A 56,223-nucleotide genomic window follows, 5' to 3' on the forward strand; every position below is an offset into this window, starting at 1 on the left:
GGAGAGGGAACAGCGTCTCTCCCCTGACGGGGGGGAACAGCGCCAACCCCCCCCCCCCCCCCCCCCCCCCCCCCCCCCCCCCCAAACCCCCCCCCCCCCCCCCCCCCCCCCGGTGGCCGACGAAGAACTCGCCGTCACGCCCGTCGTCGCACCAGCCGCAGCAGATCCGCGTTGTGCCGGCGCCGGGCCCAGGCGATCAGGACGAGCGGGACGATCAGGATGAGCGGGGTCGCCGCGTTCTCCCCGTCGAAGTAGGTGAGCTGGACGACGAACGCGCCGACCATCAGCCCGCTCAGCGCCACGGCCGCCACCGACTGCAGGACGGGGATCAACAGGGCGATCCCACCGGCCAGTTCGAGTACTCCGATGACGTACATCCCCGTACTGCCCCACCCCATCTTGTCGAAGCCCTCGACGGCCGAGGGGTGCGCGATCAGCTTGGGAAGGGCGCTCGCGATGACGTAGAAAAGGGCGAGTACGACCTGGAGGGTGCGCAGGGCGATCCGGGCCCGGCGGCCACGGGAGGTCGGGGACTCGGCGATGACGGGCGCGTCGGCGACGGAGGAAGCGGCGGTGCGGGTGGCGGGGACGGTGGTGTCGGACATCGGGCTCTCCTCGGGAAGCGGTCTGTGCTGCTGTCACCGGGATAGACCCACGTCCGCTCAGGAACTCATCGCCGTGCCGGGACCGAATTTCGTCAGGGGGAACCAGCCGCGCCCGATGTACCAGTGCCGGCCGGCCCGCAGGTGGTCACCGACGGCCCGCTCCAGGACCGTCCGCCGCGGCAGGCTGTCCACCGGCAGCTCCGCGTCCCCGAACACGAACTGCAGCGGCTCACTGTCCTCCGGCTGGCTGTCCTCGGGGGCCAGCCGGAAACGCTCCTGGAACCGGACGATGTTGGAGTCCGCGGGCAGGTACTCCTTCAGCTGTGGGTCGAGCAGCCAGGAATGGCACAGCGCCACCTGGTACGGCTCCTCCGGGAAGTGCCGGGGGAAGAACTCGCCGGCCAGGGCGAGCGAGCGGTCGCAGGACTCCGGGGACAGCGGGCCGAGGAAGTCGGGGACGTGGAGGCTGAGGCAGGGCGTGCCGGTGGCGATGTCCGGTCCGGCGGCGGCCAGTGCCCGTCTGTTCCAGGGCCCGTACCGCATCCGCTCGAACTGGAGCCGCCCCAGCTGGTACAGCTCGCCGCGGAAGTGCCGGGTCAGCCAGCGCGGTGACTGCACGCCCGCCTTGCCGTACCGCCTGCGATGTACGGCCATGTTCCGCCCGAGGTCGGCGAGTGTGCGCCGGGAGACGTCGGCCGGGATGCCGCGGGCGCGGTGGTACGCCCGCGCGTGGGGCAGCGCCGCCACGAACACGTAGGCGGGGAAGCAGCGTTGGAGGGCGCCGGCCGGCCAGTCCAGGTCGGGCAGGACGACCGGATCCTCGGCCTCACCCAGGCCCCGGACGAGTTCGTCGACGGAATGCTCCAGGAACCTCCGCAGCTCGGGGTCGTCCATGACCCGTCGGCCCATCCGTACGAGTTCGTTGACGTCCTCGTGCGGCACTGCGAGTTCCACCAGCACCTCGGCCAGTTCGTCGGCGTCCGGAAGCACGCGGTGACCTCCTGTTCGACCCTTTGGTCAGCGTCCGTTCCGAAGAGTACGTTGCAAGGAGGAGCGATGATCCCGATGCGTACGGGCAGTGAGCCGACGACAGCGCGCAGTGCACTGCGGGCGCGGTTCTGGCTGAGCGTGTGGGGGCTGGTCTGGACGGTCTTCGGGACGGCCGCGTTCGCGCTGGCGGGACGGCCCGGGTGGGCCATCGCCTGCGGCGTGTTGTGGCTGGTGATCACCGTCGACACGGCGCTGATCCTCCGGCACATCCGCCAGGGACCGCACTACCAGCCCGGCCCCGGCATCCCGCCGTACCGGCCGCCGGAGGACCGCCCCCGGTAGCCGTGGCACGTCAAGGCGGCCGTCAGGAGTCGAACCGCGCGGCCTTCAGGAACTCCGGCTTCGGGTCCAGCGCTGCCGCCAGCCTGAAGTGGCGCCTGGCCTGGTCGGGCCGAGCCTGTCGCTCGTAGGTGCGAGCGAGCGCGAAGTGGGCGAAGGCGTTGTCCGGCTCGCGCTCCAGGACGATGGTGAACTCCAGCTCGGCGGGCCGCAGTTGCGCGGCCGCGAAGAAGGCACGCGCACGCAGCAGCCGGGCCGCGGTGTTCTCCGGGTGGGCGGCGATGACCTGGTCGAGCAGCTTCACCGCACCCTGCGGATCCCGCGCGGCGAGCAACTGCTCGGCGGCACGGAAATCAATGACATGCGTCTCCGGAGTACGTCCGGTCGAACCGCTGGTCTCGGGCACGGCAGAGTCCTTCCCTCACTGGAAGGGTTCAACGCCCGGACAGGGGGACGCTATTCCTGGGACTCCCGGGGCGGGTCGGGAGAAACGGCCGCATCCGTGCCCTGCGCCGCGCGCGCCCGCCGTACGAGATCCGCCCATACGTCCCGCACGCGAAGCCGCAGCTCCTCCAGGGGGACGTCGTTGTCGATCACGACGTCCGCGATCTCCAGGCGCTTCTCGCGCGTCGCCTGGGCGGCCATACGCGCGCGTGCGTCCTGCTCGGTCATACCGCGCAGGCGGACGAGCCGGTCGAGCTGGGTCTCGGGGCTCGCGTCGACGACGATGACGAGGTCGTAGAGCGGCGCGAGGGCGTTCTCCGCGAGGAGGGGGACGTCGTGCACGACGACAGCGTCCTGCGCCGCGGCGGACTCCAGCTCACGGGAGCGGGCGCCCACCAGCGGATGCACGATCGAGTTCAGTACGGCGAGTCTGTCCGGGTCGGCGAAGACGATCGAGCCCAGTGCGGGCCGGTCCAGACTGCCGTCCTCGGCGAGCACGTCCTCGCCGAAGGCCTCCACGACCGCGGCGAGGCCTGGCGTGCCCGGCGCGACGACCTCGCGCGCGATACGGTCGGCGTCGATCAGGACGGCGCCGTGCTCCACGAGGAGCCTCGACACCTCGCTCTTGCCGGCGCCGATACCGCCGGTCAGGCCCACCTTCAACATGACCGGCAGCCTAGACGTTCCCCGCGGATCAGTTGTCGCCTTCGCGTTCCGCGAGGAAGCGCTCGAACTCTTTCCCGATCTCGTCCGCGGACGGGATGTCCACCGGCTCGGCCAGCATGTTCCCCCGCGTCTCCGATCCCGCCGCCGCGTCGTACTGGTGCTCAAGACCCTGGACGAGGGCCACGAGATCCTCGTCGCCCTCCTGGATCTGGCGGTCGATCTCGGTCTGGGTGCGGTGGGCGTCGGTGCGCAGGGCGTGGGCGATGCCCGGCAGGACCATGCCGGTGGCGGCCGTGATGGCCTCCAGGACGGTCAGGGCCGCGTCCGGGTACGGCGAACGCGCGATGTAGTGCGGCACGTGGGCCGCGACGCCCAGGACGTCGTGACCGGCCTCCATGAGCCGGTACTCGACCAGGGCCTCGGCGCTGCCGGGAACCTGCGCCTCCTCGAAGGGGCTGCGGTGGCCGGGGACGAGGTCGTGGCGGTTGCCGTGCGGGGTGAGACCGACGGGCCGGGTGTGCGGGACCCCCATGGGGATGCCGTGGAAGTTCACGGACAGCCGCACGCCGAGCCGCTCCACGATCTGCTGGACGGCCGCGGCGAAGCGCTCCCACTCGACGTCCGGCTCCGGGCCGGACAGCAGCAGGAAGGGCGCTCCGGTGGCGTCCTGGACGAGCCGCACGTCCAGGGTGGGCTCCTCGTACTCCGTCCAGCGGTCCCGCTTGAAGGTGAGCAGCGGACGGCGGGCTCGGTAGTCCACGAGCCGGTCGTGGTCGAAACGGGCCACGACCTGGTGGGGCAACGTGTCGAGCAGTCGCTCGACGACCTGGTCGCCGGTCTCGCCCGCGTCGATGTATCCGTCGAAGTGGTAGAGCATGACCAGTCCGGCCGACTCCTGGGCGAGCGCCATGTCAACGACGGCGAGGCCCTTGGGCTCCCATGCGTACAAACCCTGCGGATCAAGCACAGTGACCGCTCCTCCTCGTGTTCATACGCTTCAACACGCCCCGGAACAGCGGCATTCCCACCCCGGACCCTGATCAGGCCATCTCTTAGACCCTTTTCATGACGGGGGATGCCGAGAGCACCCCGTTTTTTTGGGGGCGCGGGGAACTGCGCGACAAGCCTCCACCGGCCCGCAGCGAACAACGAATCCGGGCAACACTGAAGGACCGCACCTCGAAAGGTACGGCCCTTCAGTCACCTGCTAACCCTCAGCGGGCAGCGATCAGCTCTGGCCGCCGGCCAGCTTCTCGCGAAGCGCGGCAAGCGCCTCGTCCGACGCCAGCGCACCGGAGGTGTCCGCACCCTCGGAGGAGTACGAGCTGCCACCGCCGCCGGAACCGCCCGCGGCCGGAGCCGCACCCGCAGCGTCGCCGCCCTCGGCCGCAGCAGCGGCGTCGGCCTCGCGGGACTTGATGACCTGCTGCTGGTGCTGCTCGAAGCGGGTCTGCGCCTCGGCGTACTGGGTCTCCCACACCTCACGCTGGGATTCGAAGCCCTCGAGCCAGTCGTTGGTCTCGGGGTCGAAGCCCTCGGGGTAGATGTAGTTGCCCTGGTCGTCGTAGGACGCGGCCATGCCGTAGAGCGTCGGGTCGAACTCGACCGAGGCCGGGTCCCCACCGAAGGCCTCGTTGGCCTGCTTCAGCGAGAGGCTGATGCGACGACGCTCGAGGTCGATGTCGATGACCTTGACGAAGATCTCGTCGTTGACCTGGACGACCTGCTCCGGGATCTCCACGTGGCGCTCGGCCAGCTCGGAGATGTGGACCAGACCCTCGATGCCCTCGTCCACGCGGACGAACGCACCGAACGGAACCAGCTTCGTGACCTTGCCGGGCACGACCTGGCCGATCTGGTGGGTCCGGGCGAACTGCTGCCACGGGTCTTCCTGCGTCGCCTTCAGCGACAGGGAGACACGCTCGCGGTCCATGTCGACGTCGAGAACCTCGACGGTGACTTCCTGGCCGACCTCGACAACCTCGGAGGGGTGGTCGATGTGCTTCCAGGAGAGCTCGGAGACGTGCACGAGACCGTCGACGCCACCCAGGTCCACGAAGGCACCGAAGTTGACGATCGAGGAAACGACGCCGGAGCGGACCTGACCCTTCTGGAGGGTCGTGAGGAACGTCTGACGGACCTCGGACTGGGTCTGCTCGAGCCAGGCACGGCGGGACAGGACCACGTTGTTGCGGTTCTTGTCCAGCTCGATGATCTTGGCCTCGAGCTCCTTGCCCACGTAGGGCTGGAGGTCGCGGACGCGGCGCATCTCGACGAGGGAGGCCGGCAGGAAGCCACGGAGGCCGATGTCGAGGATGAGACCACCCTTGACGACCTCGATGACGGTACCGGTGACGATGCCGTCCTCTTCCTTGATCTTCTCGATGGTGCCCCAGGCGCGCTCGTACTGGGCGCGCTTCTTCGAGAGGATCAGGCGGCCTTCCTTGTCCTCCTTCTGGAGAACAAGGGCTTCGATCTCGTCACCGACGGCGACGACCTCATTGGGGTCGACGTCGTGCTTGATCGAGAGCTCACGGCTCGGGATGACACCTTCGGTCTTGTAACCGATGTCGAGGAGAACTTCGTCCCGGTCAACCTTGACGATGACGCCGTCGACGATGTCACCATCGTTGAAGTACTTGATCGTCTCGTCGATAGCGGCGAGGAATGCTTCCTCGTCACCGATGTCGTTGACCGCAACCTGCGGGGTGGTGGCGGTGGTCTCGGTGCTGCTCGTCATGTGGGAAAGGGCTCCGGTACGGACAGTGAGTCGTAGGTACTGCTACGCCGGGAGCCCGTGTCGCTCTGAAGAAGCCGGACAGCCAAGGAAGCGCCACATTGGAAAAAATCCAGTGACGCCTCGAAAACCGAGGGGACATACGACAGATGCGAGCGCAGCCTGCTACGTCTGAGGCGCGCAGGCCCGCAGCGCAACTTGTAGCATACGGGGGCAGCCGGACAGGGTCAATGCGCGAAGGCGCACACCCGGGGCGGATCGCCGCATACCCGGCACAAGACATGTCTCACGAGGCCACGCGGACCCGATGACGCCCCATGCGTGACGTCGTCGCGACGGGTGCGACGGAAGAGCCCGCACATTAGTACGAGGGAGCCGATCATCCAAGAGCCCGCAGCAGACCAGCAGGCGACCGGGCCGGACGCCGAGTCGGAGGCCACCCGGCGTGACGCCGACGTCACCGAGAGCTCCCGCGCCAACCGTGGCTGGTGGGACCGCAACGCCGACGAATACCAGATCGAGCACGGCACGTTCCTCGGTGACGACCGCTTCGTGTGGGGCCCCGAGGGCCTCGACGAGGTGGAGGCCGAGTTGCTCGGCCCCTCCGAGGACCTCAAGGGCAAGGACGTCCTGGAGATCGGCGCCGGCGCGGCCCAGTGCGCGCGCTGGCTGACCGTGCAGGGCGCCCGCCCGGTCGCCCTCGACATCTCCCACCGCCAGCTCCAGCACGCCCTGCGCATCGGGACGTCCTTCCCCCTGGTGTGCGCCGACGCGGGCGCGCTGCCCTTCGCGGACGGCTCCTTCGACCTGGCCTGCTCGGCGTACGGCGCGATGCCGTTCGTCGCCGACCCGGTGCTGGTCCTGAAGGAGGTGCGCCGCGTGCTGCGCCCGGGCGGCCGCTTCGTCTTCTCGGTCACGCACCCGATCCGCTGGGCCTTCCCTGACGAGCCCGGCCCCGAGGGTCTGACCGTCTCCGCCTCCTACTTCGACCGCACGCCCTACGTCGAGCAGGACGACAGCGGCCACGCGGTGTACGTCGAACACCACCGCACGATCGGCGACCGGGTGCGTGACGTGGTCGCCGGCGGCTTCCGCCTGGTCGACCTGGTCGAACCGGAGTGGCCGGCCTGGAACACCTCGGAGTGGGGCGGCTGGTCCCCGCTGCGCGGGAACCTGATCCCGGGCTCGGCGATCTTCGTCTGCGAACGCGACTGACGTACACGGGCGTTCGGGCGGCCGTACGACACTAGGGGTGTGATCCGTTACGACGCCCTGGACGTCCTTCCCGTACGCGGTGCCCTGTCCGCGCTGAGCGACGCCCTGGAGGCACACGGCACGGCCGTCCTCGTGGCACCGCCCGGCACCGGCAAGACGACCCTCGTGCCGCTGGCGCTGGCGGGCCTGCTGGACGCCGGGGCACCCGCGCGGAAGGTCGTCGTCGCCGAACCCCGCCGGATCGCCGCCCGCGCGGCAGCGCGCCGGATGGCGTGGCTGCTGGGCGAGAAGGTCGGCGGCAGCGTCGGCTACACCGTGCGCGGCGAGCGGGTGGTCGGGCGGCACACGCGTGTGGAGGTCGTCACGACGGGGGTGCTGCTCCAGCGGCTCCAGCGCGACCAGGAACTGGCCGGCGTCGACGTGGTCGTGCTCGACGAGTGCCATGAGCGGCATCTCGACGCGGACACCACGGCGGCCTTCCTCTGGGACGTACGGCAGACCCTGCGCCCGGAGCTGCGCCTGGTGGCGGCGTCCGCGACGACCGACGCGCAGGGGTGGGCGCGGCTGCTGGGCGACGCGCCCGTGGTCGAGGCGGCGGGCGCCTCCCATCCGGTGGAGGTCGTGTGGGCGCCGCCGGCCCGTCCCGTACGGCCGCCGCACGGCCTGCGCGTGGACCCCGCGCTGCTCGCGCACGTGGCGTCGGTCGTACGGCGGGCGCTGGCCGAACGGGACGGGGACGTGCTGTGCTTTTTGCCGGGCGTGGGCGAGATCGCGCGCGTGGCCGGGCAGTTGGGCGCCCTCGGCGACGTGGAGGTGCTCCAGGTCCACGGCCGGGCGCCCGCGGCCGTGCAGGACGCGGTGCTGGCGGGCGGGGAGCGGCGGCGGGTGGTGCTGACGACGTCCGTGGCCGAGTCGTCCCTGACCGTGCCCGGAGTGCGGGTGGTCGTCGACTCGGGGCTGGCGCGGGAGCCGCGCGTCGACCACGCGCGCGGGCTGAGCGCGCTGGCGACGGTACGGGCCTCGCAGGCGGCCGGGCGGCAGCGGGCCGGGCGGGCGGGGCGTGAGGCGTCCGGCGCGGTGTACCGGTGCTGGGCGGAGGCGGAGGACGCCCGGCTGCCGCGGTTCCCGGCGCCGGAGATCAAGGTGGCCGACCTGACGGCGTTCGCGTTGCAGGTGGCCTGCTGGGGCGACCCGGACGCATCCGGCCTCGCTCTGCTGGATCCGCCGCCGGGCGGGGCGATGGCGGCGGCGCGGGAGGTGCTGACGGCCGTCGGAGCGGTGGACGCGGACGGCCGGGCCACCGCGCGGGGCGCACGGCTGGCCCGTCTGGGGCTGCATCCCCGACTGGGGCGAGCGCTGCTGGACACCTCCGGTGCGGGAGCCGAGGTGATCGCGCTGCTGTCGGAGGAGCCGCCCCGGGAGTACGGCGACGACCTGGCGGCCGCCCTGCGGGCAGCTCGGCGTGGCGGCGACTCCTACGCGGGGCGCTGGCGGACGGAGGTGCGGCGCCTGCGGACCGCCTCGGCGGAGTTCACCGGGTCGGCCGCAGGGAGTGACGGTCTCGTGGCCGCGCTCGCCTTTCCCGAACGCGTCGCCAAGGCCGACGGCGGCTCCTATCTCATGGCCTCCGGCACCCGTGCCGAGCTCTCCGACGGCTCCCCGCTGCGAGGAGCACCCTGGATCGCCGTGGCCGTGGCGGACCGTCCCGTCGGGAAGGGGCACGCGCGTGTGCAGCTCGCCGCCGTGATCGACGAGGACACGGCCCGGTCGGCGGCGGCGTCGCTGCACTCCGAGCGGCAGGAGGTGCAGTGGGCCGACGGGGACGTCGTGGCACGGCGGGTGGAGCGGCTCGGCGCGATCGAGCTCGCGGCACGGCCTCTGAGGAACGCCGACCCCGCTCTCGTACGCGAGGCCCTTCTTGAGGGGCTGCGCCAGGAAGGGCTGCGGCTGCTGCGGTGGACGCCCGACGCCGACGTGCTGCGGCAGCGGCTCGCTTTCCTGCACCACCACCTCGGCGACCCGTGGCCCGACGTCAGCGATGACGCGCTCCACGCGCGCGTGGACGAATGGCTGGAGCCGGAGCTGAGCCGCGCCCGGCGACGGGCCGACCTGGCGCGCATCGACGCCGGAGGGGCACTCACGCGCCTCCTCCCCTGGGCCTCGGGAGAGGCCGCACGGCTCGACGAACTGGCACCCGAGCGGGTCGCCGTACCGAGTGGGTCCAGAATCCGGATCGACTACGGCGACCCCGGGCAGCCGGTCCTCGCCGTGAAGCTGCAGGAGATGTTCGGGCTGCAGGAGTCGCCCCGCATCGCCGGCGTTCCGCTGCTCGTGCATCTCCTGTCGCCCGCCGGGCGGCCCGCCGCCGTCACCGCCGACCTCGCCTCCTTCTGGAAGGACGGCTACAAGGGGGTGCGGGCGGAGTTGCGCGGCCGGTATCCGAAGCATCCGTGGCCACAGGATCCGGCGGGCGCCGAGCCGACGCGGTACACCAACGCGCGGCTCAGGCGGTGACCGGTTCGGGCGTCTGCGCCTTCACGGGGACCGGGCGGCGGCTGCGGGCTTCCAGCCACAGCGACAGCGCCAGCAGCAGCACGCCCAGGGTCAGAAAGCCCCAGGGCAGGTAGGAGGTCATGAGGAGGACCAGGGTGCGGTTCGACTTGACCAGGTCGACCGTGTGCCGGATGTAGTCCTCGCGCATCTTCACGTCGCCGGCGAAGACCGTCACCTTGTCGCGGCCGTCGAGCAGGGTGCCGCCGCGCAGCTCCTCCTTGTGGAGTTCCTCACCGTAGACAGGGGCGCCGGTGACGGGTTCGACCCAGAACTTGCGGACCGTGGTGTACCAGCGAGTGGTGCCGGTCTTGGCGATGGTCGCGGGGGTGATCCCCTGGATCGGCATGGTCTTCGGGAAGGGCACCCGGGTCCAGGGGATGGTCTGCTCGAAGTAGTAGACGTCGACGCCGCGGAAGTTCTGGGTGCCCTTGTAGTGGATGGGGGCCGAGGTGCGGGCCTGGGCGTCGAAGTACACGTAGTCCCGCTTCTCCGTCAGGAACGGGAACTTGAACTCGATGCCCTCGCGTTTGACGGGGTCGCCGTCGACCATCTCGCCGGTGGCGTGGACGGGGTCCTGGGTGTGGGCGTCGAAGATGTAGCGCTCGGGGATCTTGGAGACCATCTTGCCGTCGGGGCCGACGACATAGGACAGGCCGTCCCAGACGACGACGTCCTTCCCGGCCGTCTTCTCGATCTTCTCCGAGGCCTCCACGTTGCCCTTGAGGGTCTGCACGATGGTGACCTTGGGGACCTTCTTCGCCTTCATTCCGTCGTTGTAGTCGATGAGGGTCGCGTCCTTGGCCTCCAGGACCATGTCCTGGTACTGGTTCGCGGGGATCTTGGCCAGGCGCGGGAAGGCGTACCAGCGCAGCAGTGGGGACAGCGCCGCGAAGAACACGGCGAGGGCGAGCAGGACCAGGCTGGTCTTGCGGCGCATCTCGGCCTCCCGGGCGGGCGGTTACGGGTGTGCGGGCACCGTGGTCAGCAGTGGTTTCGGAGACGTCTTCCCCGTCGGCTGCCCCATCGCGGTGATGGCGAGGATCAGGGCGAACGCGAGGGCGAGACCGGTCGCGGCGGCGATCAGGGCGCGCATGGCTGCCTCCCTGCCAACAGGAACTGATACATCGTCAGGTCCGGCACCGTAGCAACGGGCGGGCGAGATGAGAACACGCGCGCACCGACGAAGGGCGCCCTGTCCGCCGTGGCGGAGAGGGCGCCCTTCGAGGTGGGTCCGGTGTCTACGAACTCGCGCCGGGGCTGGGCGACGGGCTCGTGGAGGTGTCCGCGGTGGTGTCCGCGGCGGCCGCCGCCACGGTCAGTGTCACGTCCAGCGTCGCTCCGCCGGCGGTGGTGATGCGGAGCACGAAGGTGCCGGTGGTGTCGTCGGCGTAGAGCTGCGGCAGCTTCAGCAGGCCGTCGGCGTCCGTCGTGAGGCCCGTCAGGGTGCGCACGGTCTTGCCGTCGGCGTCCTTGAAGTAGGGGCCCTTGTCGTTCTCGGTGGCGTCGTCGGCGGACTTGATGAGGGTGGCGGTGGCGGCGACCTTGTCGGCCACGGCGCCCTTGTAGGTGGCCTTCACCTGAACCGCGTCGGCGAACTGACCGCTCGGGACGCAGGTCAGATCGGTCGTGGTGGTCCGGGCGAGGGTGTCGGCGACGCGCTGGGTCACGGTGGCCGTGTAGTCCGGGCCGGTGACGGTACGGCCGATGAGGGTCGCGCGGACCGTGAAGGTGCCGGTGGTCTCGCCCGCCTGGAGCGCGGGCGCGGTGGCCACGCCGTTGGCGCCCGTGAGGCCGGTGGCGACCTTCTCGCCGCCGGTGAAGGTGGCGTCGGTGTCGCCGACGATCGTGAAGCGGATCCGGACCTTGGGAACGCCCATGCCTGCGGCGTTCTCCGCCTTGGTGCTGATCCTCCCGGTGAACGCGTCGCCCGCCGTCGCGGTGAGCTTCGCGGTGCCCGAGTCCTCCAGGTGGTCCACCGACTGGGTCGGGGTGACGGGAGTCGTCGGGGCCGGCGAGGTGGGGGTCCCCGAGGGCGGCGGGGTGGTCGGGGGCGGCGTCGGGCTCGGCGAGCCGGTGCCGGGCGTGTTCGGCGTGGACGCACCGGGTGTCGTGGTCGACGGCGTCGAGTGGGACGAGCCGTTGCTGCCGTCGCTGCGGCTGTCCGGGACGGTGCCGGTGCCGTCGGGGACCTCGTAGGTGCCCTTGCGGTAGTACTCCAGCCACGACAGGACCGTGTCCAGGTAGTCCTGCGACGGGTTGTAGCTGAGGATCGCCTTTGCCAGGTCGCCGCTGGTCGACAGGTCCCAGCCGTTGCGGCACAGGTAGTGGCCGGTGGCGAGGGAGGCGTCGTAGATGTTGTTCGGGTCCTTCACCCCGTCGCCGTTGCCGTCGCGGCCGGCCCACGCCCAGGTGGACGGGATGAACTGCATCGGGCCGACGGCCGAGTCGTAGGTGCTGTTGCCGTCGTAGGCACCGTTGTCGGTGTCCTTGATGAGCGCGAAGCCGTTGCCGTCGAGCTGCGGGCCGAGGATCTTGGAGGTCGTGGTGCCGTCCGCGTCGACCCGGCCGCCGCGGGCCTGGCCCGACTCGACCTGGCCGATGGCGGCGAGGAGCTGCCAGGGCAGGTTGCAGCCGGGCTTGGACTCCTGGAGCTCGGCCGCGGCCTTCTTGTACGCGGCGAGGACGGTCGCGGGTATCCCGGCCTCGGCCTCGGTCGGAGTGGTGACGGAGGTGCCGTCGGTCGGCGCGGGGCTCGGGGTGTTCAGCGGCGGCAGGTCCGTGTAGTAGGGCGAGTTGCCGGTCGCGCTGTCGTCACCGGCGGTCGCGTCGGGGGAGGGCTGGGCGTCGGCGGCGGTCGATCTGCCGTTGTCGTCGACCGTCGCCCCCGGGGCCTGGGAAGCGGCCAGTGCCGCGACCGCGGCCGCGGCCACGGCGGTGGTCACCGCTCCCTTGCGGAGCCTCCTGCCGAATTGCGCCGCCATAAGGTGAACCCCTCCCGTGGACGCACGAACGCCCGTCTCCGTCTGTCGCTCTCGTCCAGTTGTGACAGTCGAGCCGCCCTGGAGGTTGCCCCCGTGACGCGCGGTAATTCCTGAGGTGCGCGTTCGATCGAGCTCTCCAGCCCGGTGACCCGTGCGACCCTACGACAACTTCCTTTTCTCGGACACCGGTTCGCGCCCGGTATTCACCGATTGGCCATGTTCGATCGATGCGGGGCCGCGTCGCCCATACTGGGCGGGACCGATCACCCGGGCCGCCACCCGGGCCAACGCCCGTCGCGAGGAGCCCCGTTGCCGTTCACTCTCAGCCACGCGGCGGCGGTACTGCCCGCGGTGCGGTCCGACGGAAGCGGCCGGGGCCGACTGGTTCCGGCCGTACTCGTGGCCGGTTCCTTCTCGCCCGACATGACCTATTTCGCGGCAAGTGCCCTGTCCGGGGCGATGGAGTTCGGCACCGTCACGCACTCCTTCCCGGGCGTCTTCACGGTCGACGTCCTGATCGCCTGGGCCCTGGTGGGCCTGTGGCTGCTGCTGCGTGAGCCGCTGGTGGCCCTGCTGCCACGGCGACTGCAGGGCGGGGTGGCGACCCTGCTGCGCTGTGGAACGCCACGCGCGCGTGTACGTACGGGGCTGGTCGTGCGCTGGTACGTCTCCGCCGCGCTGGGGGCGCTCACCCATGTCGTGTGGGACGCGTTCACCCACTACGACCGGTGGGGGATGCGGCTGCTGCCCTTCCTGGGCCGGGAGGTGGCCGGGTCGCCTCTGTACTGGTATCTCCAGTACGGCAGTTCGGCGGCGGCGGCACTCGTGATCGCCCTCTGCTGCGGGTACGCGCTGCGGCGGGCACCCGCGACGGCCGAGCCGACCGGGGTCCCCGAACTGTCGGTACGGGACCGGTGGTGGGCCGTGGCCGTGATCGGCGGATGCGTGACGGTGGGCGCGGTGCAGCGGGCCTCGCGGTGGTGGGCGCAGCGGGACTCCGGCACGAAGCTCCTGGAACTGATTCCCACGCTCTGTTTCGGAGTCGGGGCCGGGCTCGTGCTCGGAGTGCTGCTGTACGCCGTGGGGGTCAGGCTGTGGCGCCCGGCTCCGGCGTCCGCCGACCGGGAACAGGCTGCTCTTCCGGTCGCTCGCTGACGGTGCCGGCCGCCGCGACGAACACCGTCATCGTGGGCATCGGACGGGACCGGGGTCGCAGGGCGAGCGCCAGGGCCAGATAACCGAGCGCCAGCTCGACCCACAGCCGCGTGCCGGACGGCGCCGCCCTCTCTTCCTCTACGGCGTCCTCGTCATGGCGGGCGAGGCGGTGCCGTAGGCCTGCGGCCCGTGCCCGTGCCCGGTGGAGGAGGATCGCCAGGTCGACGGGGATGCGGGGGGTGCTTGCGGTGGCCGCGTAGGGCGGGACCGGGGGCCGTGTGAACGACGGGGCCTGGTCGGCGTGCGCCTGTGCCGGCGTCCGTGCGGGGGCCGTCCGGCGGTGGAGTATGCGTATACCCATGACCGCATCCTGGCCGGGGGCGGGGCGGGGGGCGTTGTTGTGGCGTCCACGCGAGTGATGCGCCCGACCGCCTGAGAAGCCGCTACGCCAGGTCGCGGGGCGGGTGCGACCCGGTGGGGGCTGGTCGCGCAGTTCCCCGCGCCCCTAAAAGGGCGAGCCCAAGCGACGCAAACCGCGACGAACCGCACACCTGAGAAGCTGCTACGCCAGGTCGCGGGGCGGGTGCGGCCCGGTGGGGGCGGGCGTTTTTGCGCAGTTCCCCGCGCCCCTGGGTGGGGACGGTGGACGCTCCTTTGGACGCGTACGGCGTGCAGGGGGCGGGGTGGGGGGTGTCCGCCCGCAGCGGCCGGCGTCCGGAACCGAGCACTGCTCAAGGAACCGAGCCGCCGGACCGAGGACGGACACCCCCCACCCCGCACCCGACCCACCCACCGAACCGCACGCGACAGGGGCGCGGGGAACTGCGCAAAAAACGCCCGCCCCCACCGAACCCGCACACGCCAAGCCCGCCGCAGGCTAATGCGCTGCCGACTCCCAGTCCGGCCCATCGCCCACCGACACACCCAGCGGCACGTTCAACTGAACCGCAGCCGACATCTCGCGGCGGACGATCTCCTCCGCGGCCTGCCGCTCCCCCGGCGCGATCTCCAGGACGATTTCGTCGTGGACCTGAAGCAGCATCCGTGAGGTGAGCCCGGCCTCACGCAAGGCGTCGTCCACCTTGAGCATGGCGATCTTCACGATGTCCGCCGCGGTGCCCTGAATCGGCGCGTTGAGGGCCATCCGCTCGGCCGCCTCCCGCCGCTGCCGGTTGTCGCTGTTGAGGTCGGGAAGATAGCGCCGACGCCCGAACAGCGTCGCCGTGTACCCCGTGGCCCGCGCCTCGTCGACCGCCCGTCGCAGATAGTCCCGCACTCCGCCGAACCGCTCGAAGTAGGCGTCCATGAGGGCCCGCGCCTCCCCCGCGTCGATGTTCAGCTGCTGTGAGAGCCCGAACGCCGACAGCCCGTACGCGAGCCCGTACGACATCGCCTTGATCTTGCGCCGCATCTCCGCGTCGACGGCGTCGGGCTCGACGGCGAAGACCTGGGAGGCCGCCGTGGTGTGCAGGTCCTCACCCGAGGTGAACGCCTCGATGAGCCCGGCGTCCTCGGACAGATGGGCCATCACCCGCAGCTCGATCTGGCTGTAGTCCGCGGTCATGAGGGACTCGAAGCCCTCACCCACCACGAACCCGCGCCGGATCGCCCGCCCCTCATCGGTACGGACGGGAATGTTCTGGAGGTTCGGATCCGTCGACGACAGCCGGCCTGTCGCCGCCACGGTCTGGTTGAACGTCGTGTGGATACGGCCGTCCGCGGCGACCGTCTTGATCAGGCCCTCCACGGTCACCCGCAGCTTGGCCTGCTCACGGTGCCGGAGCATGATCACCGGCAGTTCGTTGTCCGTCTGGGTCGCCAGCCACGCGAGGGCGTCGGCGTCGGTGGTGTAGCCGGTCTTGGTCTTCTTCGTCTTCGGCAGGCCCAGCTCGCCGAAGAGGACCTCCTGGAGCTGCTTGGGCGAACCGAGGTTGAACTCGTGCCCGGCGGCCGCGTGCGCCTCCTTCACGGCCTGTTGGACGGCGCCCGCGAACATCTGCTCCATGGCCTCCAGGTGGGCCCGGTCGGCCGCGATGCCGTGCCGCTCCATGCGGGCCAGCAGGGCGGAGGAGGGCAGTTCCATGTCACGCAGCAGGTCCGCGGCGCCGACCTCGTCCAGGCGCCCCTGGAAGGCGGTGCCCAGATCGAGGACGGCCCGCGCCTGGATCATCAGCGCCTCGGCCTCGGCCCCGTCGTCCGTGCCGAACGCGAGCTGTCCGTCGACCGCGGCGGCGGGGGCCAGCTCCCGGCCCAGGTACTCCAGCGACAGTGCGTCCAGGTCGAAGGACCGGCGCCCCGGCTTGACCAGGTACGCGGCGAGCGCGGTGTCCATGCCGACGCCGCCGATGCTCCAGCCGTGCTCGGCGAAGACCCGCATCGCGCTCTTGGAGTTGTGCAGCACCTTGGGCCGCTCGGCGTCGGCGAGCCAGGCCGTCCACGCCCTGTCGTCGGCCTCGTCGAGCTGGGACGGGTCGAACCAGGCGGCCGCCCCGCCGGACGCGGCGAGCGCGACCTCGGCGACCGAGCCGGTGCCCAGGCCCCAGGTGTCGACCGTGACGAGACCCAACGGCTGCTGCGTGCCGTGCTCCGCGAGCCACGGCGCCAGCTCGCCGGTGCCGAGGACCGTGCCGTCGACCTCCACGCCCGCCGCGACGACCGGGCTCTCCTCGGCCTCCTCCGCACCCGGGTCGACGGCCAGCAGCCGCTCCCGCAGGGAGGGGTTCCGGATCTCCAGGGTGTCGAGGATCATCGCGAGCGACTTGCGGTCGTACGGGGCGCGCTCCAGCTCGGTGACCGTCTTGGGGAGCTCGACCGTGCGCACCATCTCGGTGAGGCGGCGGTTCAGCTTGACGGCCTCCAGGTGGTCGCGGAGGTTCTGCCCGGCCTTGCCCTTGACCTCCTCGACGCGCTCGACCAGCTCCGCGAACGACCCGAACTGGTTGATCCACTTGGCCGCGGTCTTCTCGCCGACGCCGGGGATGCCCGGGAGGTTGTCGGACGGGTCGCCGCGCAGGGCCGCGAAGTCGGGGTACTGGGCGGGCGTCAACCCGTACTTCTCGAAGACCTTCTCCGGGGTGAACCGGGTCAGCTCCGAGACACCCTTCGTCGGATACAGCACGGTGGTGTGCTCGCTGACCAGCTGGAAGGAGTCGCGGTCACCGGTGACGATCAGCACGTCGAAGCCCGCGGCCTCGGCCTGGGTGGCCAGGGTCGCGATGACGTCGTCGGCCTCGAAGCCGTCGACCGCGAACCGGGAGACCTGCATCGCGTCGAGGACCTCGCCGATCAGCTCGACCTGGCCCTTGAACTCGTCCGGGGTCTTGGACCGGTTGGCCTTGTACTCCGTGAACTCCTCGGAGCGCCAGGTCTTGCGCGACACGTCGAAGGCCACCGCGAAGTGCGTGGGCGCCTCGTCGCGCAGGGTGTTGGCCAGCATCGACGCGAAGCCGTAGATCGCGTTCGTCGGCTGGCCGGTCGCGGTGGTGAAGTTCTCCGCGGGCAGCGCGAAGAACGCGCGATAGGCCAGCGAGTGCCCGTCCATGAGCATCAGGCGCGGACGGCTGCCGCCGGGGCTGTTGTCGGTCTTCTTCGATGCTGTCTCTGCCACGCCCCCGATCCTGCCACGCCCCACTGACAGTCAGCCCCGCCCGCCGCCGACGGCACGCACCGCCGCCGCTCCCCCAGCGCCCGCAAATCCCGTTGTCACCGGCGCGTGCGAGGATCGGAGAGGTACCTCACATGTGTGTGCGAAGGAGAGAGTCCGATGGCCACGAAGCCGCCCAAGGGTGATCCGGTTCAGGACGCTCCTCAGGTCACCGAGCCGAAGCACGCGGCGGCGGGACTGCCCGCCATCGGGCACACCCTGCGCATCGCGCAGCAGCAGATGGGCGTGAAGCGCACCGCCCTGACCCTGCTGCGTGTCAACCAGAAGGACGGCTTCGACTGCCCGGGCTGCGCCTGGCCGGAGCCGGAGCACCGGCACGCGGCGGAGTTCTGTGAGAACGGCGCGAAGGCGGTCGCCGAGGAAGCCACGCTGCGCCGGGTCACCCCGGAGTTCTTCGCCGCGCACCCCGTCGCCGACCTGGCGAACAGGAGCGGCTACTGGCTGGGCCAGCAGGGGCGGCTCACCCACCCCATGTACGTCCCCGAGGGCGGCACGCACTACGAACCGGTCACCTGGGAGCGCGCCTTCGACATCGTGGCCGAGGAGATCGCCGCCCTCGACTCCCCCGACGAGTCCGTCTTCTACACCTCGGGACGCACCAGCAACGAGGCCGCGTTCCTCTACCAGCTCTTCGCCCGCGAGCTCGGCACGAACAACCTGCCGGACTGCTCCAACATGTGCCACGAGTCGTCCGGTTCGGCGCTCAGCGAGACCATCGGCATCGGCAAGGGCAGCGTCCTGCTCGACGACCTGTACCAGGCCGACCTGATCATCGTCGCCGGACAGAACCCCGGGACCAACCACCCCCGCATGCTCTCCGCGCTGGAGAAGGCCAAGGCGAACGGCGCGAGGATCATCAGCGTCAACCCGCTGCCCGAGGCCGGCCTGGAGCGCTTCAAGAACCCGCAGACCCCCCAGGGCATGCTCAAGGGCGCCGCGCTCACCGATCAGTTCCTCCAGATCCGTATCGGCGGCGACCAGGCTCTCTTCCGCCTCCTCAACAAGCTGATCCTCGAGACCGAGGGTGCCGTCGACGAGGCTTTCGTCCGCGAACACACCCACGGCTACGAGGAGTTCGCCGAGGCCGCCCATGCCGCCGACTGGGACGAGACGCTCACCGCGACCGGCCTCACGCGCGCGGAGATCGAGGAAACCCTCGCCATGGTCCTCGCCTCCGAGCGGACCATCGTCTGCTGGGCCATGGGCCTCACCCAGCACAAGCACTCCGTGCCGACCATCCGCGAGGTCGTCAACTTCCTCCTCCTGCGCGGCAACATCGGCCGCACCGGCGCCGGCGTCTGCCCGGTCCGCGGCCACTCCAACGTCCAGGGCGACCGCACCATGGGCATCTTCGAGCGCCCCGCGCCCGCCTTCCTGGACGCCCTGGAGAAGGAGTTCGGCTTCGCCCCGCCGCGCGAGCACGGCTTCGACGTCGTGCGCGCCATCCGCGCCCTGCGCGACGGGGAGGCCAAGGTGTTCTTCGCCATGGGCGGCAACTTCGTCTCCGCCTCCCCCGACACCGACGTCACCGAGGCCGCCATGCGGCGCGCCCGCCTCACCGTGCACGTGTCGACCAAGCTCAACCGCTCGCACGCGGTCACGGGCGCGCGTGCCCTGATCCTGCCGACCCTCGGCCGCACCGAGCGCGACCTCCAGGGCAGCGGCGAGCAGTTCGTGACCGTCGAGGACTCCATGGGCATGGTGCACGCCTCCCGCGGCCGCCTGGAGCCCGCCGGCGGACAGCTGCTGTCCGAGCCGGCCATCGTGTGCCGGCTGGCCCGCCGGGTCCTGGGCGAGAACAGCCGCACGCCCTGGGAGGAGTTCGAGAAGGACTACGCCACCGTCCGCGACCGCATCGCCCGCGTCATCCCCGGCTTCGAGGACTTCAACGCGCGCGTGGCGCAGCCCGGCGGCTTCACCCTGCCGCACGCCCCGCGCGACGAACGCCGCTTCCCCACCGCCACCGGCAAGGCCAACTTCACCGCAGCGCCCGTCGAGTACCCCGCACTGCCCGAGGGCCGCCTGCTGCTGCAGACGCTGCGCTCGCACGACCAGTACAACACCACGATCTACGGCCTCGACGACCGCTACCGGGGCATCAAGAACGGCCGCCGGGTCGTCCTGGTCAACCCCGAGGACGCGGGAAAGCTCAAGCTCGCCGACGGCTCGTACGTCGACCTCGTCAGCGAGTGGAAGGACGGAGTGGAGCGGCGGGCGCCCGGGTTCCGGGTCGTGCACTACCCGACGGCACGGGGCTGCGCGGCCGCGTACTACCCCGAGACCAACGTCCTCGTACCGCTGGACGCCACCGCCGACACCAGCAACACCCCGGCCAGCAAGTCCGTCGTCGTACGTCTGGAACAATCGGCAACCGACTGAGCGTTTGCTCAGCGCAGGCAGTCGTAGCGACCCGGACGAACGGAGCCCGCCCCATGGGTGAGCAGCAGCACGCCACGTTTCCCCAAGAGGTCATCGACGAGTACGCGGCGCTCGGCGTCGACCTCGTCGCCATGTTCTCGGCCGGACACCTGGGCACCCGCATGGGCGTCCAGATCATCGAGGCCTCCGCCGACCGGGTCGTCGGCACCATGCCCGTCGAGGGCAACACCCAGCCGTACGGCCTCCTGCACGGCGGCGCCTCGGCCGTACTCGCCGAGACCCTCGGATCCGTCGGCTCCATGCTGCACGCCGGAAGCTCGAAGATCGCCGTCGGCGTCGACCTGAACTGCACCCACCACCGCGGAGCCCGCTCGGGACTCGTGACCGGAGTGGCCACACCCGTGCACCGCGGCCGGTCCACCGCCACCTACGAGATCGTCATCAGCGACGAGGAAGGACGACGGGTCTGCACCGCCCGCCTGACCTGCCTGCTGCGGGACGCCCCCGCACGCTGACCGCACGACACCCCGACTGGGCACCGCCCCCCGACTCCCCTACCGTTCTCCCATGACCGGTATCGGCCCCGTCGAGCCCGTCAACTCACCGCAGACGGGGGACGACCACGACGTCATCGGCGTCGACGAACCACGCCTGACGGACCGTTGGACCACGTGGTGGAACAACCTGCCCCCCAGGGCCCGCAGAACCGCCCTGGGGACGGCCGCGCTCACCCTGCTCACCGCCGGCATCCTCCTCCCCCGCGCCCTGCCCGACGACCACCCCGCGCCACCGGACACCCCCGTCCCCTGGCCCGCCAACGTCACCGCCTGGCGCTACCTCGGACCCGCCGGGCTCCCCCGAAGCCCCGGCACACACCCCACCAGCGGACGGTTCCGGTTCGCCGTCGACGTCCGCAGCGGACCACCCGTCACCCTCCGGGTCACCGGAGCCGCCTTCACCGGACTCACCGCCCACGCCCTGCCCGCGGACTTCACCGTGCACGCCGGCACGACACGCCGGGTCACCGTGGAGATATCGGTTTCCGACTGCTCCGGCCTGCCCCTGAACGCCGACCTACTCTTCCTTGACGTAACGCTGCGTAACGCGCGCGCAATACAACACCATAGTTTCATCTTCGGCAGCGCGTACTCCCGCGACCTTTCCGGGCTCCTGCGCAGCGCCTGCAGCCCTATCGCCACGCCACAAGCGCCACGGCCAAGCGGAAGTGCAGGTTCTCAAAATGCGGACCGAACGGAAAATCCGCCAAAACGGCTGAGAGCCCCCTTCGCGGAAGCCCACCATCCACCACGTCATAACAAGAAAGTCACAAGCCCGCGCACAGCGATGCCCCTGCCTGCAAACCGGGCTTAGAGTCACGGCCAGTCACCGCTCCATCGGGAGTTCGGTACCAGCGCGGCACAAACCGTACCCACGAGGACGGACGTGCCTGCGGAGAGGACTGATTGTGCGACGTTCTTTGGTGATTCTGACCTCCGTCATGGCGACGGGGGCTCTGACGCTCACCGCCTGCGGCTCCCGAGACGACAAGGGCGACAGCAGCGACAACGGGAGCAACACCACCCTCACCATCGGCGTGGACGCCCCGCTGTCCGGCGAGAACTCCACCACGGGTCTCGGCATCCAGTACGGCGCCCAGATCGCCGTCGACGACGCCAACAAGGCCAAGCTCGTCCCCGGCGTCACCTTCAAGCTGAAGGCCTACGACGACAAGGCGCAGCCGGCCACCGGCCAGTCCAACGCCACCGCGATCACCGGTGACAAGACCGCCGTCGGCGCCGTCGGCCCGCTGAACTCCGGCGTGGCCCAGACGATGCAGCAGGTGTTCGCCTCGGCCAACATGGTCGAGATCTCCCCCTCGAACACCAACCCCGCCCTGACCCAGGGCAAGAACTGGCAGACGGACAAGAAGCGTCCCTACAAGACGTACTTCCGCACCGCCACCACCGACGAGCTGCAGGGCAGCTTCGCCGCCGACTACGCGTACAACGGCCTCAAGAAGAAGAAGGTCTTCGTCGTCGACGACAAGCAGACCTACGGCGCCGGCCTCGCCAAGATCTTCAACGAGCAGTTCAAGAAGCTCGGCGGCGCCGTGGTCGGCACCGACCACGTCAACACCGGCGACAAGGACTACGGCTCCCTCGTCACCAAGATCAAGACCTCCGGTGCCGACCTCCTCTACTACGGCGGCCAGTACGACGAGTCCGCCCTCATCACCAAGCAGATGAAGGACGGCGGAGTCAAGATCCCGCTCTTCGGCGGCGACGGCATGTTCGCCTCCACCTACATCGAGGCCGGCGGCACCGAGACCGAAGGCGACCTCGCCACCGCGGTCGGCGTCCCCGCCGACACCCTGCCCGCCGCCAAGACCTTCATCGAGACCTACAAGTCCAAGGGCTACAAGGGTGACTACGGCGCCTACGGCGCGTACTCCTACGACGCCACCACCGCCATCATCAAGGCCGTGAAGGCCGCCGTCGACGCCAACGGCGGCAAGGTCCCCACCGACATCAACGCCCTGCGCTCCTCCGTCGTCGACGGCGTCCAGAAGTCCGACTTCGAGGGCATCTCCGGCAAGGTCTCCTTCGACCAGTACGGCGACACCACCAACAAGCAGCTCACCGTCTACCAGGTCACCAAGGGTGCGTGGAAGGCTGTGAAGACCGGCACCGCCGACCTCGGCTAGTCCGGCCCCACAGCAGAACCAGCACCACCACGGGCCGCGCGGAAGGGGACCCCGACCGCGCGGCCCTTGCCACACCCCACCCCTGCACACCACCAGTGCACACGACCACCAGCGACAATGGAGGCCACGCGGTGAACACCCTGCCGCAGCAGCTGGCCAACGGGCTGCTTCTGGGCTCGATGTACGGGCTGATCGCCATCGGCTACACGATGGTGTACGGCATCGTCCAGCTCATCAACTTCGCGCACGGCGAGATCTTCATGACCGGGGCCTTCGGCGCCTTCACGGTCTACTTCTACATCCTCCCCGACGGCATCTCCATGGCCGTCGCCGTCCCCCTGATGCTCGTCGGAGGCGGCCTCGTCGCCGTCCTCATGGCGGTCGGAGCGGAACGGTTCGCCTACCGGCCCCTGCGCGGAGCACCACGGCTCGCACCACTCATCACCGCGATCGGCCTCTCCCTGGCCCTCCAGGAAGTCGTCCGCAACTTCTACCCCGGCGCCGACCGCGCCGTCGCCTTCCCCGGCCTCGACAACACCCACGACATCGGCTCCGTCACCATCAAGGACGCCGACATCTTCCTCGTCGTCGCCGCCGTCGTCTGCATGTCCGGCCTCGCCTTCTTCGTCCGCAAGTCCCGCACCGGCCGCGCCATGCAGGCCACCGCACAGGACCCGGACACCGCACAGCTCATGGGCATCGACACCAACCGCATCATCGTCATCGCCTTCGCCATCGGCGGCTTCTTCGCCGCCGTCGCCGCCGTCGCCTACGGCCTCAAGTACGGCAGCATCGACTACCGCATGGGCTTCCTGATGGGCCTCAAGGCCTTCACCGCAGCCGTCCTCGGCGGCATCGGCAACATCTACGGCGCCATGCTCGGCGGCCTCGTCCTCGGCGTCGCCGAGACCCTCGCCTCCGCCTACATCGACGGCATCCCAGGCATGGACAAACTCGGCGGACAGAGCTGGGCCAACGTCTGGGCCTTCGCGCTCCTCATCATCGTTCTCCTCGTCAGGCCACAAGGCCTGCTCGGCGAACGCGTCGCGGACAGGGCGTGATCACCATGACCGACACCACCACTCGCCGCCTGATCCCGCTGCCCCTCACGGCCGCCCGCGCACTCCTCCTCGCCGGAGGCATCGCCACCGCCGCCTCCGCCTTCCTCGCCTGGACCTGGACCAGCGAGTTCCCCGGCGACCTCACCGTCACCGGCTACCCCGGCGGCCTCCAATGGCTGACCCTCATCGCCGGCCTCCTCACCACCCTCTTCACCCTCGCCTCCTACGGCACCCCAGGACTCCGCGGACTCATCCCCGCCCGCAACAACGCCCCCCTGGTCCTCACCGCCATCGGCGCCTTCGGCGTCACCTGGTACACGATCATCTCGATCGCCGCAGAACTCGGCGGACTCACCAACCTCGAACCCGGCGGCTGGATCGCGGCCATCGCCTCCCTCCTGCCCGTCATCGGCGCCCTCGCCCTCCCCGAGCGCGACACCGCCAACACCGACGCACTCCTCAAGGCCTACATCGCCAAGCCCGACGGCATCCCCGCCGCCCCGCCCCTCAGCCCCTGGGTGGAACGCGCGCTCATCACCGTCGCCACGATCATCGGCCTCGCCGTCTTCACCTACGGCATCGACACCGAGTACGGCGAACTCTTCGTCGGCTACCTCATCGTCGTCGTCTTCGCCGTCTGGGCCCTGCACACCGCAGGCCTCATGGACCGCTTCTCCGCACTCGTCGCCCGCAACCGCAGCTTCACGCTCGCCATGGGCTTCGCCGCCGCGATCGCGTTCCCCTTCACCCAGACCGACGACCACTATGCCAACATCGGCGTCAACATCCTGATCTTCGGCACCGTAGCCCTCGGCCTCAACATCGTCGTCGGCCTCGCCGGACTCCTCGACCTCGGATACGTCGCCTTCCTCGGCGTCGGCGCCTACACCGCCGCCCTCGTCTCCGGTTCCGAGTTCTCCCGCTTCTCCGGCGTCCACTTCCCCTTCTGGCTCGCCGCCATCACCGGCGCCGCCGCATCCCTCCTCTTCGGCGTCCTCATCGGCGCCCCCACCCTGCGACTGCGCGGCGACTACCTCGCCATCGTCACCCTCGGCTTCGGAGAGATCTTCCGCATCGCCGTCAACAACATGGACGGCGAATCCGGCCCCGACATCACCAACGGACCCAACGGCATCCCCGCCATCCCCGACCTCAACCTCCTCGGGTTCGACCTCGGCAAAGCCCACGACATCGGCGGCTTCACCCTCGGCCGCTTCGCCAACTACTACCTGCTGATGGTCCTCATCATGGCCATCGTCGTCCTCGTCTACACCCGCGCCGCCGACTCCCGCATCGGCCGCTCCTGGATCGCCATCCGCGAAGACGAAACCGCCGCCACCGCCATGGGCATCAACGGCTTCCGCGTCAAACTCATCGCCTTCGCCCTCGGCGCCTCCCTCGCCGGCCTCGCCGGCACCGTCAGCGCCCACGTCACCTACAGCGTCGTCCCCACCCCCTACCAGTTCGCCGGCTCCACACCTCCGAACTCGGCGTTCCTCCTCGCCGCAGTCGTCCTCGGCGGCATGGGCACGGTCGCAGGCCCGATCCTCGGCGCGGCACTCCTCTACCTGCTCCCGGAAAAGCTCGTCTTCCTCCAGGACAAGTCACTGCTCGCCTTCGGCATCGCCCTCATCCTGCTGATGCGCTTCCGCCCCGAAGGCATCATCGCCAACCGCCGCCGCCAACTCGAATTCCACGAGACCGGCCAACTCGACGTACCCGACACCACCACACTGACCGGCCAACCAGCCACCGTGACCAAGGCGGGGGCATGAGCACAATGACGACACAGACCACACCCGTACTCGAAGCCCGCAACGTCACCATGCGCTTCGGCGGCCTCACCGCCGTCCGCTCCGTCGACTTCACCGTCAACGCAGGCGAAATCGTCGGCCTCATCGGACCCAACGGCGCCGGCAAGACCACCTTCTTCAACTGCCTCACCGGCCTGTACGTCCCCACCGAGGGCACAGTGTCGTACAAGGGCACCGTGCTCCCCCCGAAGCCCCACCTGGTCACCCAGGCCGGCATCGCCCGCACCTTCCAGAACATCCGCCTCTTCGCCAACATGACCGTCCTGGAAAACGTCCTCGTCGGCCGCCACACCCGCACCAAGGAAGGCCTCTGGTCAGCCCTCCTCCGCGGCCCCGGCTTCAAGAAGGCAGAAAAGGCCAGCGAAGAACGCGCCATGGAACTCCTGGAGTTCATCGGCCTGGAGGCCAAGCGCGACCACCTCGCCCGCAACCTCCCCTACGGCGAACAGCGCAAGCTGGAGATCGCACGCGCCCTGGCCTCCGAGCCGGGCCTGCTCCTCCTCGACGAGCCGACCGCCGGCATGAACCCCCAGGAGACCCGAGCCACCGAAGAGCTCGTCTTCGCCATCCGGGACAAGGGCATCGCCGTCCTCCTCATCGAGCACGACATGCGCTTCGTCTTCAACCTCAGCGACCGCGTCGCCGTCCTCGTCCAGGGCGAAAAACTCGTCGAAGGCACCTCCGAGGTCGTCCAGGCCGACGAACGCGTCATCGCCGCCTACCTCGGCGAACCCTTCGAAGGCGACCCCGGCGCAGCCGAAGCCGCCGAAGTCGAGGCAGCCGAAGCACAGAGCACCACCGGCACCAAGGGAGAAGGCCAGTGACCGCACTCCTCGAAGTCGAGGACCTCCGCGTCTCCTACGGCAAGATCGAAGCCGTCAAAGGCATCTCCTTCAGCGTCGAAGCCGGCCAGGTCGTCACCCTCATCGGCACCAACGGCGCCGGCAAGACCACCACCCTCAGGACCCTCTCCGGCCTGCTGAAGCCCACCTCCGGGAAGATCCTCTTCGACGGGAAACCCCTCAACGGCGTCCCCGCCCACAAGATCGTCTCCTTCGGGCTCGCCCACTCCCCCGAAGGCCGGCACATCTTCCCCCGCCTCACCATCTTCGAAAACCTCCAACTCGGAGCCTTCCTCAGAAAAGACAAAGAAGGCATCGAAAAGGACATCCAGCGCGCCTACGACCTCTTCCCCATCCTCGGAGAACGCCGCACCCAAGCCGCAGGCACCCTCTCCGGCGGCGAACAACAAATGCTCGCCATGGGCCGCGCACTCATGTCCCAGCCCAAACTGCTCATGCTCGACGAACCCTCCATGGGCCTCTCCCCGATCATGATGCAGAAGATCATGGCGACCATCGTCGAACTCAAATCCCAGGGCACGACGATCCTCCTCGTCGAACAGAACGCCCAAGCAGCCCTCTCACTCGCCGACCAAGGCCACGTCATGGAAATCGGCACCATCGCCCTCTCCGGCACCGGACAGGACCTCCTCCACGACGAATCCGTACGCAAGGCCTACCTCGGCGAAGACTGACCGCCCCCACCCGGGCATACGACGAGGCCCGCGCCCCCGATTCTCCGGGGGGCGCGGGCCTCGTCGTACGACCGGCCGCCGTCAGCCCTTGTTCGCCTTCTTCTCGTCCGCATCCAGAATGACCGCCTCAGCAACCTGCTGCATCGACATACGCCGATCCATCGACGTCTTCTGAATCCACCGGAACGCGGCCGGCTCCGTCAGCCCGTACGACGTCTGCAAAATCGACTTCGCCCGGTCCACCAGCTTCCGCGTCTCCAGACGCAGGGTGAGGTCCGCGACCTCGTTCTCCAGCTCCCTCAACTCCGTGAACCGGGAAACAGCCATCTCGATCGCCGGCACGACATCACTCTTACTGAACGGCTTCACCAGATACGCCATCGCACCGGCATCACGAGCCCGCTCCACAAGATCCCGCTGCGAGAACGCCGTCAGCATCAGCACCGGCGCGATCCGCTCCTCGGCGATCTTCTCCGCGGCGGAGATCCCGTCCAGCTTGGGCATCTTCACATCGAGGATGACAAGATCCGGCTTGTGCTCACGGGCGAGCTCCACAGCCCGCTCACCGTCACCGGCCTCACCTACGACGCTGTAGCCCTCCTCCTCCAGCATCTCCTTGAGATCGAGACGAATCAGCGCCTCGTCCTCGGCAATGACGACACGGGTCGTCAGCGGAGGCACGTGCGACTTGTCGTCGTCGGGCGCGTCTACGGGCTGGGGCGACTCGGGGGCGGTCACGGGGGCTCCTTGTTACGGGCCGGGCAGGTACTGCTGCTTATGCAGCCTACCTAGAGGCGGACAGCGACGGTGACCCGGTATGCTTCCGATCAGCCAGTCTTGCCGGGTTGGTGGAATGGCATACACGGATGTCTCAAACACATCTGCCCGAGAGGGCTTGCGGGTTCGAGTCCCGCACCCGGCACTGCTTGATCTGGAAGCGGATGTCCACGTTCTCGTGAACATCCGCTTTTTGCTGCGTGTCGCCGCGATCATCCTCGCAGAGTGTCGGCATGGAACAGCACAGCCCTTCGATTCGCGCCCAGGCTGTCGCACTGATGCGTCAGGGCGTCCCCAACCGGACAGTCGCGGAGCGCCTCAACATCCCGCGCGGAACCATCGGCTGGTGGCGCAGCGAAGACCGCAAGGCACGGGGTGAGACTTACGAGCAGCCAACAGACTGCCCTCGATGTACGGGGTGCTCGTTCGATGAGACGGCGTATGCCTACCTGCTCGGCCTATACCTCGGGGACGGCCACATCGTCTCGAAGCCGAAGCAGCACCACTTGTCCGTCTTCTGCAACGCGACACAGACTGGCCTGATTGCTGCCGCTGAAGACGCCATGCGCAGAGTGATGCCGCTGCCCAGCGTCAAGCAGCGCCACAAGCTGGGCTGCGTCGAGGTGAAGTCGTACACCAGGCACTGGACCTGCATGTTCCCCCAGCACGGCCCAGGCAAGAAACACGATCGCCTCATCGCCCTCGAACCCTGGCAGCAAGCAATCGTCGACGCGCATCCCTGGGAGTTCATCCGCGGCCTCATCCATTCGGACGGGTGCCGCACCACCAACTGGACGACTCGACTCGTCGCGGGTGAGCGCAAGCGCTACGAGTACCCCCGGTACTTCTTCACCAACGTGTCCGACGACATTCGGAGGCTCTTCACCGACACCCTCGAACAGCTTGGCATCGACTGGACGCACTGCACCCGGCACGGCAACCCGTACAACATCTCCATCGCCCGCAAAGCCTCAGTCGCCCTGATGGACGCCCACGTAGGCCCCAAGCACTGACTACTCGGGGCTGTCGTCCTCACCGATGTGGTGCACCCGGACCAGGTTCGTCGAGCCGGAGACCCCGGGTGGGGAGCCGGCCGTGATCACGACCACGTCGCCCTTCTCGCAGCGGCCGTACTTCAGGAGCAGTTCGTCGACCTGGTCGATCATCGCGTCCGTGGAGTCGACGTGTGGGCCGAGGAACGTCTCCACTCCCCAGGTCAGGCTGAGCTGGGAGCGGGTGGCCGGTTCCGGGGTGAAGGCCAGGAGGGGGATCGGGGAGCGGTAGCGGGAGAGTCGTCGGGCGGTGTCGCCCGATTGGGTGAAGGCGACCAGGAACTTGGCGCCGAGGAAGTCGCCCATCTCCGCTGCCGCCCGGGCGACCGCCCCGCCCTGGGTGCGCGGTTTGTTGTGTTCGGTCAGTGGGGGCAGCCCTTTCGCGAGGATGTCTTCCTCCGCCGCTTCCACGATCTTCGCCATGGTTCGAACCGTTTCGACGGCGTGCTTGCCCACGCTTGTCTCGCCGGAGAGCATCACCGCGTCCGTGCCGTCGATGACCGCGTTGGCGACGTCCGAGGCCTCGGCCCTGGTCGGACGGGAGTTGTCGATCATCGAGTCGAGCATCTGTGTGGCGACGATCACGGGCTTGGCGTTCCGTTTCGCGAGTTTGATCGCGCGTTTTTGGACGAGGGGGACCTGTTCCAGCGGCATTTCCACGCCCAGGTCGCCGCGGGCCACCATGATCCCGTCGAAGGCGGCGACGATGTCGTCGAGCGCCTCGACGGCCTGCGGTTTCTCGACCTTGGCGATGACGGGGAGCCGTCGGCCCGTCTCGTCCATGATGCGGTGGACGTTCTCGATGTCGCGGCCGCTGCGGACGAAGGAGAGGGCGATGGCGTCGAAGCCTGTGCGCAGGGCCCAGCGGAGGTCGTCCTCGTCCTTCGGGGAGAGGGTGGGGACGGAGACGGAGACGCCTGGGAGGTTGAGGCCTTTGTGGTCGGAGATGATGCCGCCTTCGACGACCGTGGTGTGGACGCGGGGGCCGTCGACGGAGGTGACCTCCAGGCAGACCTTGCCGTCGTCGACGAGGATGTGTTCGCCGATACTGACGTCCTCGGCGAGTCCGCCGTACGTCGTCCCGCAGGACCGTTGGTCGCCTTCTGCGCCCTCTTCCACCGTGATGGTGAAGGTGTCGCCGTGTTCGAGGAGTACGGGGCCTTCGGTGAAGTGGCCGAGGCGGATCTTCGGGCCTTGTAGGTCGGCGAGGAGGCCGACGCTGTGGCCGGTTTCGTCGGAGGCCTTGCGGACGTGGTGGTAGCGCTCCTCGTGTTCGGCGTGGGTGCCGTGGCTGAGGTTGAAGCGGGCTACGTCCATTCCGGCGTCGATAAGGGCTTTGATCTGGTCGTACGTGTGGGTGGCGGGGCCCAGGGTGCAGACGATCTTTGCGCGGCGCATGGTGTGAGCCTAGGCCTTACCGATGGGTAGGGAATTGGGTAGGTATGGCGGCTCAACAACCTTTGGGTGAAGGGTTGTTGACAAGGGTTGAAGTGTGCGCGGGGGTGCTCTGATGAGCGTTTCGAGTGCAAAGCGGAGCGGCTTCAGAGGCTTGGTGGTGCCATGGTGAAGCGGGCGTTGACGTGGGCGTGGACGTGTTGTCGTTGGGGTTCGAGGTCGAGGGGGGCGGCTCCGGTGTCGGTGGCGGTCTGGGCGTCGAAGGCCATGGAGCGGGAGCGGCTGGCTTTGCCGACGAATCGGGGTTCGGGGTCTTCGGCGCCGATGTCGGCGAGTTCGAGGAGGGCGGCGAGCGAGGTGCCCAGGGCTTCCGCGTATTCCTTGGCTCGTTGGACTGCTTCTCGTACCGCTTGCCGGCGGGCGTCCCGGTAGGCGGGTGATGTGGGGCGGAGGGCCCACCAGGGGCCGTCGACGCGGGTGAGGTCGAGGTCGGCGAGTTTGGTGGTGAGTTCGCCGAGGGCTGTGAAGTCGGTGAGTTCGGCGGTGATGTGGACGCGGCCGTGGTAGGCGTGGATGCGTTCGCCGCGGCCGTGTTCCTTGAGTTCGGGTGTGACGGAGAAGGAGCCGGTTTCGAGGCGTTCGACGGCGTCGCCGTAGGTTTTGACGAGGTCGAGGGCGGTGGTGTTGCGGTGGGTGAGGTCGTCGAGGGCGGTGCGGCGGTCTTTGCCGCGGGAGGCGACGGTGATGCCGATGCGGGCGATTTCGGGGTCGACTTCGAGGTGGGCTTCGCCGCGGACTGCGATGCGGGGGGCGTCGGGGGTGCCGTAGGGCACGGAGTCGGTGGCCATAACGACCCACTGTGTCAGTTGTTGGCCGGTTACCGCCCGGGGTTGTCGCGGGTTGGGTCATCAGATCGAAACCTGTGGGGGGTGTTGCGGTTCATGGTGACCGGGTCAGAATCTACGCGCGTCGTTGACCGTTCCCCGAGGAGATGCAGAGATGCCGTTGAACCGCAGGAAGTTCCTGGAGAAGTCCGCCGTGACCGGGGCGGGGGTCGCGTTGGCGGGGGCCGTGGGGGCTCCGGCGGCGCAGGCCGCGGAGGCGGGGAAGGGGCACAAGCCGGTGAAGCGGTATTCGCTGACGGTGATGGGCACCACCGACCTGCACGGCCACGTTTTCAACTGGGACTATTTCAAGAATGCGGAGTACAAGGATTCCGCGGGGAACGCGCAGGGTCTGTCGCGGATCTCGACGCTGGTGAATCAGGTCCGTGCGGAGAAGGGGCGTCGTAACACGCTGCTGCTGGATGCGGGCGACACGATTCAGGGCACGCCGTTGACGTACTACTACGCGAAGGTCGACCCGATCACCGCGAAGGGTGGTCCGGTGCATCCGATGGCGGCGGCGATGAACGCGATCGGGTACGACGCGGTGGCGTTGGGCAACCACGAGTTCAACTACGGCATCGAGACGTTGCGGAAGTTCGAGGAGCAGTGCGACTTCCCGCTGTTGGGTGCGAATGCGCTGGACGCGAAGACGCTGAAGCCGGCTTTTCCGCCGTACTTCGTCAAGGAGTTCTGTGTGAAGGGCGCGCCGCCGGTGAAGGTGGCGGTGCTGGGGCTGACGAATCCGGGTATCGCGATCTGGGACAAGGCTTATGTGCAGGGGAAGTTGACGTTTCCGGGTCTTGAGGAGCAGGCGGCGAAGTGGGTGCCGAGGCTGCGGTCGATGGGTGCGGACGTGGTGATCGTGTCGGCGCATTCGGGTTCGTCGGGGACGTCTTCGTACGGTGATCAGTTGCCGTATGTGGAGAATTCGGCGGCGTTGGTGGCGCAGCAGGTGCCGGGGATCGACGCGATTCTGGTGGGGCATGCGCATGTGGAGATCCCGGAGTTGAGGGTCACGAACTCGAAGACCGGGAAGACGGTGGTGTTGTCGGAGCCGTTGGCGTATGCGGAGCGGTTGTCGCTGTTCGACTTCGAGCTGGTTTTGGAGAAGGGCCGCTGGTCGGTCGAGTCCGTGTCGTCGAAGGTGCTGAACTCGAATTCGGTGGCCGACGACCCGAAGATCACCAAGTTGCTGAAGGCCGATCACGATGTCGTCGTGCAGTACGTGAACCAGGTCGTCGGTACGGCGACTGAGACGTTGACGACGGTCGAGGCGCGGTACAAGGACGCCCCGATCATCGACCTGATCACGAAGGTGCAGGAGGACGTGGTCAGGGCGGCGCTGGCGTCGACGGAGTACGCGTCGCTGCCGGTCATCGCGCAGGCGTCGCCGTTCTCGCGTACGTCGGAGATTCCGGCCGGGAAGGTGACGATCCGGGACCTGTCGAGTCTGTACGTGTATGACAACACGCTGGTGGCGAAGCTGATGACGGGTGCGCAGATCAAGGCGTACCTGGAGTATTCGGCGGAGTATTTCGTGCAGACGGCTGCGGGTGCGGTGGTCGACGTGGAGAAGTTGACGAACGCGGGCAACCGTCCGGACTACAACTACGACTACGTGTCGGGGCTTTCGTACGACATCGACATCGCGCAGGCGGCGGGTTCGCGGATCAGGAACCTGACGTACAACGGTGCCGTGTTGGCCGATGGGGAGAAGTTCGTGTTCGCGGTGAACAACTACCGTGCGAACGGTGGTGGGGCGTTTCCGCATGTGGCGTCCGCGACCGAGGTGTGGTCGGAGTCGACGGAGATCCGTACGCGGATCGCGGAGTGGGTGACCGCGAAGGGTGTGCTGGATCCGAAGGACTTCGCGTCGGTGGACTGGAGGCTGACGCGGGACGGTACGCCGGTGTTCTAGGGTTCGGGTCCTTCTGGAGGGCCTGATGGGTTGTGTCCATGGCGTCGGCGAGGGGTTTCGCGCCGGCGCCTTTGGCATGCATGTGGGGCTTATCGTCCCTCGACGAGGGGGGTGAGTGTGTGGGGTGTGCGGGCGGGTGGGATCAGGGGGCGGGGTTCGAGGCCGAAGGTGGTGAAGGCGGTGCGGGTGGGGAGGGGGTAGGGCTCCTTGCCGGTGAGGGTGTTGAGGATGGTCGCGCTGCGCCAGGCGGCGAGGCCGAGGTCGGGGGTGCCGACGCCGTGGGTGTGGCGTTCGGCGTTCTGGACGTGGATGTGGCAGTCGGCGCCGCTGACGGAGGGGTCGAGGACGAGGCGGAACTGTTCGTCGACACGGGGGCGTTCGCGGCTGTCGCGGCGCATGTAGGGGTCGAGTCCGGCGAGGATGCGGTCGAGGGGGCGTTCGCGGTGGCCGGTGGCGAGGACGACGGCGTCGGTGGTGAGCCGGGAGCGGGTGTTCTGCTGGGTGTGTTCCAGGTGGAGTTCGATTTTCGTGGTGGCGATGCGGCCTGCGGTGCGGACGCGGACGCCGGGGGTGAGGACGGTGTCGGGCCAGCCGCCGTGGAGGGTGCGGCGGTAGAGCTCGTCGTGGATGGCGGCGATGGTGTCGGCGTCGATGCCCCGGTGGAGTTGCCACTGGGTGGTGCCGAGGCGGTCGCGGGTGCTTTCGGACAGGGCGTGGAAGTAGCGGGTGTAGTCGGGGGTGAAGTGTTCGAGGCCGAGCTTGGAGTACTCCATGGGTGCGAAGGCTTCGGTGCGGCCGAGCCAGTGGAGTCTTTCGCGGCCGGTGGGGCGGTTTTTGAGCAGGTCGAGGAAGACTTCGGCGCCCGACTGGCCTGAGCCGATGACGGTGACGTGGTCGGCGGTGAGGAGGGTGTGGCGGTGTTCGAGGTAGTCGGTGGCGTGGATGACGGGGACGCCGGGCGCTTCGACGAGGGGTTTGAGGGGCTCGGGTACGTAGGGTTCGGTGCCGATGCCGACGACGATGTTCTTGGTGTAGGTGCGGCCCAGTGCCTCGGCTTCGCCGTTGTCGTCGAGTTGGGTGAAGTCGACTTCGAAGACGTCGCGTTCGGGGTTGAAGCGGACGGCGTCGACCTGGTGGCTGAAGTGCAGTCCGGGGAGGTTCTCGGCGACCCAGCGGCAGTAGGCGTCGTATTCGGCGCGCTGGATGTGGAAGCGCTCGGCGAAGTAGAAGGGGAAGAGGCGTTCGCGGGTCTTGAGGTAGTTGAGGAACGTCCAGTGGCTGGTGGGGTCGGCGAGGGTGACCAGGTCGGCGAGGAACGGGACTTGGATGGTGGCGCCGTCGATGAGCAGGCCGGGGTGCCAGTCGAAGGTGGGGCGTTGTTCGTAGAAGACGGCGTCGAGTGTGGTGAGGGGCTGGGCGAGGGCGGCGAGGGAGAGGTTGAAGGGGCCGATGCCGATGCCGACGAGGTCGCGGGGTGCGTCGGGTTCGTGGTGTGGGGGGTGGGGGTTCATCGGGGTGTGGTTCCTTCCACGATGGTCAGGAGTCCGGCGAGGTCGGCCGGCCGGGTGGTGGGGTTGAGGAGGGTGGCCTTGAGCCAGAGCCGGTTCGCCGCGCGGGCTCGGCCGAGGACGGCGCGGCCGTCGGTGAGGAGTTTTCGGCGTACGGCGGCTACGGCGTCGTCGGTGGCGCCTGCGGGGCGGAACAGGACCGTGCTGATGGTGGGGGGTTCGTGGAGTTCGAAGCCGGGGTGGTCGTGGACGAGCTGCGCGAACTGCCGTGCTCGCTCGCAGACTTGGTCGACCAGAGCGCCGAGTCCTGTTCGTCCCAGGGTTTTCAGCGTTACGGCGATCTTGAGGATGTCGGGGCGGCGGGTGGTGCGCAGGGAACGGCCGAGGAGGTCGGGGAGGCCGGCCTCGGTGTCGTCGTCGGCGTTGAGGTAGTCGGCGTGCTGGTTCAGGGCGGCGAGGTCGTCGCTGTCGCGGACGGCGAGGAGGCCTGCGGCGACGGGTTGCCAGCCGAGTTTGTGGAGGTCGAGGGTGACGGTGTCGGCGACGCTCAGGCCGGTGAGCTTGGCTCTGTGCCGTTCGCTGAAGAGGAGCCCTCCGCCGTAGGCCGCGTCGATGTGCAGGCGGGCGCCGCGCTGTGCGCACCAGTCGGCGATCTCGGGCAGGGGGTCGATGAGGCCGGCGTCGGTGGTGCCCGCGGTGGCGGCGATGAGCAGCGGTCCGGGCGGGGTTGTGTCGAGGGCTGCGGGGTCGAGGGTGCCGTGGGGGGTTCTGACGATCAGCGGTTCGGGCAGGCCCAGGAGCCAGGCGGACCTGGGGAGGGAGTGATGGGCGTTCTCGCCGCAGACCAGGCGGACGTCCGAGCCCAGGGTCTCTCTGGCCAGGAGGAGGGCGAGTTGGTTTGATTCCGTGCCGCCGGTAGTGATCAAGGCGTCGGGCCGGTGGGGGCTGGTCGCGCAGTTCCCCGCGCCCCTGAGTCGGTCTGTGTAGACCTCGTTTGCCAGTGCTCGGGTTACCTGGGCCTCCAGCTCTGACGCCGCCGGCGCCTGGTCCCAGGAGTCGAGAGAAGGGTTCAGCACTGACGCGGCCAAGTCCGCCGCTGCGGCTACCGCAAGGGGCGGGCAGTGCAGGTGAGCCGCGCAGAAAGGGTCCGCCGGGTCCGCCGCGCCTGCCGCCAAGGCGCGTACCAGCTGCCGTAGGGCCTCCGGGTCGCCCTCGTCCGGGAGTACGTCCCCCACTGCGGCCCGCAACCGTTCCGCCACCTCCGAGGGGCCCTCGGCCGGAAGTGGCCCGCCCCTCAGTCGCGCGCCCTCTCCCAGCGCGTCCAGGACCGTGTCGAGCAACGGGCGCAGGGCGTGGGGGCCTTCGGGGCCCGAGGCCAGGGGCGGCGTGTGCATCGTCGACCTCCGGGGGCGCTGGGGGCTTCCAGCTTGGACGCGGTCCGCGTGCGCGCGCCCGGAGAGTCAACGATCCTGACCCGAAAGGGGGTACTCCCGTACGGGGAAAATCAGATCTACGCCTGCCGCACCCGCAGGGCCCTCGCCAGGTCGTCGAGCTGGTCGGTGAGTTTGCGGCGCAGGGCAGGGATGAGGTCGGCGTCGCGCAGGCAGGTCTCGCCGAGGGCGAGGTTGTCGGCGTCGATGGCGTGGTCGGGGAACGCCCAGCGGCCGGCGGCGTCGGCGATGGCGGGGCCCCGGCGGGTGGCGAGGGCGACGGCGTCGTCGTAGTAGCGGGGTACGTACTGCTGGACGAGTTCGCTCTGTTCGGGTTGCCAGAAGCCCTGGGCGGTGGCGGTGAACAGGTAGTTGGAGAGGTCGTCGTGGGTGAACATCGCTTCCCAGGCGCGTGACTTGGCCTCTTCGGTGGGGAGGGCGGCGCGGCAGCGGGCGGCGCCTTCCTGGCCGGTGGCGGAGGGGTCGCGGTCCAGTTCGGCGGTGATGGCGGCTTCGTCGGTGGCGCCGAGGACGGCGAGGCGGGCGAGGACGCGCCAGCGGAGTTCGGGGTCGAGTTCGGGGCCGCCGGGGACGGTGCCGTCGGCGAGCCAGGCGGCGATGGTGTCGGGGTGGGCGGCGACGTTGATGTGGTGGCGGACGGCGATGAGGCGCAGGCCGGGGTTGTCGCCGTCCTCGGTGCGGCGGATGAGGTCGCGGCACAGGGAGGAGAGGGTGGCGAGGGCGGCGGGGCGCTGGTCGGGGGTGACGTAGCGGTCGGTGACGTAGGTGGAGGCGAAGGCGAGGACGCCCTGGACGAGGGCGAGGTCGGTCTCGTGCGGGAGGTGGGCGCGGGCCGCTTCCAGGTAGGCGGTGGGGGCGAGTTCGCCGTCGCGGACGGCGTCGCGCAGGGCGTTCCAGACGACGGCGCGGGTCAGGGGTGAGGGCAGGCCGGAGAGGCATTCGGTGACGGTTTTGAAGGACTCGGTGTCGAAGCGGACCTTGGTGTAGGTGAGGTCGCTGTCGTTGAGGAGCAGCAGTGCGGGGCGTTTGCCGATGGGGAGGGGGGTGTGGTGCGGGACGTCGAGGTCGAGGCGTTCGCGCAGGACCAGGTGGCGGCCCTGGTCGGTGACGTCCTGGTCGTAGAGGCCGACGGCGATGCGGTGGGGGCGGCTGCCCTTGTGTTCGACCTGGAGGGTGTAGGTGCCTTCCTCGCCGCGGGTGACGGTCGGGCGGAGGGTGTCGACGCCGGTGGTGCTGAGCCAGGCGTCGGCCCAGGCGTGGACGTCGCGTTCGGTGGCGGAGGCGAGGGAGTCGATGAAGTCGGCGAGGGCTGCGTTGGCGAACTTGTGGCGGGCGAAGTGGGTGTTGATGCCGGCGAGGAAGTCCTTCTCGCCGAGCCAGTGGACCAACTGCCGTAGGGCGGAGGCGCCCTTGGCGTAGGAGATGCCGTCGAAGTTGAGGAGTGCCGAGGCGGTGTCGTCGACGTTCTTGGGGGCGACGGGGTGGGTGGAGGGGCGTTGGTCGGCGTCGTAGCCCCAGGCCTTGCGGACGACGCCGAAGTCGGTCCAGGTGTCGGTGAAGCGGGTGGCTTCGGTGAGGGTCTGGTAGCCCATGTACTCGGCGAAGGACTCGTTGAGCCAGATGTCGTCCCACCAGCGCAGGGTGACGAGGTCGCCGAACCACATGTGGGCCATTTCGTGGGCGATGACCATGGCGCGGGTCTGGCGTTCGGTGTCGGTGACGGCGGAGCGGTAGACGAACTCGTCGCGGAAGGTGACGAGTCCGGGGTTCTCCATGGCGCCGGCGTTGAACTCGGGGACGAACGCCTGGTCGTAGGAGTCGAAGGGGTAGGGCTCCTCGAACTTCTCGTGGTAGCGGTCGTAGCACTGCTTGGTGATCTCGAAGAGTTCGTCGGCGTCGGGGTCGAGGTAGGGCGCGAGGGAGCGGCGGCAGTGGATGCCGAAGGGCAGGCCGCGGTGTTCGGTGTGCACGGAGTGCCAGGGGCCGGCGGCGACGGCGACGAGGTAGGTGGAGATCAAGGGGGTGGGGGCGGCCTGCCAGTTGCCGTCGCCGAGGTCGGTGGTGATGCCGTTGGCGAGGACGGTCCAGTTCTCGGGGGCCTTGACCGACAGGTCGAAGACGGCCTTGAGGTCGGGCTGGTCGAAGGCGGCGAAGACGCGTTGGACGTCGTCCATGAAGAGCTGGGTGTAGACGTAGCTCTCGCCGTCGGTGGGGTCGGTGAAGCGGTGCATGCCCTCGCCGGTGCGGGAGTACCGCATGACGGCGTCGATGCGCAGTTCGTGCTCGCCGGCGGCCAGTCCCTTGAGGGGGAGACGGTTCTCGTGGAGGGTCTCCGGGTCGAGGGGGTGGCCGTCGAGGGTGGCCTCGCGCAGTTCGGCCGGCTTCAGTTCGACAAATGTGTCCGCCTCCGCGCGCGCGGTGAACCGGACGACGGTGCGGGACTCGAAGGTCTCGTCGCCGGTGCTGAGGTCGAGCGCGATGGTGTAGTGGTGAACGTCGAGGAGCTTGGCTCGGGTCTGCGCTTCGTCGCGCGTCAGTACGGACATGCAGGACATGCTGCCTGATGGCAGGGTCAACTCACAGAGGCGGATCGGTACACGCCTTATGTCCGGTCCTGTTCGAGCTCCCCGGTGTGCGCTCCCTGTCCGCGCTGCACGGGGACGCGGGCGTCCGGGTGGGGCAGGGCGGGGCCCTGGCCGCTGTCGACGCCGGTGTGGTCCTGGGCCTTGTTGTCGTCGGGGTGGTCCTTGACCAGGGCGCGCAGTTCGCGCACTTCCTGGGTGAGGGCGAGGTGGCGCCGGTGGGCGTCGTAGAGGTAGCGGACCTTGGTGCGCAGGGCCCAGGGGTCGATGGGTTTCATCACGAGGTCGGCGACGCCGAGTCCGAAGGCGGCGGAGGTCAGTTCGTGGTCGGGGCCGAAGCCGGTGAGGAGGATGACGGGGATGTGCTGGGTCTGTTCCAGGCGCCGCATGTAGCGGACCACGTCGAGGCCGCTGACGCCGGGCATGCGCACGTCGAGGAGGAGGAGGCCGACCTGCCCGCGCAGTACCTGCTTGAGGGCTTCGTCGCCGCTGGTGGCCCGGCCGAGCTGGTAGCCCAGCGGGGCCAGGGCGCTCTCCAGGGCGTAGAGCGTGTCCTCGTGGTCGTCGACGATGAGGATCTTGGCATCCGACGGCATGGCCCACGTCCCTCCCTCGCGGACAGTCAGCGTACGCCCGCGTGCTGACGCGGAGTGCTCGTTGGCTGACAAGGAGTGCACGGGGCAGCATGCCGTGTGCGGACCGCCGTGTCACGTCCCCGGGGTGGAGGCCGAGGTCAGCCGGTGGACGGGGTCGGGTCGTTCACGGTGTCCTCGGCGATGCGCTCATGGTGTCTGATCACCTCGGCGATGATGAAATTCAGGAACTTCTCAGCGAAGGCCGGGTCGAGTCGGGCGTTCTCGGCCAGGGTGCGCAGCCGCTCGATCTGGCGGGCCTCGCGGGCCGGGTCGGCGGGCGGGAGCTGGTGGCGGGCCTTGAGGTGGCCGACCTGCTGGGTGGCCTTGAAGCGTTCGGCGAGCATGTGGACGACGGCCGCGTCGATGTTGTCGATGCTGTCCCGCAGCCGGGCGAGCTCCTCGCGGACGGCGGGGTCGACGGCACCGGTCGCGTTGTTGCTGGTGGTCATGGGCGACAACCCTACGGGCCCGGGATCACCTGACCGTCGGCGGATCGTCCGGGTCGGGGACCGGGGTTGCTTCAGCCGCCGGGACGGTCCGGCTCTCCCGGGCGCGGAGAGGGACCGGGACCGGGCGGCCCTCCTGGCGCGGAAAGGGACGGCGGTCCTGGGCACGGATGCGACGGCAAGCATGCGGCCCTCCCGGGCACGGATGCGGACGCCGACCATGCGGCCTCCCGGGCGCGGAAACGGACCAGGGCCCTCCCCACCCGGCGGGCGAACGGCACGGCACGGCACGGCACACGGGATCACCTGATCGTCGGCGGATCGTCCGGGTCGGGGACCCGGTTGCTCCAGCCGCCGGGGACCGCGCGGCCCTCCTGGGCGCGGAAGCGGATCGGGGCCATGCCGACGCGGCGGGTGAACAGGCGGGAGAAGTAGGCGGGGTCGTCGTAGCCGACGCGGCGGGCGACGGAGGCGACGGGGAGTTCGGTGGCGGCGAGGAGTTCCTTGGCGCGGCCCAGGCGGATGCCGAGGAGGTAGTCCTTGGGGCTGCAGCCGGCGCCGCGGCGGACGGCGGTGCGCAGTTCGGCGAGGGTCATGCCGTGCCGGGTGGCGTGGTCGGCGACCGACATGGCCTTGAAGGCGTCGCGGGCGAGGGACTTGAGGACGGGGTCGCCGTCGGGTGCGAGGTCGGCGCGGGCGCGGCGCAGGGTGACCAGCAGTTCGTGGACGGCGGCGCCGGTCTCCACTTCAAGGACGGGGTTGTCGCGGCGGGCGGCCCGCACGATGCGGGCGATGACCGCGCGGGGGCCGGTGGCGTCGGAGAGGGGGACGACGGGGCGGTCCGGTTCGATGTAGCCGAGTTCGGTGTATGTGGTGGTCGCGGGTCCGGTGAAGCCGACGAATCCCTCGTCCCAGCCGGTCTCCGGGTCGGGTGCGTAGCGGTGCGGGACTCCGGGTGTGAGCCACAGCAGGGCGGGCGCGGTGACCGTCGTGCGCCGGCCGTCGGGGGTCTCGTACCAGCCGGTGCCGGTGCTGATGACGACGGCGACGTGGCTGTCGAGGGTGCGGGGGCCGACGGTGGGCAGTGCGCCGTGCTGGAGGCCGACGCCGAGGCAGACCAGGCCCAGGCGGTGGTGGACGGGGCTGGGGGTGAGGAACCGCATCCAGGTGTGGTACATCGCGCTCCTTGCATGCGCTTCGGTCCAAGCAGCGCTGATCTTTGTCCATGGACGGGGGCGCCGCCAGTGGTGAGGGTGGAGCCTATGAGCGAGTTCACGACGGGTGAAAGCGATTTCCTGCTGGACGGGCGGCCGGTGCGGCTGCTGTCCGGTGCGCTGCACTACTTCCGGGTGCACGAGGCGCAGTGGGGGCACCGGCTGGCGATGCTGCGGGCGATGGGCCTCAACTGCGTGGAGACGTACGTGCCGTGGAACCTGCACGAGCCGCATCCGGGTGACGTCCGGGACGTGGAGGCGCTGGGCCGGTTCCTGGACGCGGCGCGGGAGGCCGGGTTGTGGGCGGTGGTCCGTCCGGGTCCGTACATCTGCGCGGAGTGGGAGAACGGTGGGCTGCCGCACTGGCTGAAGGGTCACGCGCGTACGAGCGACGCGGTGTATCTCGCGCAGGTGGAGCGGTGGTTCGGGCGGCTGCTGCCGCAGGTCGTGGCCCGGCAGATCGACCGGGGTGGCCCGGTGCTCATGGTGCAGGTGGAGAACGAGTACGGCAGTTACGGCACGGACGCGGGGTATCTGCGGTGGCTGGCCGAGTTGTTGCGCGCTCAGGGCGTGACCGTTCCCCTGTGCACGTCGGACGGTGCCGAGGACCACATGCTGAGCGGCGGTTCGGTCCCCGGTGTCCTCGCCACGGTCAACTTCGGTTCGGACGCCCGCTCGGCTTTCGAGGTGTTGCGCCGTTACCGTCCGGACGGCCCGCTGATGTGCATGGAGTTCTGGTGCGGCTGGTTCGACCACTGGGGCGGCGAGCATGTGGTCCGGGACGCGGGGGACGCGGCCGCGACGCTGCGGGAGATCCTGGAGTGCGGTGCGTCGGTGAACCTGTACATGGCGCACGGCGGCACGAACTTCGCGGGCTGGGCGGGCGCGAACCGGGGCGGGGGCGCGCTGCACGACGGTCCGCTGGAGCCGGATGTGACGTCGTACGACTACGACGCGCCGATCGACGAGTACGGGCGGCCGACGGAGAAGTTCTGGCGTTTTCGTGAGGTGCTGTCCGCGTACGGTCCGGTGGCGGAACTTCCGCCCGCGCCCGGGGTGTTGGGGGCGCCGGGGGATGTGGAGCCGGCCGGGTGGCTGTCCTTGGCGGCCGTGCTGGAGGCGCGCGGCGGTCCGTCCGTCGAGGGCCCTGTCCCGCCGGGCTTCGAGGAGCTGGACGTCGACCGGGGGCTGGTGCGGTACGAGGTGACGGTGCCGGGTCCGCGGCAGCCGTATCCGCTGACGGTGCGCGGGCTGCGGGACCTGGCGGTGGTGTACGTCGACGGGGAGCGGGCCGGGGTGCTCACCGAGGACGAAGTGCGGCTGAAGGAGCCGGTGGCGGGGCACGCGCGCGTGGAGCTGTGGGTGGAGTCGCTGGGGCGGGTCAACTACGGGCCGCGGAGTGGGGAGGGCAAGGGGATCACCGGGGGCCTGCTGCACGAGCGGCAGTTCCTGCACGGGGTGCGGGCGCGGGGGCTGCGGCTGGACGCGCTGGACTCGTTGGAGGGCCTGGACTTCCGCGGGGTTCCCGGGGACGGCTCGCCCGGACTGTACCGGGGTGAGGTGAGCGTGCGGGGTGCCGGGGACGCGGTGCTGGAGCTGCCGGGCTGGACCCGTGGGTTCGTGTGGGTCAACGGCTTCGGCCTCGGCCGGTACTGGTCCGTGGGCCCGCAGCGGTCGCTGTACGTGCCCGGGCCGGTGCTGCGGGAGGGCGGCAACGAGGTGTGGGTGCTGGAGCTGGAGGGGGCGCCGGCGGGCGGGCCGGTGCTCCGGCTGCGGGCGCCGGATACGGCCGGCGATATTCCGGGCGTGCCCTCGTAGAGTGAGTGGTATCGGGTTCTGGGCGTCCTGGGGGTGCCGGCGTGGCGAACGACGGACCGGTCGAACACGGCTACCCGCACCTGGAGCAGGTGCGGGCGTCGATCACCGCGCTCTGGAAGCGGCTCTCGTACGACACCGTCCAGACGTTCGCGACGAGTGTGGCCCCGGTGGACGTGGCGTTCTGCGACACCGACGATCTCCATCTGGGTGCGCAGCGGGTGGCCCGGGAGCTGGTGCGGCACTACCGGCTGCCGGACGCCCGGCTCGTCGTCGGGTTCCGGGAGATGACCCATGCGGCGAACGTCGAACTGAACGCGGGGCCCGAGTACTTCGTGGAGCTGAACGACCGTTTCCGTACGCATCGGCGGGACATCGGGGCGGCGCTGGCGCACGAGATCATGCATGTGTATCTGCACCGGCTCGGGCTGTCCTTCCCGGGGACGGGGGACAACGAGATCCTCACGGACACGGCGACGACGTATCTCGGGGCGGGGTGGCTGCTGCTCGACGCGTACCGGGAGGACGCGGCCTCGTCGCAGAAGCTCGGCTATCTCACGCCGGAGGAGTTCGGGTATGTGCTGGCGAAGCGGTCGCTGGTGTTCGGTGAGGATCCGTCGGTGTGGTTCACCAGTGCGCAGGCGTACACCGCGTATGTGAAGGGGATGGCCCGGGCCCGGGAGGACGAACAGCAGCCGCCGCTCACGGCGGCGGGGTGGGCGGGGCGGCGGCGGTACGCGCGTGACCGGCGGCACGGGGGGTCCGGGCCGGGGCCGGGGGTGCCGTACGCGTTCACGCCGGACGGGGGTGGGCTGCGGGTGTCGTTTCCCTGCCCCACCTGTCATCAGCGGATTCGGGTGCCGGTGCGGGGGCGGGTGCGGGCACGGTGTGCGCTGTGCCGGACGGTTCTGGAGTGCGATACCTGATCCCGTCTGCCGTCTGCCGCATCGCTGTGGCTGGTCGCGCCCGCGCGGCGGTAGCCGTAAATCCAACAGAGCCCCGCGCCCCTGGGTGGATCCGGTTACGCCCCGTACACCGGCTCGGGTGTCCCGGCCTCCCCCAACAGCTTCAGTGCCGTCTCTCCCGCCTCCGCCGGAGTCCACCTCGCGCCCTTGTCCGCGCTCGGGCCCGGCCGCCACCCCTCCATCACCGTGATCAGGCCGCCCTCCGCCTCGAAGACCCTGCCCGTCACCCCCGCGCTCGCTTCCGAGCCCAGCCAGACGACAAGCGGCGACACGTTCTCCGGGGCCATCGCGTCGAAGCCCCCCGAAGGGGCCGCCATCGTGTCGGCGAAGGTGCGTTCCGTCATCCTCGTCCGGGCCGCGGGGGCGATCGCGTTGACCTGGACGCCGTAGCGGGCGAGTTCGGCTGAGGCGACCAGGGTCAGGGCCACGATTCCCGCCTTCGCCGCGCTGTAGTTGCCCTGTCCCATCGAGCCCAACAGGCCTGCCCCGCTGGACGTGTTCACGACCCGGGCCGTCGGCGCACGGCCCGCCTTGGCCTCCGCCCGCCAGTGTGCCGCCGCGTGCTTGAGCGGCAGGAAGTGCCCTTTCAGGTGTACGGCCATCACCGCGTCCCAGTCGTCCTCGTCCAGGTTCACCAGCATCCGGTCGCGCAGGAACCCGGCGTTGTTGACGAGGGTGTCGAGGCGGCCGTACGCCGTGAGGGCGGCCCGGACGAGGGAGGCGGCGCCGTCGGTGGTGGCGATGTCGCCGCCGTGTGCGATCGCCTCGCCGCCGGCCGCGCGGATCTCGTCGGCGACGAGTGCGGCGGGGCTGTCGGGGCCCGGTGTGCCGTCGAGGCCGACGCCGAGGTCGTTGACGACGACGCGGGCGCCCTCGGCGGCGAAGGCGAGGGCGTGGGCACGGCCGAGGCCGCGGCCCGCGCCGGTGACGACGACGACCCGGCCGTCGCAGATTCCGGTCATCTCAGGTCTCCTTGCCGACGGTTGTCGCGTTGGTGGCGTCGAGGAAGGCGGGCCGCTCGCCGCCGCCGTGCACGAGCAGGGAGGCCCCGCTGATGTAGGCGGCGGCGTCCGAGGCGAGGAACACGGCTGCCGCTCCCACGTCCGACGGCTGGGCGAGGCGGCCGAGGGGGACCGTGCGGGAGACGGCGGCGATGCCCTCCTCGTCGCCGTAGTAGAGGTGGGACCGCTCGGTGTCGACCATGCCGACGACCAGGGTGTTCACGCGGATGTCCGGCGCCCACTCCACGGCCATCGAGCGGGCGAGGTTCTCCAGGCCCGCCTTGGCCGCTCCGTACGCGGCGGCGCCGGGTGAGGGCCGGCCGCCGCTGACGCTCCCGATCATGACGATCGAGCCGCGGCTGCGCTTCAGGTGTTCGTAGGCGGCCAGGGACACCGTCAGCGGGGCGAGGAGGTTCAACTCCAGTACGCGGAGGTGCCGTTCGGGGCGGTTGTCGGAGAGCAGCCGGTAGGGGGCGCCGCCCGCGTTGTTGACCAGTACGTCCAGGCGCGGCAGTTCGTCGAGGAAGTGCCGTACGGCGTCGGCGTCCCGGACGTCGACCTGTGCGAACCGTGTTTTCGGCACCGGGACTTCGGGGGGCCTGCGGGCGCAGACGACGACCTCCGCTCCCGCCTGCACGAAGGAGCGGGCGATACCGGCGCCGACTCCCCGTGTTCCGCCGGTGACGACCACGACCTTCCCGTTCAGCTCCATTCGCCGCTACCCTTCTCACCTAACAAACGTTTGGTGGAAAGGTAGCTGATGCTTCCATGGGTGTCTCCACCTCGCCCCCGGAAAAGGGGCTGGAAAAAGAGGGCGTCGCCGTCGTCACGGTCGATTTCCCGCCGGTGAACGCCCTGCCGGTGGACGGCTGGTTCGCCCTGGCCGACGCCGTGCGCACCGCGGGCCGCGACCCGCAGGTCCGGTGTGTGGTGCTGGCCGCGAAGGGGCGCGGGTTCAACGCGGGCGTGGACATCAAGGAGCTCCAGACCCGGGGGCCGGGTGCTCTGGTCGGCGCCAACCGCGGCTGCTTCGAGGCCTTTTCGGCGGTGTACGAGTGCGAGGTGCCCGTCGTCGCGGCCGTCCAGGGGTTCTGTCTGGGCGGCGGGATCGGGCTCGTGGGCAACGCGGACGTCGTCGTGGCGAGCGAGGACGCCACCTTCGGACTGCCCGAGCTGGACCGCGGGGCGCTGGGCGCGGCCACCCATCTGTCCCGGCTGGTGCCGCAGCATCTGATGCGCGCCCTGTACTACACCTCGCGCACGGTGACGGCCGCCGAGCTGCACGCGCACGGCTCGGTGTGGCGGGTGGTCCCGCGCGAGGAACTTACCGCCGCCGCGGTGGAGTTGGCCCGCGAGATAGCCGCCAAGGACGGCGAGCTGCTGCGCCTGGCCAAGGCCGCCATCAACGGCATCGACCCCGTCGACGTCCGCCGCAGCTACCGCTTCGAGCAGGGTTTCACCTTCGAGGCGAGCGTCGGCGGGGTCGCCGACCGGGTCCGCGACAGGTTCGGAAGGGACGGGACGTGAGCGACAAGACGATGTCCGCCGACGAGGCGGTCGCCCGGCTGGCCAGTGGGATGACCCTGGGCATCGGCGGCTGGGGTTCCCGCCGCAAGCCGATGGCCCTGGTCCACGCGCTGCTGCGGTCCGACGTCACCGACCTGACCGTCGTCTCGTACGGCGGCCCGGACGTCGGCATGCTCGCCGCCGCCGGCCGGATACGGAAACTGGTCGCCCCTTTCGTCACCCTCGACTCGATCCCCCTGGAACCGCACTACCGGGCGGCCCGCGAGCGCGGCGCCTTCGCGCTCATGGAGATCGACGAGGCCATGTTCATGTGGGGCCTGCGGGCGGCGGCCAACCGGCTGCCGTTCCTGCCGGTGCGGGCGGGCATCGGCTCGGACGTGATGCGGGTCAACCCCGGCCTGCGCACGGTGACGTCGCCGTACGACGACGGGGAGACCTTCGTCGCCATGCCCGCCCTGCGTCTCGACGCGGCCCTGGTCCACGTCAACCGTGCCGACCGGCTGGGCAACGGGCAGTACCTGGGCCCGGACCCGTACTTCGACGACCTGTTCTGCGAAGCGGCCGACGCGGCCTACGTCTCGTGCGAACAGGTCGTCGACACCGCCGAGTTGACGAAGGCGGCGGCCCCTCAGTCCCTCCTGATCAGGCGGCACTCGGTGACGGGGGTCGTCGAGGCCCCGAACGGAGCGCACTTCACGTCCTGCGCACCGGACTACGACCGGGACGAGGCCGCCCAGAAGGAGTACGCGACCACGCCCTGGCCGGAGTTCGCCGAGCACTACCTCCAGGGGAGGACACCATGACCGTGACGCGGAGCGAGTACTGCGTGATCGCCTGCGCCGACGCCTGGCGCGGTGCCGGTGAGATCCTCGCCAGCCCGATGGGCCTGATCCCCTCCGTCGGCGCCCGCCTGGCCCGGCGGACGTTCTCCCCCGACCTCCTCCTCACCGACGGCGAGGCGATGCTCGTGCGGGACGACGGCACCGTCGAGGGCTGGCTGCCGTACCGGCAGCATCTCGCCCTGGTCACCGGCGGCCGGCGGCACGTGATGATGGGCGCGAGCCAGATCGACCGGTACGGCAACCAGAACATCTCCTGCATCGGCGACTGGGAGCGGCCGAAGCGGCAGCTGCTCGGGGTACGGGGAGCGCCGGTCAACACCCTCAACAACCCGACCAGTTACTGGGTGCCGAGGCACTCCCGGCGGGTGTTCGTGGAGAAGGTCGACATGGTGTGCGGGGTGGGGTACGACCACGCGGCCGGTGCCCGGTACCACCGGATCCCCCGGGTCGTCTCCGACCTGGGCGTCTTCGACTTCGCGACGCCGGACCACTCGATGCGGCTGGCGTCGCTGCATCCGGGGGTCACCGTGGACCAGGTCAGGGAGGCCACCGGCTTCGATCCGGTGATCGAGGACGAGGTGCCGTACACCCGTGAACCGACGGATCAGGAGCTGGAGTTGATCCGTGAGGTGCTCGACCCGCACGACGCCCGCTCCCGGGAGGTCGGCAGCTGATGGAGACCGCGTTCACCCGGCTGGTCGGCGTCCGCCACCCGATCGTGCAGACCGGGATGGGATGGGTCGCCGGACCACGCCTGGTCTCCGCCACGGCGAACGCGGGCGCACTCGGCATCCTGGCCTCCGCGACCATGACGCTCGACCAACTCCGCGACGCGGTAAGGGAGGTGAGGTCCCGTACGGACGCACCCTTCGGTGTCAATCTGCGGGCAGACGCGGCGGACGCCGGGGACCGGGTGCGCCTGATCGTCGACGAGGGCGTGCGGGTGGCGTCCTTCGCGCTCGCCCCCTCCGCCGGGCTGGTCGGTGAGCTGAAGGCGGCGGGGGTCGTCGTGATCCCGTCCGTCGGGGCCCGCCGGCATGCCGAGAAGGTCGCGGCCTGGGGCGCGGACGCGGTGATCGTGCAGGGCGGGGAGGGCGGCGGGCACACCGGGGACGTGGCGACGACCGTACTGCTGCCGCAGGTCGTGGACGCGGTGGACATCCCGGTCGTGGCGGCGGGCGGCTTCTTCGACGGGCGGGGCCTGGTCGCCGCGCTGGCGTACGGGGCGGCGGGCGTCGCCATGGGCACCCGGTTCCTGCTCACCTCGGACTCGACGGTGCCGCAGGCGGTGAAGGCACGCTATCTGGCGGCGACGGTCAAGGACGTGACGGTGACCCGGGCGGTCGACGGACTCCCCCACCGCATGCTCCGCACCGACCTGGTGACCGCGCTGGAGAACTCCGGCCGGGCCAGGGCCCTTTGGCACGCGGTGCACAGAGCGGCCGGCTTCCGGAGGCTGTCGGGGCTGACCTGGCGGGCGATGGCCCGCGACGGCCTCGCGATGCGTCACGGCAAGGACCTGTCCTGGAGCCAGGTCCTGCTCGCCGCCAACACGCCCATGCTGCTCAGGTCCGCGATGGTGGACGGCCGTACGGATCTCGGAGTCATGGCCTCCGGCCAGGTCGCCGGGGTGATCGGCGACCTGCCGTCGTGCGCAGAACTGGTGGAACGGATCGTGAAGGAGGCGGAGGAGGTGCTGGCGAGCCTCAGAGACCTTGGATGACCGTCACACCCGCCCGACGATCACCGTCACGTCGTCCGACTCCGTCGTCACAGACGCTCGATGACCGTCACGTTCGCCTGCCCGCCGCCCTCGCACATGGTCTGGAGTCCGTACCGGCCGCCCGTGCGCTCCAGTTCGTGGAGCAGGGTCGTCATGAGCTTCACGCCCGTGGCACCCAGCGGGTGTCCGAGGGCGATCGCGCCGCCGTTGACGTTGACCTTGCCGGGGTCGGCGCCGGTCTCCTTCAGCCAGGCCAGGACGACCGGGGCGAAGGCCTCGTTGATCTCGACGAGGTCGATGTCGTCGATGGTGAGGCCGGTCTTCTTCAGGGCGTGGGCGGTGGCGGGGATGGGCGCGGTGAGCATGCGGATGGGGTCCTCGCCGCACACGGAGAGGTGGTGGACGCGGGCGCGTGGTGTGAGGCCGTGTTCGCGGACCGCCCGCTCCGAGGCGATCAGCATGGCGGCCGCGCCGTCGGAGACCTGTGAGGAGCAGGCGGCCGTGACGGTGCCGCCCTCGATGACCGGCTTCAGCCCGGCCATCTTCTCCAGCGAGGTGTCCCGGCGCGGGCCCTCGTCGACGGCGGCCTCGCCGTAGGCCACCGTCTCGCGCTCGAAGCGCCCCTCGTCGATGGCCCGCAGGGCCCGCCGGTGCGAGCGCAGGGCGAACTCCTCCTGGTCCTGCCTGCTGATGCCCCACTTGGCGGCGATCGTCTCGGCCCCGACGAACTGGTTCACCGGCCGGTCCCCGTAGCGCGCCTGCCAGCCCTCGCTGCCCGCGAAGGGCCCCTGCGTCAGTCCGAGGGGTTCGGCGGCCTGCCGGGTCGCGAAGGCGATCGGGATCATCGACATGTTCTGCACCCCGCCGGCGACGACCAGGTCCTGCGTCCCGGACAGCACGCCCTGTGCGGCGAAGTGCACGGCCTGCTGCGAGGACCCGCACTGCCGGTCCACGGTCACCCCGGGCACCTCCTCGGGCAGTCCGGCCGCCAGCCACGAGGTCCGCGCGATGTCCCCGGCCTGTGGGCCGACCGCGTCCAGACACCCGAACACGACGTCCTCGACGGCGGCGGGGTCCACGCCCACGCGCGCGATCAGCGCCTTGAGCACATGTGCGCCCAGATCGGCCGGGTGGACCGCGCTCAGTCCTCCCCCGCGCCGCCCGACGGGCGTACGGACCGCTTCGACGATGTAGGCCTCGGCCATGGCAACTCCCCAGACGTCCCAATGAGTTACGTGCGTACGGCGATCCCGTCCAGCACCATCGACAGGTACTGCCGGGCGATCTCCTCCGGGCTGTGCTGTCCGCCGGGCCGGTACCAGGACGCGGCGACCCACACGGTGTCGCGCACGAACCGGTACGTCAGCCGTACGTCGAGGTCGGCCCGGAACACCTCGGCCGCGACCCCGCGCTCCAGCGTGGACAGCCAGGTCTTCTCGAACCTGCGCTGCGACTCGGCGAGGAACGCGAACCGCTCCTGCGCGACCAGCTGCTTGCTCTCCTTCTGGTAGATCGCGACGGCCGCGCGGTGCCGGTCGATCTCCCGGAACGACTCGGTGACCAGGGCCTCCAGGGTCTCGCGGGGTCCCGACTCGGCGCCCAGGACGGTGTCGTAGCCGTCCCAGAGCTCGTCGAGGAAGGTCCGCAGGATCTCCTCCAGCATCGATTCCTTGGAGTCGAAGTGGTAGTAGAGGCTGCCCGCGAGCATGCCCGCGTGGTCGGCGATCTTGCGTACGGTCGTGGCGTTGTAGCCCTGTTCGGCGAAGACCTCGGCGGCGGTGTCGAGGAGTTCGCGTCGGCGCGCGGGCGCCGCGGCGCTCACCTGGGGCTTCTTCTTGGTCGGCACATCGTCCATTGTCCTAGGCGTGTTGACTGCTGACGGCGACGACCTCGCCCGTCATGTACGAGGAGTAGCCGGACGCCAGGAACACGATGACGTTGGCCACCTCCCAGGGCTGCGCGTACCGCCCGAAGGCCTCGCGCGCGGTGAGTTCCTCCAGGAGCTCCGCCGACGTCACCTTCACCAGATGCGGGTGCATGGCGAGGCTGGGTGACACGGCGTTGACGCGTACGCCGTACTCGGCGGCCTCCAGGGCGGCGCACCGGGTCAGTGCCATCACGCCGGCCTTCGCGGCGGCGTAGTGCGCCTGGCCGGCCTGGGCGCGCCAGCCGATGACGGAGGCGTTGTTGACGATGACGCCGCCTCTTTCGCGCATACGTCGGAGGGCGGCCCTGGTGCACCGGAACGTGCCGTTCAAGGTGACGTCCAGGACCCGGTTCCACTGCTCGTCGGTCATCTCGACGAGCTCCGACGTCCCGCCAAGGCCCGCGTTGTTGACGACTATGTCCAGTCGCCCGTGCTCCCGTACGGCCGTGTCGAACAACGCGCCGACCTGCGCCTCGTCGGTGACGTCGCACGGCACGGACGTCACCGCGCCCTGGAACTCCCGGGCCAGAGCCGCCTCGCACTCCTTCAGCCGACGTGCGTGTGCGTCGCTGATCAGGACGCGCGCGCCCTCCTCCAGGAAGCGGCGCGCGGTCGCCCCGCCGATGCCCGCGCCGGCCGCGGCCGTGACGACGGCGGTGCGTCCCTTCAGCAGCCCGTGCCCCGGTTCGTACACCGGGCTCTCGACGCCTGTCATGGCGTCACGCTAACCTACCAAACACTTGTTAGGGAAGGACGGTGTCCATGGATCTGGCGTTCACGCAGGAGGATCAGGCCTTCCGCGCCGAGGCCCGCGCGTGGCTGCGCGCGCATGTGCCCGCCGCTCCCCTTCCCTCCCTGGAGACCGAGGAGGGCTTCGCGGCCCATCGGGCGTGGGAGGCGGAGCTCGCGGCGGACCGCTGGTCGGTGGTCAACTGGCCGACGGCGTACGGCGGCCGGGACGCCGGTCTGATCGGCTGGCTGCTCTTCGAGGAGGAGTACTACGCGGCGGGAGCCCCCGGCCGTGTCGGCCAGAACGGCATCAGCCTCCTCGCGCCGACCCTCTTCGACCACGGCACACCGGAGCAACGCGCGCGCGTACTGCCGCCGATGGCCACCGGGGAGACGGTCTGGGCGCAGGCCTGGTCGGAGCCGGAGGCGGGCTCGGATCTGGCGTCCCTGAGGGCGAAGGCGGTGCGCACGGAGGGCGGCTGGCTGCTGAGCGGCCAGAAGACCTGGTCGTCCCGGGCCGCCTTCGCGGACCGCGCGTTCGGCCTGTTCCGCACCGACCCGGACACCCCGAGGCCCCACCAGGGCCTGACCTATCTGATGTTCGACCTGCGCGCCCCCGGAGTCACCGTGCGGCCGATCCGCCGCCTAGACGGGAAGCCGGCCTTCGCCGAACTCTTCCTGGACGAGGTGTTCGTACCGGACGCGGACGTCATCGGGGAGCCCGGACAGGGGTGGCGGATCGCGATGTCCACGGCGGGCAACGAACGCGGGCTGATGCTCCGCTCCCCGGGCCGCTTCCTCGCGGCCGCCGACCGTCTGCACTCCCTGTGGCGGACCCAGGGCAGCCCGCGGGACACCCGCGACCGGGTCGCGGACGCCCTGATCGGCGCCCGCGCCTACCAGCTCTTCACCTACGCCGCCGCCTCCCGCTTCCTGGACGGCGACGCACTCGGCCCCGAGTCCAGCCTCAACAAGGTCTTCTGGTCCGAGTACGACATCGCGCTCACCGAGACGGCCCTGGACATCCTGGGCGAGGAGGGCGGGTCCGCGGACACGGAGTGGTCCGAGCGGTACGTCTTCGCGCTGGCCGGCCCCATCTACGCCGGTACGAACGAGATCCAGCGCGACATCATCGCCGAACGCGTACTGGGCCTGCCGAAGGGACGCCGGTGATGCGGTTTCTGCTCGACTCCGAACAGCGCGCGTTCGCCGCCTCCCTGGACGCGATGCTGACGGCCGCGGACACGCCCCGCGTGATACGGGACCGGAGCCGCGGCGACCATGGCAGCGGCCGTGCGCTGTGGCGCCGTGTCGCCGAGGCTGGCGTCCTCGCCCTGGCGGTCCCGGAGACCTATGAGGGCATGGGCCCTCGCCCGGTCGAACTCGCCGTGGCCTTCGTGGAGTTGGGGCGGCACGCGGTACCGGGCCCACTGGTGGAGACGGTGACGGCGGCGGCACTGCTCGCGGCGCTGGACGACACCGGCCCGGCCAAGCGCCTGCTGCCCGCGCTGGCCTCGGGCGAGTCGACGGCGACCCTGGCCACGGGGTCGTACGCGCTGGACGCCGACATGGCGGACGTACGCCTGACACTCTCCGGGACGGAACTGCACCTCGCTCCCCCGCCCGCCACCCCGCCCCGTCCGTCCCTCGACCCGGCCCGCCGTCTCTCCCCCCTCCCCGCCGGGGGCGAACTCCTCGCCACCGGCCCCCAGGTGACCGTCGCCGCCGCCCACGCCCTCAGCACCGCCCGCCTCACCACCGCCGCCCAGGCCCTCGGCGTCGGCCTCGCCCTCCTCGACATGACCGTCGCCCATGTCGGACAGCGCACCCAGTTCGGCGCGCCCATAGGTTCCTTCCAGGCCGTCAAACACCAACTCGCCGACGCCAAGCTCGCGTTGGAGTTCGCGCGCCCGCTGCTCCTCGGTGCCGCCCTGACCCTGACCCCCTCGGACGTCGCCGCCGCCAAGGTCACGGCCTGCGAGGCGGCGTACCGGACCGCCCGGACCGCGCTCCAGCTGCACGGCGCGATCGGCTACACGGCGGAGTGCGACCTGTCCCTCTGGCTCACCAAGGCCCGCGTGCTGCGCACCGCGTGGGGCACCCCCGACGAGTGCCGCGCGGCCGTCCTCAGTGGTGGTCGCCGCCGCTGAAGGACCGGGACGAGTCAGTGGCGGCGAGTCCCTCGGCGGCCTGCTCTCCCGCCGTGCGGTCACCCTCGCCTGCGCGTACGCTCCCCGAAACGGCCGTCGCGTCCGCGTGCAGGCGGGAGCATGTGGACCAAGGCCGCCGAGCTGACGGGAGCCCATTGAAACGCGCCGGAGTACTGCTCTTCGCAACCGTCCCCGTGGTCGTGACGGCGTCGGTCTGTGTCCTCGCGCCCCAGCAGTCCGACGCGGGGCGGGCGGCCCCCGGCCTCTCCGGCGCCCCACGGTCGCACTCGTCCGCGAACAGCCAGGACACCCGGGACGCCAAGGCCCGGGCCGAACAGCCGGCGCGGACGGCGAGCCCCAAGGACGACGAGACGCCCGCCGGCCTGCCGCCGGGCCTGGACGCCCCCGCCGAGAAGGAGCTCGCGCAGCAGCTGGTGGCGAGCGCCGAGAACTCCACCCTCGACTGGCGCAGCGCCTACGCCTATGTCGAGGACATCGGCGACGGCCAGGGCTACACGGCCGGCCTCATCGGCTTCTGCACCGGCACCCACGACCTGCTCACCCTCGTCGAGCGCTACACGCAGGACCACCCCGGCAACGGCCTCGCGACCTACCTGCCCGCCCTGCGCGCGGTCGACGGCACCGACTCCCACGAGGGCCTGGACCCCGGCTTCACGGCCGCCTGGAAGGCGGAGGCCTCCCGGCCGGCCTTCCGGGCCGCCCAGGACGCGGAACGCGACCGCGTCTACTTCGACCCCGCCGTCCGCCTCGCCAAGCTCGACGGCCTCGGTGCGCTCGGCCAGTTCGTCTACTACGACGCCATGGTCTTCCACGGCCCCGGCACCGACGCCGCCAGCTTCTACGGCTTGCGCGCCCGCGCCCTCCAGGAGGCCGCCAGCCCGGCCGGGGGCGGCTCCGAAAAGGCCTATCTGGACGCCTTCCTGGACATCCGCCGGGCCGCCATGAAGACCCGCAAGGCGGACATCGACACCTCCCGCATCGACACGGCCCAGCGGCGGTTCCTGAACGAGGGGAACCTGGACCTGACGCCACCCCTGGAGTGGCAGGTGTACGGGGAGACGTACCGGGTGCCGTAGGCGGACATGCGACGGCGCCTGCCCTCCGGTCCGGTCGGGGACGTGGAAGGCAGGCGCCGTCGCTGTTCCGTACGCCTTTGTACGGGACGTTCTCGAGGGACCGTCAGGTCCTCTGTGTCACCGTCAGACCATCAGCGAGCGGTCCGTCGGGCGGATCGGCGCGGGCAGTTCGCTCGTGCCGGCCAGGAAGCGGTCGGTGCCGCGGGCGGCCGAGCGGCCCTCCGCGATCGCCCACACGATGAGCGACTGGCCGCGGCCCGCGTCACCGGCGACGAAGACACCCGGCACGTTGGTCTGGAAGTCGGCGTCGCGTGCGATGTTGCCGCGCTCGTCGAGCTCCAGGCCGAACTGCTCGACCAGGCCGTTCTCGCGGTCGGTGCCGGTGAAGCCCATCGCGAGGGTGACCAGCTGGGCGGGGATCTTGCGCTCCGTGCCCGGCTTCGGGGTCAGCCTGCCCTCGATGAACTCGACCTCGCTCAGGTGCAGCCACTGGACGTTGCCGTCCTCGTCGCCCTCGAAGTGGGTGGTGGAGACGGAGTAGACCCGCTCGCCGCCCTCCTCGTGCGCGGAGGTGACCTTGTAGAGCATCGGGAAGGTCGGCCACGGCTGGTGCGGCGCGCGGTCCTCGCCCGGCCGGGGCATGATCTCCAGCTGAGTGACGGAGGCCGCGCCCTGGCGGTGGGCGGTGCCCACGCAGTCGGCGCCGGTGTCGCCGCCGCCGATGACGATGACGTGCTTGCCCTCGGCCGTGATGGGGGGCGCCACGTAGTCGCCCTCCTGCACCTTGTTGGCCAGCGGCAGGTACTCCATGGCCTGGTGGATGCCCTTGAGCTCACGGCCGGGGACCGGCAGATCACGGGCGGTCGTGGCACCGGCGGCGATGACGATCGCGTCGTAGCGCTTCTTCAGGTCGGTCGCCTTGAGGTCGCGGCCGATCTCGATGCCGGTGCGGAAGCGGGTGCCCTCCGCGCGCATCTGCTCGATACGGCGGTTGATGTGCCGCTTCTCCATCTTGAACTCGGGGATGCCGTACCGGAGGAGGCCTCCGATGCGGTCCGCGCGCTCGTAGACGGCGACGGTGTGACCGGCCCGGGTGAGCTGCTGGGCGGCGGCGAGACCGGCGGGGCCCGACCCGATGACCGCGACGGTCTTGCCGGACAGGCGCTCCGGGGCCTGCGGCTCGACGTCACCGCTGTCCCAGGCCTTGTCGATGATCGAGACCTCGACGTTCTTGATGGTCACGGCCGGCTGGTTGATGCCGAGCACACACGCCGACTCGCAGGGAGCGGGGCACAGCCGCCCCGTGAACTCGGGGAAGTTGTTGGTCGCGTGCAGACGCTCGCTCGCGGCCGCCCAGTCCTCGCGGTAGGCGTAGTCGTTCCACTCGGGGATGAGGTTCCCGAGCGGACAGCCGTTGTGACAGAACGGGATGCCGCAGTCCATGCAGCGGGACGCCTGCTTCGAGATGATCGGAAGCAGCGAACCCGGGACGTAGACCTCGTTCCAGTCCTTCAGACGTACGTCGACGGGGCGGGACTTGGCGACCTCGCGGCCGTGGTTCAAAAAGCCCTTCGGGTCAGCCATTGATCGCCGCCTCCATCATCTTCTCGGTGATCTCGGACTCGGAGAGTCCCGCCTGCTCGGCGGCGTCCTTGGCGGCGAGCACTGCCTTGTACGTGCTGGGGATGATCTTGCTGAAGCGCTCCACCGCGGTGTCCCACTCGGCGAGCAGCTTCTC

The 56,223-nt window shown here is 70.1% G+C and carries 51 protein-coding genes and 1 tRNA gene (1 of these 52 cut by a window edge); 24 read left to right on the forward strand and 28 right to left on the reverse strand.

Going from position 1 to position 56,223, the window contains the following annotated elements; translation table 11 throughout:
• Positions 1-134: 134 nt before the first annotated feature.
• Together ACZ48Z_RS21500 and ACZ48Z_RS21505 are read right to left on the reverse strand one after the other, a co-directional pair.
• Complete coding sequence (locus tag ACZ48Z_RS21500) at positions 135-605, reverse strand: DoxX family protein (protein WP_468737458.1); 471 nt, start codon at positions 603-605, stop codon at positions 135-137.
• 57 nt (positions 606-662) lie between these two features.
• Positions 663-1,595, reverse strand: coding sequence for an acyltransferase domain-containing protein (locus ACZ48Z_RS21505; RefSeq protein WP_468737459.1), 933 nt, complete (start codon positions 1,593-1,595; stop codon positions 663-665).
• Between the two features lie 66 nt (positions 1,596-1,661).
• Here ACZ48Z_RS21505 and ACZ48Z_RS21510 point away from each other — a divergent pair, with 66 nt between their 5' ends.
• Positions 1,662-1,937 carry a DUF6343 family protein gene (locus ACZ48Z_RS21510; protein ID WP_468737460.1) on the forward strand — a complete coding sequence of 92 codons (276 nt, stop codon included), beginning with the start codon at positions 1,662-1,664 and terminating at the stop codon, positions 1,935-1,937.
• Between the two features lie 22 nt (positions 1,938-1,959).
• On the opposite strand, the gene ACZ48Z_RS21515 is transcribed toward ACZ48Z_RS21510, so the two are convergent.
• The 4 genes from ACZ48Z_RS21515 to rpsA all read right to left on the reverse strand — a co-directional run bounded on the left by ACZ48Z_RS21515 (position 1,960) and on the right by rpsA (position 5,784).
• The gene (locus ACZ48Z_RS21515; protein WP_468737461.1) at positions 1,960-2,340 is read right to left on the reverse strand and encodes a tetratricopeptide repeat protein; all 381 of its coding nucleotides are present in this window, start codon (positions 2,338-2,340) and stop codon (positions 1,960-1,962) included.
• 50 nt (positions 2,341-2,390) lie between these two features.
• Positions 2,391-3,044, reverse strand: coding sequence for a dephospho-CoA kinase (coaE, locus tag ACZ48Z_RS21520; RefSeq protein ID WP_468737462.1), 654 nt, complete (start codon positions 3,042-3,044; stop codon positions 2,391-2,393).
• Positions 3,045-3,072: 28 nt separating this feature from the next.
• Positions 3,073-4,011, reverse strand: a complete 939-nt coding sequence (locus ACZ48Z_RS21525) for a PAC2 family protein (RefSeq protein WP_468737463.1) — start codon at positions 4,009-4,011, stop codon at positions 3,073-3,075.
• 261 nt (positions 4,012-4,272) lie between these two features.
• Positions 4,273-5,784, reverse strand: a complete 1,512-nt coding sequence (rpsA, locus tag ACZ48Z_RS21530; RefSeq protein ID WP_468737464.1) for a 30S ribosomal protein S1 — start codon at positions 5,782-5,784, stop codon at positions 4,273-4,275.
• A 318-nt stretch (positions 5,785-6,102) separates the two neighbouring features.
• On the opposite strand from rpsA, the gene ACZ48Z_RS21535 reads away from it, so the two are divergent.
• Together ACZ48Z_RS21535 and hrpB are read left to right on the forward strand one after the other, a co-directional pair.
• On the forward strand, positions 6,103-6,996 hold the full coding sequence (locus tag ACZ48Z_RS21535) for a class I SAM-dependent methyltransferase (RefSeq protein WP_468737465.1): 894 nt from the start codon (positions 6,103-6,105) through the stop codon (positions 6,994-6,996).
• 39 nt (positions 6,997-7,035) lie between these two features.
• Entirely contained in the window at positions 7,036-9,510 is a 2,475-nt protein-coding gene (hrpB, locus tag ACZ48Z_RS21540) for an ATP-dependent helicase HrpB (protein WP_468737466.1), read from the forward strand.
• Here hrpB and pgfA read toward each other — a convergent pair.
• The 3 genes from pgfA to ACZ48Z_RS21555 all read right to left on the reverse strand — a co-directional run bounded on the left by pgfA (position 9,500) and on the right by ACZ48Z_RS21555 (position 12,530).
• Complete coding sequence (gene pgfA, locus ACZ48Z_RS21545; protein ID WP_468737467.1) at positions 9,500-10,486, reverse strand: cell envelope lipid trafficking protein PgfA; 987 nt, start codon at positions 10,484-10,486, stop codon at positions 9,500-9,502. The two genes, hrpB and pgfA, sit on opposite strands and share 11 nt — an antisense overlap.
• 21 nt (positions 10,487-10,507) lie before the next feature.
• Entirely contained in the window at positions 10,508-10,642 is a 135-nt protein-coding gene (locus ACZ48Z_RS21550; protein WP_389108751.1) for an SPW_0924 family protein, read from the reverse strand.
• A gap of 145 nt (positions 10,643-10,787) precedes the next feature.
• On the reverse strand, positions 10,788-12,530 hold the full coding sequence (locus tag ACZ48Z_RS21555) for a lytic transglycosylase domain-containing protein (RefSeq protein WP_468737468.1): 1,743 nt from the start codon (positions 12,528-12,530) through the stop codon (positions 10,788-10,790).
• Positions 12,531-12,839: 309 nt separating this feature from the next.
• Here ACZ48Z_RS21555 and ACZ48Z_RS21560 point away from each other — a divergent pair, with 309 nt between their 5' ends.
• Positions 12,840-13,685: a DUF4184 family protein gene (locus ACZ48Z_RS21560; RefSeq protein ID WP_468737469.1), complete on the forward strand. Its 846-nt coding sequence runs from the start codon at positions 12,840-12,842 to the stop codon at positions 13,683-13,685.
• On the opposite strand, the gene ACZ48Z_RS21565 is transcribed toward ACZ48Z_RS21560, so the two are convergent.
• Entirely contained in the window at positions 13,618-14,046 is a 429-nt protein-coding gene (locus ACZ48Z_RS21565) for a hypothetical protein (protein ID WP_468737470.1), read from the reverse strand. The two genes, ACZ48Z_RS21560 and ACZ48Z_RS21565, sit on opposite strands and share 68 nt — an antisense overlap.
• 516 nt (positions 14,047-14,562) lie before the next feature.
• Positions 14,563-17,292: a DNA polymerase I gene (gene polA, locus ACZ48Z_RS21570; RefSeq protein ID WP_468737471.1), complete on the reverse strand. Its 2,730-nt coding sequence runs from the start codon at positions 17,290-17,292 to the stop codon at positions 14,563-14,565.
• Between the two features lie 156 nt (positions 17,293-17,448).
• Here polA and ACZ48Z_RS21575 point away from each other — a divergent pair, with 156 nt between their 5' ends.
• The 8 genes from ACZ48Z_RS21575 to ACZ48Z_RS21610 all read left to right on the forward strand — a co-directional run bounded on the left by ACZ48Z_RS21575 (position 17,449) and on the right by ACZ48Z_RS21610 (position 26,844).
• A complete protein-coding gene (locus tag ACZ48Z_RS21575; RefSeq protein ID WP_468737472.1) occupies positions 17,449-19,728 on the forward strand; it encodes an FdhF/YdeP family oxidoreductase in 2,280 nt (759 codons plus the stop codon).
• Between the two features lie 53 nt (positions 19,729-19,781).
• On the forward strand, positions 19,782-20,243 hold the full coding sequence (locus tag ACZ48Z_RS21580; protein ID WP_468737473.1) for a PaaI family thioesterase: 462 nt from the start codon (positions 19,782-19,784) through the stop codon (positions 20,241-20,243).
• A gap of 52 nt (positions 20,244-20,295) precedes the next feature.
• Entirely contained in the window at positions 20,296-21,099 is an 804-nt protein-coding gene (locus tag ACZ48Z_RS21585) for a hypothetical protein (RefSeq protein ID WP_468737474.1), read from the forward strand.
• A gap of 106 nt (positions 21,100-21,205) precedes the next feature.
• Entirely contained in the window at positions 21,206-22,432 is a 1,227-nt protein-coding gene (locus ACZ48Z_RS21590; RefSeq protein WP_468737613.1) for a branched-chain amino acid ABC transporter substrate-binding protein, read from the forward strand.
• A 131-nt stretch (positions 22,433-22,563) separates the two neighbouring features.
• A complete protein-coding gene (locus ACZ48Z_RS21595) occupies positions 22,564-23,493 on the forward strand; it encodes a branched-chain amino acid ABC transporter permease (RefSeq protein ID WP_468737475.1) in 930 nt (309 codons plus the stop codon).
• A 5-nt stretch (positions 23,494-23,498) separates the two neighbouring features.
• A complete protein-coding gene (locus ACZ48Z_RS21600) occupies positions 23,499-25,268 on the forward strand; it encodes a branched-chain amino acid ABC transporter permease (RefSeq protein ID WP_468737476.1) in 1,770 nt (589 codons plus the stop codon).
• A 5-nt stretch (positions 25,269-25,273) separates the two neighbouring features.
• Positions 25,274-26,131: an ABC transporter ATP-binding protein gene (locus ACZ48Z_RS21605; protein ID WP_468737614.1), complete on the forward strand. Its 858-nt coding sequence runs from the start codon at positions 25,274-25,276 to the stop codon at positions 26,129-26,131.
• The gene (locus tag ACZ48Z_RS21610) at positions 26,128-26,844 is read left to right on the forward strand and encodes an ABC transporter ATP-binding protein (protein WP_468737477.1); all 717 of its coding nucleotides are present in this window, start codon (positions 26,128-26,130) and stop codon (positions 26,842-26,844) included. The genes ACZ48Z_RS21605 and ACZ48Z_RS21610 overlap by 4 nt, the downstream gene beginning before the upstream one ends.
• An 81-nt stretch (positions 26,845-26,925) precedes the next feature.
• Here ACZ48Z_RS21610 and ACZ48Z_RS21615 read toward each other — a convergent pair whose 3' ends face one another.
• Positions 26,926-27,582: an ANTAR domain-containing response regulator gene (locus tag ACZ48Z_RS21615; protein WP_468737478.1), complete on the reverse strand. Its 657-nt coding sequence runs from the start codon at positions 27,580-27,582 to the stop codon at positions 26,926-26,928.
• 101 nt (positions 27,583-27,683) lie between these two features.
• On the opposite strand from ACZ48Z_RS21615, the gene ACZ48Z_RS21620 reads away from it, so the two are divergent.
• Together ACZ48Z_RS21620 and ACZ48Z_RS21625 are read left to right on the forward strand one after the other, a co-directional pair.
• Positions 27,684-27,766: transfer RNA gene (locus ACZ48Z_RS21620), tRNA-Leu, on the forward strand.
• 88 nt (positions 27,767-27,854) lie between these two features.
• Positions 27,855-28,634: a helix-turn-helix domain-containing protein gene (locus ACZ48Z_RS21625; protein WP_468737479.1), complete on the forward strand. Its 780-nt coding sequence runs from the start codon at positions 27,855-27,857 to the stop codon at positions 28,632-28,634.
• Here the strand turns inward: ACZ48Z_RS21625 and pyk are convergent, their stop codons facing one another.
• The 3 genes from pyk to ACZ48Z_RS21640 all read right to left on the reverse strand — a co-directional run bounded on the left by pyk (position 28,635) and on the right by ACZ48Z_RS21640 (position 31,222).
• Positions 28,635-30,071 (reverse strand): pyruvate kinase, encoded by a 1,437-nt coding sequence (gene pyk, locus ACZ48Z_RS21630; RefSeq protein ID WP_468737480.1) that lies wholly within the window; start codon positions 30,069-30,071, stop codon positions 28,635-28,637. It abuts the gene before it with no gap.
• Between the two features lie 143 nt (positions 30,072-30,214).
• Positions 30,215-30,916, reverse strand: coding sequence for an SIMPL domain-containing protein (locus tag ACZ48Z_RS21635; RefSeq protein WP_468737481.1), 702 nt, complete (start codon positions 30,914-30,916; stop codon positions 30,215-30,217).
• Between the two features lie 105 nt (positions 30,917-31,021).
• Entirely contained in the window at positions 31,022-31,222 is a 201-nt protein-coding gene (locus tag ACZ48Z_RS21640) for a hypothetical protein (protein WP_468737619.1), read from the reverse strand.
• On the opposite strand from ACZ48Z_RS21640, the gene ACZ48Z_RS21645 reads away from it, so the two are divergent.
• Positions 31,128-32,873: a bifunctional metallophosphatase/5'-nucleotidase gene (locus ACZ48Z_RS21645; RefSeq protein ID WP_468737615.1), complete on the forward strand. Its 1,746-nt coding sequence runs from the start codon at positions 31,128-31,130 to the stop codon at positions 32,871-32,873. The two genes, ACZ48Z_RS21640 and ACZ48Z_RS21645, sit on opposite strands and share 95 nt — an antisense overlap.
• Before the next feature lie 89 nt (positions 32,874-32,962).
• On the opposite strand, the gene ACZ48Z_RS21650 is transcribed toward ACZ48Z_RS21645, so the two are convergent.
• The 6 genes from ACZ48Z_RS21650 to ACZ48Z_RS21675 form a co-directional block, all read right to left on the reverse strand.
• Positions 32,963-34,384 (reverse strand): lysine N(6)-hydroxylase/L-ornithine N(5)-oxygenase family protein, encoded by a 1,422-nt coding sequence (locus tag ACZ48Z_RS21650; RefSeq protein WP_468737482.1) that lies wholly within the window; start codon positions 34,382-34,384, stop codon positions 32,963-32,965.
• The gene (locus tag ACZ48Z_RS21655; protein WP_468737483.1) at positions 34,381-35,775 is read right to left on the reverse strand and encodes a pyridoxal phosphate-dependent decarboxylase family protein; all 1,395 of its coding nucleotides are present in this window, start codon (positions 35,773-35,775) and stop codon (positions 34,381-34,383) included. The genes ACZ48Z_RS21650 and ACZ48Z_RS21655 overlap by 4 nt, the downstream gene beginning before the upstream one ends.
• A 116-nt stretch (positions 35,776-35,891) precedes the next feature.
• Complete coding sequence (pepN, locus tag ACZ48Z_RS21660; RefSeq protein ID WP_468737484.1) at positions 35,892-38,378, reverse strand: aminopeptidase N; 2,487 nt, start codon at positions 38,376-38,378, stop codon at positions 35,892-35,894.
• Positions 38,379-38,434: 56 nt separating this feature from the next.
• Entirely contained in the window at positions 38,435-39,010 is a 576-nt protein-coding gene (locus ACZ48Z_RS21665) for a response regulator (RefSeq protein WP_468737485.1), read from the reverse strand.
• Positions 39,011-39,147: 137 nt separating this feature from the next.
• Positions 39,148-39,498 carry a chorismate mutase gene (locus tag ACZ48Z_RS21670; RefSeq protein WP_468737486.1) on the reverse strand — a complete coding sequence of 117 codons (351 nt, stop codon included), beginning with the start codon at positions 39,496-39,498 and terminating at the stop codon, positions 39,148-39,150.
• 299 nt (positions 39,499-39,797) lie between these two features.
• Entirely contained in the window at positions 39,798-40,673 is an 876-nt protein-coding gene (locus tag ACZ48Z_RS21675) for a helix-turn-helix domain-containing protein (protein ID WP_468737487.1), read from the reverse strand.
• Between the two features lie 84 nt (positions 40,674-40,757).
• On the opposite strand from ACZ48Z_RS21675, the gene ACZ48Z_RS21680 reads away from it, so the two are divergent.
• Together ACZ48Z_RS21680 and ACZ48Z_RS21685 are read left to right on the forward strand one after the other, a co-directional pair.
• On the forward strand, positions 40,758-42,527 hold the full coding sequence (locus ACZ48Z_RS21680; protein ID WP_468737488.1) for a glycoside hydrolase family 35 protein: 1,770 nt from the start codon (positions 40,758-40,760) through the stop codon (positions 42,525-42,527).
• 41 nt (positions 42,528-42,568) lie between these two features.
• Positions 42,569-43,450, forward strand: a complete 882-nt coding sequence (locus ACZ48Z_RS21685) for a hypothetical protein (RefSeq protein WP_468737489.1) — start codon at positions 42,569-42,571, stop codon at positions 43,448-43,450.
• A gap of 95 nt (positions 43,451-43,545) precedes the next feature.
• Here ACZ48Z_RS21685 and ACZ48Z_RS21690 read toward each other — a convergent pair whose 3' ends face one another.
• Together ACZ48Z_RS21690 and ACZ48Z_RS21695 are read right to left on the reverse strand one after the other, a co-directional pair.
• Positions 43,546-44,451: an SDR family oxidoreductase gene (locus tag ACZ48Z_RS21690; RefSeq protein WP_468737490.1), complete on the reverse strand. Its 906-nt coding sequence runs from the start codon at positions 44,449-44,451 to the stop codon at positions 43,546-43,548.
• Position 44,452: 1 nt separating this feature from the next.
• Complete coding sequence (locus tag ACZ48Z_RS21695; protein ID WP_468737491.1) at positions 44,453-45,202, reverse strand: SDR family oxidoreductase; 750 nt, start codon at positions 45,200-45,202, stop codon at positions 44,453-44,455.
• A gap of 56 nt (positions 45,203-45,258) precedes the next feature.
• Here ACZ48Z_RS21695 and ACZ48Z_RS21700 point away from each other — a divergent pair, with 56 nt between their 5' ends.
• The 4 genes from ACZ48Z_RS21700 to ACZ48Z_RS21715 are packed head-to-tail and all read left to right on the forward strand — an operon-like array spanning position 45,259 to position 48,582.
• Entirely contained in the window at positions 45,259-46,017 is a 759-nt protein-coding gene (locus tag ACZ48Z_RS21700) for an enoyl-CoA hydratase family protein (RefSeq protein ID WP_468737492.1), read from the forward strand.
• Entirely contained in the window at positions 46,014-46,820 is an 807-nt protein-coding gene (locus ACZ48Z_RS21705) for a CoA transferase subunit A (protein ID WP_468737493.1), read from the forward strand. Before ACZ48Z_RS21700 ends, ACZ48Z_RS21705 begins: the two co-directional genes overlap by 4 nt.
• Positions 46,817-47,533 carry a CoA-transferase subunit beta gene (locus ACZ48Z_RS21710; RefSeq protein ID WP_468737494.1) on the forward strand — a complete coding sequence of 239 codons (717 nt, stop codon included), beginning with the start codon at positions 46,817-46,819 and terminating at the stop codon, positions 47,531-47,533. The genes ACZ48Z_RS21705 and ACZ48Z_RS21710 overlap by 4 nt, the downstream gene beginning before the upstream one ends.
• Complete coding sequence (locus ACZ48Z_RS21715; RefSeq protein ID WP_468737495.1) at positions 47,533-48,582, forward strand: NAD(P)H-dependent flavin oxidoreductase; 1,050 nt, start codon at positions 47,533-47,535, stop codon at positions 48,580-48,582. The genes ACZ48Z_RS21710 and ACZ48Z_RS21715 overlap by 1 nt, the downstream gene beginning before the upstream one ends.
• A 47-nt stretch (positions 48,583-48,629) precedes the next feature.
• Here the strand turns inward: ACZ48Z_RS21715 and ACZ48Z_RS21720 are convergent, their stop codons facing one another.
• Genes ACZ48Z_RS21720 through ACZ48Z_RS21730 form a run of 3 tightly spaced genes read right to left on the reverse strand, consistent with a single transcriptional unit; the run spans position 48,630 to position 51,224 of the window.
• Entirely contained in the window at positions 48,630-49,787 is a 1,158-nt protein-coding gene (locus tag ACZ48Z_RS21720; RefSeq protein ID WP_468737496.1) for an acetyl-CoA C-acetyltransferase, read from the reverse strand.
• 26 nt (positions 49,788-49,813) lie between these two features.
• Positions 49,814-50,428, reverse strand: coding sequence for a TetR/AcrR family transcriptional regulator (locus ACZ48Z_RS21725; protein ID WP_468737497.1), 615 nt, complete (start codon positions 50,426-50,428; stop codon positions 49,814-49,816).
• Between the two features lie 13 nt (positions 50,429-50,441).
• The gene (locus tag ACZ48Z_RS21730) at positions 50,442-51,224 is read right to left on the reverse strand and encodes an SDR family oxidoreductase (RefSeq protein WP_468737498.1); all 783 of its coding nucleotides are present in this window, start codon (positions 51,222-51,224) and stop codon (positions 50,442-50,444) included.
• Between the two features lie 47 nt (positions 51,225-51,271).
• Here ACZ48Z_RS21730 and ACZ48Z_RS21735 point away from each other — a divergent pair, with 47 nt between their 5' ends.
• From ACZ48Z_RS21735 to ACZ48Z_RS21745, 3 genes are all read left to right on the forward strand, one after another.
• Positions 51,272-52,411, forward strand: coding sequence for an acyl-CoA dehydrogenase family protein (locus tag ACZ48Z_RS21735; RefSeq protein WP_468737499.1), 1,140 nt, complete (start codon positions 51,272-51,274; stop codon positions 52,409-52,411).
• A complete protein-coding gene (locus ACZ48Z_RS21740; RefSeq protein ID WP_468737500.1) occupies positions 52,411-53,388 on the forward strand; it encodes an acyl-CoA dehydrogenase family protein in 978 nt (325 codons plus the stop codon). Before ACZ48Z_RS21735 ends, ACZ48Z_RS21740 begins: the two co-directional genes overlap by 1 nt.
• 155 nt (positions 53,389-53,543) lie before the next feature.
• Positions 53,544-54,485, forward strand: coding sequence for a chitosanase (locus ACZ48Z_RS21745; protein ID WP_468737501.1), 942 nt, complete (start codon positions 53,544-53,546; stop codon positions 54,483-54,485).
• A 123-nt stretch (positions 54,486-54,608) separates the two neighbouring features.
• Here ACZ48Z_RS21745 and ACZ48Z_RS21750 read toward each other — a convergent pair whose 3' ends face one another.
• Entirely contained in the window at positions 54,609-56,069 is a 1,461-nt protein-coding gene (locus tag ACZ48Z_RS21750; protein WP_468737502.1) for a glutamate synthase subunit beta, read from the reverse strand.
• Positions 56,062-56,223, reverse strand: the 3' end of a protein-coding gene (gene gltB, locus ACZ48Z_RS21755) for a glutamate synthase large subunit (RefSeq protein ID WP_468737503.1). It continues 4,434 nt past the right edge of the window; 162 of the gene's 4,596 nt are visible here — the last part of the coding sequence; its start codon lies beyond the right edge, outside the window; it ends in the stop codon at positions 56,062-56,064. Before gltB ends, ACZ48Z_RS21750 begins: the two co-directional genes overlap by 8 nt.

The sequence above is a fragment of the Streptomyces sp. NPDC031225 genome (genome assembly GCF_055570355.1).

What these genes read in the sequence shown, in the direction of transcription:
- ACZ48Z_RS21730 (WP_468737498.1), bottom strand. Translation starts at nt 51,224, where the DNA reads ATGACAGGCGTCGAGAGCCCGGTGTACGAACCGGGGCACGGGCTGCTG.
- ACZ48Z_RS21750 (WP_468737502.1), bottom strand. Translation starts at nt 56,069, where the DNA reads ATGGCTGACCCGAAGGGCTTTTTGAACCACGGCCGCGAGGTCGCCAAG.
- ACZ48Z_RS21720 (WP_468737496.1), bottom strand. Translation starts at nt 49,787, where the DNA reads ATGGCCGAGGCCTACATCGTCGAAGCGGTCCGTACGCCCGTCGGGCGG.
- pepN (WP_468737484.1), bottom strand. Translation starts at nt 38,378, where the DNA reads ATGTCCGTACTGACGCGCGACGAAGCGCAGACCCGAGCCAAGCTCCTC.
- ACZ48Z_RS21740 (WP_468737500.1), top strand. Translation starts at nt 52,411, where the DNA reads ATGCGGTTTCTGCTCGACTCCGAACAGCGCGCGTTCGCCGCCTCCCTG.
- coaE (WP_468737462.1), bottom strand. Translation starts at nt 3,044, where the DNA reads ATGTTGAAGGTGGGCCTGACCGGCGGTATCGGCGCCGGCAAGAGCGAG.
- ACZ48Z_RS21665 (WP_468737485.1), bottom strand. Translation starts at nt 39,010, where the DNA reads ATGCCGTCGGATGCCAAGATCCTCATCGTCGACGACCACGAGGACACG.
- ACZ48Z_RS21710 (WP_468737494.1), top strand. Translation starts at nt 46,817, where the DNA reads ATGACCGTGACGCGGAGCGAGTACTGCGTGATCGCCTGCGCCGACGCC.
- ACZ48Z_RS21715 (WP_468737495.1), top strand. Translation starts at nt 47,533, where the DNA reads ATGGAGACCGCGTTCACCCGGCTGGTCGGCGTCCGCCACCCGATCGTG.
- ACZ48Z_RS21675 (WP_468737487.1), bottom strand. Translation starts at nt 40,673, where the DNA reads ATGTACCACACCTGGATGCGGTTCCTCACCCCCAGCCCCGTCCACCAC.
- ACZ48Z_RS21655 (WP_468737483.1), bottom strand. Translation starts at nt 35,775, where the DNA reads ATGCACACGCCGCCCCTGGCCTCGGGCCCCGAAGGCCCCCACGCCCTG.
- ACZ48Z_RS21580 (WP_468737473.1), top strand. Translation starts at nt 19,782, where the DNA reads ATGGGTGAGCAGCAGCACGCCACGTTTCCCCAAGAGGTCATCGACGAG.
- ACZ48Z_RS21695 (WP_468737491.1), bottom strand. Translation starts at nt 45,202, where the DNA reads ATGGAGCTGAACGGGAAGGTCGTGGTCGTCACCGGCGGAACACGGGGA.
- pgfA (WP_468737467.1), bottom strand. Translation starts at nt 10,486, where the DNA reads ATGCGCCGCAAGACCAGCCTGGTCCTGCTCGCCCTCGCCGTGTTCTTC.
- ACZ48Z_RS21670 (WP_468737486.1), bottom strand. Translation starts at nt 39,498, where the DNA reads ATGACCACCAGCAACAACGCGACCGGTGCCGTCGACCCCGCCGTCCGC.
- ACZ48Z_RS21510 (WP_468737460.1), top strand. Translation starts at nt 1,662, where the DNA reads ATGATCCCGATGCGTACGGGCAGTGAGCCGACGACAGCGCGCAGTGCA.
- ACZ48Z_RS21575 (WP_468737472.1), top strand. Translation starts at nt 17,449, where the DNA reads ATGGCCACGAAGCCGCCCAAGGGTGATCCGGTTCAGGACGCTCCTCAG.
- ACZ48Z_RS21625 (WP_468737479.1), top strand. Translation starts at nt 27,855, where the DNA reads ATGGAACAGCACAGCCCTTCGATTCGCGCCCAGGCTGTCGCACTGATG.
- ACZ48Z_RS21500 (WP_468737458.1), bottom strand. Translation starts at nt 605, where the DNA reads ATGTCCGACACCACCGTCCCCGCCACCCGCACCGCCGCTTCCTCCGTC.
- ACZ48Z_RS21600 (WP_468737476.1), top strand. Translation starts at nt 23,499, where the DNA reads ATGACCGACACCACCACTCGCCGCCTGATCCCGCTGCCCCTCACGGCC.
- ACZ48Z_RS21690 (WP_468737490.1), bottom strand. Translation starts at nt 44,451, where the DNA reads ATGACCGGAATCTGCGACGGCCGGGTCGTCGTCGTCACCGGCGCGGGC.
- ACZ48Z_RS21635 (WP_468737481.1), bottom strand. Translation starts at nt 30,916, where the DNA reads ATGGCCACCGACTCCGTGCCCTACGGCACCCCCGACGCCCCCCGCATC.
- ACZ48Z_RS21650 (WP_468737482.1), bottom strand. Translation starts at nt 34,384, where the DNA reads ATGAACCCCCACCCCCCACACCACGAACCCGACGCACCCCGCGACCTC.
- ACZ48Z_RS21565 (WP_468737470.1), bottom strand. Translation starts at nt 14,046, where the DNA reads ATGGGTATACGCATACTCCACCGCCGGACGGCCCCCGCACGGACGCCG.
- ACZ48Z_RS21555 (WP_468737468.1), bottom strand. Translation starts at nt 12,530, where the DNA reads ATGGCGGCGCAATTCGGCAGGAGGCTCCGCAAGGGAGCGGTGACCACC.
- rpsA (WP_468737464.1), bottom strand. Translation starts at nt 5,784, where the DNA reads ATGACGAGCAGCACCGAGACCACCGCCACCACCCCGCAGGTTGCGGTC.
- ACZ48Z_RS21700 (WP_468737492.1), top strand. Translation starts at nt 45,259, where the DNA reads ATGGGTGTCTCCACCTCGCCCCCGGAAAAGGGGCTGGAAAAAGAGGGC.
- ACZ48Z_RS21605 (WP_468737614.1), top strand. Translation starts at nt 25,274, where the DNA reads ATGACGACACAGACCACACCCGTACTCGAAGCCCGCAACGTCACCATG.
- pyk (WP_468737480.1), bottom strand. Translation starts at nt 30,071, where the DNA reads ATGCGCCGCGCAAAGATCGTCTGCACCCTGGGCCCCGCCACCCACACG.
- ACZ48Z_RS21550 (WP_389108751.1), bottom strand. Translation starts at nt 10,642, where the DNA reads ATGCGCGCCCTGATCGCCGCCGCGACCGGTCTCGCCCTCGCGTTCGCC.
- ACZ48Z_RS21680 (WP_468737488.1), top strand. Translation starts at nt 40,758, where the DNA reads ATGAGCGAGTTCACGACGGGTGAAAGCGATTTCCTGCTGGACGGGCGG.
- ACZ48Z_RS21585 (WP_468737474.1), top strand. Translation starts at nt 20,296, where the DNA reads ATGACCGGTATCGGCCCCGTCGAGCCCGTCAACTCACCGCAGACGGGG.
- ACZ48Z_RS21735 (WP_468737499.1), top strand. Translation starts at nt 51,272, where the DNA reads ATGGATCTGGCGTTCACGCAGGAGGATCAGGCCTTCCGCGCCGAGGCC.